The sequence below is a fragment of the Croceicoccus sp. genome (genome assembly GCF_983967925.1).
Map to the genome: position 1 here is coordinate 55,017 of NZ_CFETID010000009.1, position 48,971 is coordinate 103,987.

General features: G+C 67.0%; 44 protein-coding genes and 3 tRNA genes (1 of these 47 only partly in view). 23 read left to right on the forward strand and 24 right to left on the reverse strand.

Annotated features, from left to right (window positions below):
- Together metC and sseA are read right to left on the reverse strand one after the other, a co-directional pair.
- Positions 1-195, reverse strand: partial view of a cystathionine beta-lyase gene (gene metC / locus AC4FIJ_RS07155; protein ID WP_490336023.1) — the 5' end (the start) only. 1,071 nt of this gene lie to the left of the window's left edge; the window shows 195 of its 1,266 coding nt (coding positions 1-195); the start codon lies at positions 193-195; its stop codon lies off the left edge, out of view.
- On the reverse strand, positions 188-1,048 hold the full coding sequence (gene sseA, locus AC4FIJ_RS07160) for a 3-mercaptopyruvate sulfurtransferase (RefSeq protein ID WP_490336024.1): 861 nt from the start codon (positions 1,046-1,048) through the stop codon (positions 188-190). The genes metC and sseA overlap by 8 nt, the downstream gene beginning before the upstream one ends.
- A gap of 93 nt (positions 1,049-1,141) precedes the next feature.
- Between sseA and queF the strand changes: the two genes are divergently transcribed.
- The 3 genes from queF to AC4FIJ_RS07175 all read left to right on the forward strand — a co-directional run bounded on the left by queF (position 1,142) and on the right by AC4FIJ_RS07175 (position 6,308).
- Entirely contained in the window at positions 1,142-1,618 is a 477-nt protein-coding gene (queF, locus tag AC4FIJ_RS07165; RefSeq protein WP_490336025.1) for a preQ(1) synthase, read from the forward strand.
- 182 nt (positions 1,619-1,800) lie between these two features.
- A complete protein-coding gene (locus tag AC4FIJ_RS07170; protein ID WP_490336026.1) occupies positions 1,801-4,182 on the forward strand; it encodes a hypothetical protein in 2,382 nt (793 codons plus the stop codon).
- Between the two features lie 50 nt (positions 4,183-4,232).
- Positions 4,233-6,308, forward strand: coding sequence for a TonB-dependent receptor (locus AC4FIJ_RS07175; RefSeq protein WP_490336027.1), 2,076 nt, complete (start codon positions 4,233-4,235; stop codon positions 6,306-6,308).
- A gap of 6 nt (positions 6,309-6,314) precedes the next feature.
- Here AC4FIJ_RS07175 and AC4FIJ_RS07180 read toward each other — a convergent pair whose 3' ends face one another.
- The 4 genes from AC4FIJ_RS07180 to AC4FIJ_RS07195 form a co-directional block, all read right to left on the reverse strand.
- Complete coding sequence (locus AC4FIJ_RS07180; RefSeq protein WP_490336028.1) at positions 6,315-7,142, reverse strand: undecaprenyl-diphosphate phosphatase; 828 nt, start codon at positions 7,140-7,142, stop codon at positions 6,315-6,317.
- Between the two features lie 119 nt (positions 7,143-7,261).
- Positions 7,262-7,337 (reverse strand) — tRNA-Thr (locus AC4FIJ_RS07185).
- 40 nt (positions 7,338-7,377) lie between these two features.
- Positions 7,378-8,256: a hypothetical protein gene (locus tag AC4FIJ_RS07190; protein WP_490336029.1), complete on the reverse strand. Its 879-nt coding sequence runs from the start codon at positions 8,254-8,256 to the stop codon at positions 7,378-7,380.
- Positions 8,256-9,578: a replication-associated recombination protein A gene (locus AC4FIJ_RS07195; RefSeq protein ID WP_490336030.1), complete on the reverse strand. Its 1,323-nt coding sequence runs from the start codon at positions 9,576-9,578 to the stop codon at positions 8,256-8,258. The genes AC4FIJ_RS07190 and AC4FIJ_RS07195 overlap by 1 nt, the downstream gene beginning before the upstream one ends.
- A 98-nt stretch (positions 9,579-9,676) precedes the next feature.
- Between AC4FIJ_RS07195 and AC4FIJ_RS07200 the strand changes: the two genes are divergently transcribed.
- Positions 9,677-10,318, forward strand: coding sequence for a PadR family transcriptional regulator (locus tag AC4FIJ_RS07200; RefSeq protein ID WP_490336031.1), 642 nt, complete (start codon positions 9,677-9,679; stop codon positions 10,316-10,318).
- Between the two features lie 95 nt (positions 10,319-10,413).
- Positions 10,414-10,848 carry a hypothetical protein gene (locus AC4FIJ_RS07205; protein ID WP_490336032.1) on the forward strand — a complete coding sequence of 145 codons (435 nt, stop codon included), beginning with the start codon at positions 10,414-10,416 and terminating at the stop codon, positions 10,846-10,848.
- Between the two features lie 7 nt (positions 10,849-10,855).
- Here AC4FIJ_RS07205 and AC4FIJ_RS07210 read toward each other — a convergent pair whose 3' ends face one another.
- Positions 10,856-12,052: a glycosyltransferase family 4 protein gene (locus AC4FIJ_RS07210; RefSeq protein ID WP_490336072.1), complete on the reverse strand. Its 1,197-nt coding sequence runs from the start codon at positions 12,050-12,052 to the stop codon at positions 10,856-10,858.
- Positions 12,053-12,409: 357 nt separating this feature from the next.
- Between AC4FIJ_RS07210 and AC4FIJ_RS07215 the strand changes: the two genes are divergently transcribed.
- The 8 genes from AC4FIJ_RS07215 to gspN are packed head-to-tail and all read left to right on the forward strand — an operon-like array spanning position 12,410 to position 21,069.
- Positions 12,410-13,192, forward strand: a complete 783-nt coding sequence (locus tag AC4FIJ_RS07215) for a type II secretion system protein N (protein WP_490336033.1) — start codon at positions 12,410-12,412, stop codon at positions 13,190-13,192.
- Positions 13,192-15,387: a type II secretion system secretin GspD gene (gene gspD / locus AC4FIJ_RS07220; protein ID WP_490336034.1), complete on the forward strand. Its 2,196-nt coding sequence runs from the start codon at positions 13,192-13,194 to the stop codon at positions 15,385-15,387. The genes AC4FIJ_RS07215 and gspD overlap by 1 nt, the downstream gene beginning before the upstream one ends.
- A gap of 9 nt (positions 15,388-15,396) precedes the next feature.
- Positions 15,397-16,977, forward strand: coding sequence for a GspE/PulE family protein (locus AC4FIJ_RS07225; protein WP_490336035.1), 1,581 nt, complete (start codon positions 15,397-15,399; stop codon positions 16,975-16,977).
- Complete coding sequence (gspF, locus tag AC4FIJ_RS07230; RefSeq protein WP_490336036.1) at positions 16,977-18,203, forward strand: type II secretion system inner membrane protein GspF; 1,227 nt, start codon at positions 16,977-16,979, stop codon at positions 18,201-18,203. Before AC4FIJ_RS07225 ends, gspF begins: the two co-directional genes overlap by 1 nt.
- A gap of 4 nt (positions 18,204-18,207) precedes the next feature.
- Entirely contained in the window at positions 18,208-18,678 is a 471-nt protein-coding gene (gspG, locus tag AC4FIJ_RS07235; RefSeq protein WP_490336037.1) for a type II secretion system major pseudopilin GspG, read from the forward strand.
- 8 nt (positions 18,679-18,686) lie between these two features.
- Positions 18,687-19,844, forward strand: a complete 1,158-nt coding sequence (gspL, locus tag AC4FIJ_RS07240) for a type II secretion system protein GspL (RefSeq protein ID WP_490336038.1) — start codon at positions 18,687-18,689, stop codon at positions 19,842-19,844.
- Entirely contained in the window at positions 19,841-20,326 is a 486-nt protein-coding gene (locus AC4FIJ_RS07245) for a type II secretion system protein M (RefSeq protein WP_490336039.1), read from the forward strand. The genes gspL and AC4FIJ_RS07245 overlap by 4 nt, the downstream gene beginning before the upstream one ends.
- Positions 20,323-21,069 (forward strand): type II secretion system protein N, encoded by a 747-nt coding sequence (gspN, locus tag AC4FIJ_RS07250; protein WP_490336040.1) that lies wholly within the window; start codon positions 20,323-20,325, stop codon positions 21,067-21,069. The genes AC4FIJ_RS07245 and gspN overlap by 4 nt, the downstream gene beginning before the upstream one ends.
- A 27-nt stretch (positions 21,070-21,096) precedes the next feature.
- Here the strand turns inward: gspN and AC4FIJ_RS07255 are convergent, their stop codons facing one another.
- On the reverse strand, positions 21,097-21,549 hold the full coding sequence (locus AC4FIJ_RS07255; RefSeq protein WP_490336041.1) for a Dps family protein: 453 nt from the start codon (positions 21,547-21,549) through the stop codon (positions 21,097-21,099).
- Between the two features lie 201 nt (positions 21,550-21,750).
- On the opposite strand from AC4FIJ_RS07255, the gene AC4FIJ_RS07260 reads away from it, so the two are divergent.
- Together AC4FIJ_RS07260 and AC4FIJ_RS07265 are read left to right on the forward strand one after the other, a co-directional pair.
- Positions 21,751-22,746: an adenosine kinase gene (locus AC4FIJ_RS07260; RefSeq protein ID WP_490336042.1), complete on the forward strand. Its 996-nt coding sequence runs from the start codon at positions 21,751-21,753 to the stop codon at positions 22,744-22,746.
- 2 nt (positions 22,747-22,748) lie between these two features.
- Positions 22,749-23,327, forward strand: coding sequence for an LOG family protein (locus AC4FIJ_RS07265; RefSeq protein ID WP_490336043.1), 579 nt, complete (start codon positions 22,749-22,751; stop codon positions 23,325-23,327).
- Positions 23,328-23,333: 6 nt separating this feature from the next.
- Here the strand turns inward: AC4FIJ_RS07265 and AC4FIJ_RS07270 are convergent, their stop codons facing one another.
- The 7 genes from AC4FIJ_RS07270 to AC4FIJ_RS07300 form a co-directional block, all read right to left on the reverse strand.
- Positions 23,334-23,750 (reverse strand): hypothetical protein, encoded by a 417-nt coding sequence (locus tag AC4FIJ_RS07270; protein WP_490336044.1) that lies wholly within the window; start codon positions 23,748-23,750, stop codon positions 23,334-23,336.
- Between the two features lie 17 nt (positions 23,751-23,767).
- Entirely contained in the window at positions 23,768-24,211 is a 444-nt protein-coding gene (locus AC4FIJ_RS07275; RefSeq protein WP_490336045.1) for a hypothetical protein, read from the reverse strand.
- Between the two features lie 124 nt (positions 24,212-24,335).
- Positions 24,336-25,013 (reverse strand): phosphoribosylformylglycinamidine synthase subunit PurQ, encoded by a 678-nt coding sequence (purQ, locus tag AC4FIJ_RS07280; RefSeq protein ID WP_490336046.1) that lies wholly within the window; start codon positions 25,011-25,013, stop codon positions 24,336-24,338.
- A 32-nt stretch (positions 25,014-25,045) separates the two neighbouring features.
- Positions 25,046-25,279, reverse strand: coding sequence for a phosphoribosylformylglycinamidine synthase subunit PurS (purS, locus tag AC4FIJ_RS07285; protein ID WP_185885348.1), 234 nt, complete (start codon positions 25,277-25,279; stop codon positions 25,046-25,048).
- Between the two features lie 108 nt (positions 25,280-25,387).
- On the reverse strand, positions 25,388-28,327 hold the full coding sequence (locus AC4FIJ_RS07290; protein ID WP_490336047.1) for a M16 family metallopeptidase: 2,940 nt from the start codon (positions 28,325-28,327) through the stop codon (positions 25,388-25,390).
- A 91-nt stretch (positions 28,328-28,418) separates the two neighbouring features.
- Positions 28,419-29,201, reverse strand: coding sequence for a phosphoribosylaminoimidazolesuccinocarboxamide synthase (purC, locus tag AC4FIJ_RS07295; RefSeq protein WP_490336048.1), 783 nt, complete (start codon positions 29,199-29,201; stop codon positions 28,419-28,421).
- Between the two features lie 184 nt (positions 29,202-29,385).
- Positions 29,386-31,884: a TonB-dependent receptor domain-containing protein gene (locus AC4FIJ_RS07300; RefSeq protein WP_490336049.1), complete on the reverse strand. Its 2,499-nt coding sequence runs from the start codon at positions 31,882-31,884 to the stop codon at positions 29,386-29,388.
- Positions 31,885-32,161: 277 nt separating this feature from the next.
- Here AC4FIJ_RS07300 and infA point away from each other — a divergent pair, with 277 nt between their 5' ends.
- From infA to folE, 7 genes are all read left to right on the forward strand, one after another.
- Positions 32,162-32,407, forward strand: coding sequence for a translation initiation factor IF-1 (gene infA / locus AC4FIJ_RS07305; RefSeq protein WP_066771685.1), 246 nt, complete (start codon positions 32,162-32,164; stop codon positions 32,405-32,407).
- Between the two features lie 14 nt (positions 32,408-32,421).
- Positions 32,422-33,009, forward strand: coding sequence for a Maf family protein (locus tag AC4FIJ_RS07310; protein WP_490336050.1), 588 nt, complete (start codon positions 32,422-32,424; stop codon positions 33,007-33,009).
- Positions 33,002-33,988: a ribonuclease E/G gene (locus AC4FIJ_RS07315; protein WP_490336051.1), complete on the forward strand. Its 987-nt coding sequence runs from the start codon at positions 33,002-33,004 to the stop codon at positions 33,986-33,988. The genes AC4FIJ_RS07310 and AC4FIJ_RS07315 overlap by 8 nt, the downstream gene beginning before the upstream one ends.
- A complete protein-coding gene (gene yacG / locus AC4FIJ_RS07320; protein WP_490336052.1) occupies positions 33,985-34,185 on the forward strand; it encodes a DNA gyrase inhibitor YacG in 201 nt (66 codons plus the stop codon). Before AC4FIJ_RS07315 ends, yacG begins: the two co-directional genes overlap by 4 nt.
- 129 nt (positions 34,186-34,314) lie before the next feature.
- Positions 34,315-34,389, forward strand: a tRNA-Phe gene (locus AC4FIJ_RS07325).
- A gap of 84 nt (positions 34,390-34,473) precedes the next feature.
- Positions 34,474-36,429 carry an excinuclease ABC subunit UvrC gene (gene uvrC, locus AC4FIJ_RS07330; RefSeq protein WP_490336053.1) on the forward strand — a complete coding sequence of 652 codons (1,956 nt, stop codon included), beginning with the start codon at positions 34,474-34,476 and terminating at the stop codon, positions 36,427-36,429.
- A gap of 72 nt (positions 36,430-36,501) precedes the next feature.
- On the forward strand, positions 36,502-37,110 hold the full coding sequence (gene folE, locus AC4FIJ_RS07335; RefSeq protein ID WP_490336054.1) for a GTP cyclohydrolase I FolE: 609 nt from the start codon (positions 36,502-36,504) through the stop codon (positions 37,108-37,110).
- Here the strand turns inward: folE and AC4FIJ_RS07340 are convergent.
- Positions 37,104-37,709 carry a TetR/AcrR family transcriptional regulator gene (locus AC4FIJ_RS07340; protein WP_490336055.1) on the reverse strand — a complete coding sequence of 202 codons (606 nt, stop codon included), beginning with the start codon at positions 37,707-37,709 and terminating at the stop codon, positions 37,104-37,106. The two genes, folE and AC4FIJ_RS07340, sit on opposite strands and share 7 nt — an antisense overlap.
- Positions 37,710-37,876: 167 nt before the next feature.
- Here AC4FIJ_RS07340 and AC4FIJ_RS07345 point away from each other — a divergent pair, with 167 nt between their 5' ends.
- Positions 37,877-40,534: a DUF2339 domain-containing protein gene (locus tag AC4FIJ_RS07345; protein ID WP_490336056.1), complete on the forward strand. Its 2,658-nt coding sequence runs from the start codon at positions 37,877-37,879 to the stop codon at positions 40,532-40,534.
- On the opposite strand, the gene AC4FIJ_RS07350 is transcribed toward AC4FIJ_RS07345, so the two are convergent.
- The 8 genes from AC4FIJ_RS07350 to AC4FIJ_RS07385 form a co-directional block, all read right to left on the reverse strand.
- Positions 40,473-41,525 carry a DUF475 domain-containing protein gene (locus tag AC4FIJ_RS07350; protein WP_490336057.1) on the reverse strand — a complete coding sequence of 351 codons (1,053 nt, stop codon included), beginning with the start codon at positions 41,523-41,525 and terminating at the stop codon, positions 40,473-40,475. The two genes, AC4FIJ_RS07345 and AC4FIJ_RS07350, sit on opposite strands and share 62 nt — an antisense overlap.
- A gap of 133 nt (positions 41,526-41,658) precedes the next feature.
- Complete coding sequence (locus AC4FIJ_RS07355; RefSeq protein WP_490336058.1) at positions 41,659-43,098, reverse strand: efflux transporter outer membrane subunit; 1,440 nt, start codon at positions 43,096-43,098, stop codon at positions 41,659-41,661.
- A 6-nt stretch (positions 43,099-43,104) separates the two neighbouring features.
- Positions 43,105-44,208: an ABC transporter permease gene (locus tag AC4FIJ_RS07360; RefSeq protein WP_490336059.1), complete on the reverse strand. Its 1,104-nt coding sequence runs from the start codon at positions 44,206-44,208 to the stop codon at positions 43,105-43,107.
- Positions 44,208-45,335 carry an ABC transporter permease gene (locus AC4FIJ_RS07365; RefSeq protein ID WP_490336060.1) on the reverse strand — a complete coding sequence of 376 codons (1,128 nt, stop codon included), beginning with the start codon at positions 45,333-45,335 and terminating at the stop codon, positions 44,208-44,210. The genes AC4FIJ_RS07360 and AC4FIJ_RS07365 overlap by 1 nt, the downstream gene beginning before the upstream one ends.
- Positions 45,332-47,089, reverse strand: coding sequence for an ATP-binding cassette domain-containing protein (locus AC4FIJ_RS07370; RefSeq protein ID WP_490336061.1), 1,758 nt, complete (start codon positions 47,087-47,089; stop codon positions 45,332-45,334). Before AC4FIJ_RS07370 ends, AC4FIJ_RS07365 begins: the two co-directional genes overlap by 4 nt.
- Before the next feature lie 2 nt (positions 47,090-47,091).
- Positions 47,092-48,093 carry an HlyD family secretion protein gene (locus AC4FIJ_RS07375; protein ID WP_490336062.1) on the reverse strand — a complete coding sequence of 334 codons (1,002 nt, stop codon included), beginning with the start codon at positions 48,091-48,093 and terminating at the stop codon, positions 47,092-47,094.
- Between the two features lies 1 nt (position 48,094).
- Positions 48,095-48,718, reverse strand: coding sequence for a CerR family C-terminal domain-containing protein (locus AC4FIJ_RS07380; protein ID WP_490336063.1), 624 nt, complete (start codon positions 48,716-48,718; stop codon positions 48,095-48,097).
- A gap of 169 nt (positions 48,719-48,887) precedes the next feature.
- Positions 48,888-48,964, reverse strand: a tRNA-Pro gene (locus AC4FIJ_RS07385).
- Positions 48,965-48,971 lie beyond the last annotated feature (7 nt).

Genomic DNA, 48,971 nt, shown 5'->3' on the forward strand with positions numbered 1-48,971 from the left:
ACGGCCATCCTCGTTCGAACCGGCTGCCGCTTCCTTAAGTGCGGCGCAACTTTCGTAAAGATGTGTGCTGGCCCGCCAGATCGGCGGATTGACGACTCCGCCGGGCAGGTCGGGCACTTTGGTCCATTGCCTGCGCCGTCCAGCCTCGACAAGGCGGGTGCCGATGCGATGCTTCGCTGCGTCCCGATCAGCCAAGCCGAGGCGCTCCGGCCGGGCCCTGTTCCTTGGGTGTATCGGGATCGCTGCCCCATTCGGACCAGCTGCCGTCGTAGAGCGCCACGTCCCGCTTGCCGAGCCGCGCCAGCGCGAGGCTGAGGACGGCGGCGGTGACGCCCGATCCGCAGCTGGTGATGACCGGGCGTTCCAGATCGACACCGGCGGCCACGAATTCCGCCTCGATTTCCGATGGGGCCTTCATCGTGCCGCCCGCCCCGTACAGCATGCCGATGGGCAGGTTGCGCGCGCCGGGGATGTGGCCCGACGCCATGCCGGGACGCGGCTCCGGCTCGTCGGCGGTAAAACGTCCCGCCCCGCGCGCATCGACGACTTGCGCGCTGCCTTTCAGCGAATCGAGCACCGCCTGCTTGTCGCGGAGCAGCGATGGATCGGGGTTCGCGGTGAAATCGCCCGGTGCGGCGGGGTCATCCTCGCGCGTTTCGGGCCGCCCCTCGGCCTTCCATTTCGCCAGCCCGCCGTCGAGGACGGAGACATTCTTCGCGCCGAACAATGTGAACAGGAACCAGGCCCGCGCCGCGCTTTTCAGCGGGCTGTCGTCGTAGAGCACGACATGGCTGGCGTCCGACACGCCCAGTTCGCGCACCCTGTCCTGAAATTGCTGCGCGGTCGGAACCGTGTTGTCGAACTCGGCCGCCGGATCGCTGAGCGCCGCAAGGTCGAGGAAACGCGCCCCCGCGATGTGCCCCGCCGCGAATTCGGCCTTCGCGTCGCGGCCGGTGGGAGCGAGGTGATAGCTGGCGTCCAGCACCACCAGATCGGGCGATCCTAGCTTGGCTGCAAGCCAGTCGGTCGAAACGAGCAAATGTGTCATGCCGCATTGCTAGCCGATGGCAGGCCGTCCCGCCAAGAGCGCTCTCGTGAGTGCGAACTTGAGTGAGGGGCGGCAAAGTGCCAAAGCGCCGCCATGGCCGACGACAACGCACAATCGACCCCGACCGCGCCGAAGTATCTGGGGCAGAACAGCGCGCTTCCCGCTTCGCCCGAGGAGGCGGTGCTCGACTATGTCCCGAACCCGCGGGCCGGGTCGCTCTACATGGTCCGTTTCGCCGCGCCGGAGTTTACCTCGCTGTGCCCGGTGACCGGACAGCCCGATTTCGCGCATCTGGTGATCGATTATGCGCCGGGCGAGATGATCGTCGAATCGAAATCGCTCAAGCTGTTTCTCGGCTCGTTCCGCAACCATTGCGGCTTTCACGAGGATGTGACCGTCGGCATCGGCCAGCGCCTTTTCGAGGAAATGGCACCGCGCTGGCTACGCATCGGCGGATACTGGTATCCGCGCGGCGGCATCCCGATCGACGTGTTCTGGCAAAGCGGCACCGTGCCCGAGGGACTATGGGTGCCCGAACAGGGCGTGTCGTCCTATCGCGGGCGGGGCTGAAGACCGGGGCTCTTCGCGGCTGTGGATCGAAGCAGCCAGACGCACGCCAGCTATTTGACTTTAACCATATTTTGACCTGCTATCGCCCAACAGGCGGTATGATGGGGGCGCGCCTGCCGGTCCGGTGACGGATCGTGGTCGACGGTTACGACCGCCAGCCCCCACGGGACGCAGGGGTTGCGATGAAAACTGACCGGAACGACCGTGCCCGCCTTGCCGCGGGTGCCGCAGTAATGCTGGCGGCGATGAACGCCGCGCCCGCGCTGGCCCGCGATTGCCTGCTCGACACGAATAATGACGGGGTCGCGACCGCCTCCACCGACACGGACGGCGGGGCGGAATCGGCGAACCAGCCCGACCGGCTGGCCTGCGGACCCTATACGAATGCCGCAGCCAGCGGGGCGGTCTCGGTCGGCGTGTCGTCCAGCGCGTCGGGCGCCTATTCGATGGCGGCGGGTTATCTTGCCGCCGCCTATCAGCGCGACGCGATCGCGCTGGGCAACCAGGCCGAGGGTAGCAGCCAGCAGGCAGTCGCCATCGGAGCCTATGCGACGGTCCAGACCGGCGCGATCAGTTCCACCGGCTATGCGGGCGTGGCGGTGGGTTACAGCGCCTATGCCGAAAATGGCGGCGTGGCGATGGGCAAGGATTCGGACGCACGCGGCGGCGTCGCATTGGGGCGCGTGTCCTTCGCGTCGGACGAAACCGGCGCGGCGCTGGGCGTTTCCAGCGTGGCCGGATCCGGATCGGTCGCGGCCGGCCATGGCGCATCGGCCGCGAACCGGGGCGTGGCGGTTGGGCAGGCGGCGACGGCAGGCGGGGTCGGATCGACGGCGCTGGGCAGCTATGGCGCCTATGGCTCGACGCAGAAAACATCGGCGAGCGCCACCAATGCAACGGCCCTCGGCGCAGGATCGGTCGCCAAGGCGGAAAATGCGGTTGCGCTGGGCGCGAATTCGCTGGCCGATGTCGCGGGCACGGTCTCGGTCGGTAGCGAGACGATCAAGCGCCGGATGGTGAACCTTGCCGACGGAACCGGTGCCAGCGATGCCGCGACGGTCGGGCAGATGAACACCGCCATCGCCAGCGCGGTCGCCGGAATCGAACCCGCCCCCGCGCCTGCCGAGATGCCGCATCTCGCGGTGAACAGCAGCTTGGCGGATGCCGGTGCGGCGGGCAGCGAATCGGTTGCGCTTGGCGGAAACGCGCAGGCGCAGGCAGCCGGATCGGTCGCGCTTGGCAGCGGGTCTTCGGCGGACCGCACCAACAGCGTATCGGTGGGCCATGCGGGGCTGCAGCGCCAGATCGTGAACGTCGCCGCCGGATCGCAGGAAAGCGACGCGGTGAACCTCGGCCAGATGAACAGCGCCATCGCCACCGCCATTGCGGGCATCGAACCGGTCGGGGACGGTGGCAGCGCCAATCCCTATCTGGCGGTGAACAGCAGCGGGACCATTGCGGCGGCAGGCGGAGAAGACGCGATCGCACTGGGCGTGCAATCGTCGGCGTCCGCCGCGCAGGGCATCGCCATCGGCAAGGACAGCAGCGCCAGCGGCGGGGCGGGCGCGATGGCGCTCGGTCTCGCTTCCTCGGCAGTGGGTGTCGGCGCGGCGTCGGTGGGCAGCGGCTCGTCGGCCAGTGGCGATTCGGCGCTGGCGCTCGGGTCCGGCAGCGCAGCCAGTGCGAATTACGCCTCTGCCATCGGGCGCGACGCACGTGCGCAAGGCGACGGTTCGACCGCCACCGGCTATCGCGCCGGCGCGACGGGCGGCTATTCCAGCGCGACCGGCTTCAACGCGCAGGCAAGCGGCAGCCAGTCGGGCGCGGTCGGCGCATTGTCGGTCGCTTCCGGAACGGGCGCGATGGCCGTGGGCGTGCGTTCGGCCAGCACCAGCAGCTATGCCAGTTCGGTCGGCTATCGCGCGACGGCATCGGGCGGGCGGACGACGGCGATCGGCGTGCTTGCCGCCGCCAGCGCGACCGCAGCCACCGCAATCGGGGGCGAGGCGGTGGCGGGCCACACCTATGCTACGGCCATCGGTTACGGCGCGAAGACCACGGCCAGCAACCAGCTCGCGCTGGGGGGCGCGAATTCGTCGGTGCGCATCGGCGATATCGGTGCCTCAACTGCGGCGCAAGACGGCCAGCTCTATGCGGTGACCGTGGACGCGAACGGCACGCTGGGACGCGGCAGCGCGCTGGCGAGCGCGCAGCAACTCGCTTCGCTGGGCATGTCGCTGCAGGCCGTGGCGGCCGTCTCGCATGAGCAATTCGCGCAGCTGGAGGGACAGGTCGACCAGCTGTTCGACATCGCCGCGCAGGGCCGCAGGGAGATGCGGCGCGGCATTGCCGCCACCGCCGCCATGGCCGATCCGCATTTCCCCAGCGGGCCGGGCCGCACCAGCTATGCCAGCAATGTCGCCATGTTCCGCGGCGAGGTCGGCGTGTCGGCAGGGCTGATGCACCGGATCGATGGCGACACGCCGTTCGCGCTGACCGCAGGGGCCAGCTATGGCGGGGGGAGCAATACGGCGGTGCGCGCAGGCATCGCCGGCGAGTTCTAGCGCACGCCAAGGGTTTCGTTTCGCGGCGAAACCGCTACCACGCAGCGCCTATGGCATTTACCGGCAATAATTCGATTTCGCGCCGCCTGCTTTCGTCGGCGGCGCTGTGCGCGATATGCGCGCTGCACGGCGCGGCATCGGCGCAGGACCGCAGCGCGGCAGACGAGAGCGATCAGGACGGCCCGCGCCGGTCGCCATCCACCATTGTCGTGACGGGCGAGGGGCTGGAACAACCCGCCGGTACCCCCGCCTATGCCACGCGTGAGATCGAGCGCGAGCAGATCCTCGCCGCGCCGTCGGGCCGGATCGAGGATGTGCTGCTGGGCGTTGCGGGTTTCCAGCAGTTCCGCCGGTCGGACAGCCGGTCCTCGAACCCCAGTGCGCAGGGGGCGACTTTGCGCTCGCTGGGCGGCAATGCGACCAGCCGCGCGCTGGTGCTGCTGGACGGGGTGCCGATGGCCGATCCGTTCTTCGGCTATATCCCCTTCAACGCGATCGCGCCCGAACGGCTGGCAGGCATCACGGTCACGCGCGGCGGCGGTTCCGGCCCGTTCGGCGCGGGCGCGCTGACCGGCACGATCGAACTGGAAAGCGCCGATGCCACGACGCTGGGGCCGGTTTCGGGGCGCGCGCTGGTCGATGACCGGGGCGAGACCGAACTGGCCGCGACGATCGCGCCGCAGCTAGGATCGGGCTTTGCCGTGGTGTCGGGTCAGTGGGACCGGGGCAAGGGGTTCTGGACCACGCCGAAGGACCAGCGGGCCGATGCCAGCGCAAGAGCGGCCTATGACAACTGGTCTGTCGGCCTGCGCGGCGTCGCGCCGGTCGATGCGCAGACCGAGGTTCAGGCGCGCATGCTGGTGTTTCGCGACGATCGCACCCTGCGGTTCGACGGTGCCGACAGCGCGAGCGAGGGGCAGGACGCATCGCTGCGTCTGGTCAGGCGCGGCGAATGGTCGGTCGATGCGCTGGCCTATGTGCAGGCGCGCAACTTCAGCAATGTGGTGATCAGCTCTTCCCGGTTCACGCCGGTGCTGGACCAGTACAACACCCCCTCGACCGGGCTTGGCGGCAAGCTGGAACTGCGCCCGCCCGAGATGGCCGGGCATCAGCTGCGGATCGGCGCGGATTACCGGCGCGCGTCGGGCACGATGATGGAAAACGCGATCAGCGCCTTTTCCGGAGCGATCACCGCGCGGCGCAGGGCAGGCGGCACCAACAGCGACCTTGGCTTCTTTGTCGAGGACGACTGGACGCTGGACCGGCTGGTGCTGACGGGCGGATTGCGCGCGGACCGGACATCGATCGCGGACGGTTTCTATCGCTCCGCCGAACCGTCGGGACAGCTGACCATCGATGAAAGCTATGCCGACCGTAGCGACTGGACCGTCACCTGGCGCGGCGGCGCGCTGCTGCGCGTCAGCGATGCGCTTGCCCTGCGCGGCGCGGCCTATAGCGGCATTCGCCTGCCCACGCTGAACGAGCTTTATCGCCCCTTCGTCGTCTTCCCGGTGGTGACCGAGGCGAATGCCGCGCTGGAGAACGAGGAGATTCGCGGTTTCGAGGCCGGACTGGACCTGACCCCGACCGAGGGCGTTCGCCTGTCCGTCACCGCCTTCGACAACCGGATCGAGGGGGCCATCGCCAATGTCACCATTGCCGAGAACCTGCGCCAGCGCCGCAACCTGCCTGCCATCGACGCGCAGGGGGTGGAGGCCGACGGTTCCATAGAGCTGGGGCAGTTCGGATTGGCGGCATCGGTGGCCTATACCGATGCAACGGTCGATGGCGGAAACACCGCGCCCGGTCTGGACGGTTTCCGCCCGGCGCAGACGCCGCGGCTGACCGGCAGCGCGACACTGTCATGGCAGGGCGGACCCGGCACCTATCTGGCCGCGACGCTTCGCCATGTCGGCAAGCAATATGAGGACGACAGCGAAACCGACGTCCTGCCCGCCGCCACGACGCTGGACGCTGTTGCGAGGGCCCGACTGGCGGGTCGCTTGTCGCTGGTGCTGCGCGGCGAGAACCTGCTGGACGAGACGATCGTCACCCGTAATTCGGGTGGGTCCATCGACCTTGGCGTGCCGCGAACCGTCTGGGTCGGCCTCAGCTGGGGGCTGTAGCAGACGTCAGAGCGGGTCGATGACCCCGGTGAACAGCAACGCCAGCAAGGTTCCGCCCAGCAGCACGCGATAGACCACGAACACCATATAGCTGCGCGTGCTGACCAGTTTCAGGAAACCCATGATCACCGCATAGCCCGACACGAACGCCACCAGCGTCGCGACGGCGGTCGGAACGGCCATATTGCTCGTGAAGTCGCCCCAGTAGTTGTAGAGCTGATAAAAGCCCGAGGCGAGCACGGCCGGAATCGCCAGCAGGAACGAATAGCGCGCAGCCGCCTCGCGCGTGTAGCCCATCGCAAGGCCCGCCGTGATCGTGCCGCCCGACCGCGATACGCCGGGGATCAGCGCCATCGCCTGCGCGAAACCGAACAGCAGGCCATGCTTCCACGTCAGCTGCTCCAGCGGGCGGGTCCGCTTGCCCAGCCGGTCGGCCAGCCCCAGCAGCAGGCCGAAGCCGATCAGCATGCTGGCGGTGATGTACATGTTGCGCAGATAGGTCTCGATCGCATCCTTGAACAGCACGCCGAGAATCGCGATCGGCAGCGTGCCGATGATGATCAGCCAGCCCATGCGTACATCGGCCGGATTGCGGTTCTCGGCCGCAGGCAAAAGCTGCCGGATCCACGCATCGGCGATGCGCCAGATATCCTTGCGGAAATAGAGCAGCACCGCCGCCTCGGTCCCGATCTGGATGACGGCGGTAAACGCCGCGCCCGGATCGCCAGAGGTCAGAAACGGGCCCGCCAGCCGCAGATGCGCGCTGGACGATATGGGCAGGAACTCCGTCAGGCCCTGCAGAAGGCCGACGAAAATGGCTTCGATGATGGTCATGCGGAAATGGTCGTCCCGGTGCGATTTCGCAGTTGCACACATCGCTGCGGGCACGGCGCCGCAAGGTCAAGGGCGCGAAGGCTTTTGCCCCCGAATCGTCACGCGCGGATTGCGGGAGATGGTGCCGGCTACAGGATTCGAACCCGTGGCCCCCTGATTACAAATCAGGTGCTCTACCAACTGAGCTAAGCCGGCCCTTCATGGCGAAGTGAGATTCGCCGGAGCGCTCTTTGCGTCAAGGCGCGCCGAAGGTCCAGCCCTCGGTTTGCGCGACCTCGTCCAGGCCCGGCGGGTTCCACAGGCTCTCATCCCCGGCGGCAAGGCGTAGCCATGCGGCAGACAGCAGCGCGTCGGCGCTGTGGTCGTCGATGGGGCCGCTGGCATCCGGGGCAGGGCTGCCCAGCGCCTGAAGGGCGACCGCCAGCTCTTCATGGCTGCGGATCTTGGACGTGCCCGCGCGGCGTCCGGCGGCAATCGCGGGGATGGCGGTATAGATCTCGACAATGACGCTGCCCGACGCTGGTACCGGGTCGACCGGCCAGACCGGGATCCGCCCGCCAAGCCTGTGCAGCACGCGCATGCCGGTCAGGCTGGACTTGCCCACCTGCGCCGCGCCGACGAGGTTGAAGTTGGAATAGGGCGTGCAGCCAAGCACGGCCTGCCGCTCCTCGGTCACGCGGAAACGCCCGCGACGGTGGGCAGCATCGGGCGCATGGAAGTGTGCGCCCTCGCGGCCATTATGGCGGCGGTAAAAGGCGCTGAGTTCGGGGTGATCGACAAAGCTGCTGGCGGAAAGATGGGGATCGCCCGCGCAGATCCGGTCGATCATCGCCCACAGCGAACGCGCATCGGGCGGGCTGTCGGGCCAGCCGGGGAAGAACGCCCCGCAATCGGCAAAGGGCAGCGATATGCCGAGGTCGAGGCCGACCAGCGTATCGTCGGGCAAGTCGTCCTGCAGGATGGCCAGCACCTCCTCGCGCGAGAAGCCGCGGCCCGGATCGACCAGCACCGGCGCGCCGCCATCGGCATGGGCCAGCGCCAAGGCGATACCGCCGGGCCGCTGCGTGACAGCGCCCGACCAGTCGATGGCGAGGAAATGGCGAAAGCGCGGCACTATCCCTGTCGTTCGGCGCGCTTCTTCGCCCACCACTCCATACGCTCGATCACCTGCCGTTCGAACCCGCGCGGCACGGGCCGGTAATAGTCCTGCGGCTCCATCCCCTCGGGCCAATAGTTCGCGCCCGAAAAGCCGCCCTCGGCATCGTGATCATAGGCATAGTCCTTGCCGTAACCGACATCCTTCATCAGCTTGGTCGGGGCGTTCAAGATGTTCGCGGGCGGCATCAGGCTCCCCGTCTCGCGCGCGTTCCTGAACGCCGCCTTCTGCGCCTTGTAGGCCGCGTTCGACTTGGGCGCGGTCGCGCAATAGAGGCAGGCCTGCACGATGGCGAGTTCGCCTTCCGGGCTGCCCAGAAAATCATAGGCATCCTTGGCGGCAAGACACTGGACCAGCGCCTGCGGATCGGCGAGCCCAATATCCTCGCTGGCGAAACGCACCAGCCGACGCAGCAAATACAAAGGCTCTTCGCCCGCCGTCAGCATGCGCGCGAGATAATAGAGCGAGGCCTGCGGGTCCGATCCGCGCAGGGATTTGTGCAGCGCGCTGATCAGATTGTAATGCCCGTCGCGGTCCTTGTCATAGACCGCGACGCGTCTTTGCAGGAACTGGCCCAAGGCGGCGGGATCGAGCGGCTTGTCGATATTCGCCGCATAAAGCGTCTCGGCCTGGTTCAGCAGGAAGCGCCCGTCGCCGTCGGCGCTGGCCACCAGTGCCGCGCGCGCATCCGCGTCGAGTGGCAGCGGGCGGTCCATCAGCGCCTCGGCCCGGTCGAGCAGTTTCGTCAGCGCCTCGGCATCCAGCCGGTGGAGGATCAGCACCTGCGCACGGCTGAGCAGCGCGGCGTTGAGCGCGAAGCTGGGATTCTCGGTCGTCGCACCCACCAAAGTGACCGTGCCCCGCTCGACAAAGGGCAGGAAGCCGTCCTGCTGCGCGCGATTGAAGCGGTGGATCTCGTCCACGAACAGTAGCGTCTTGCGGCCTGCCTTCTGCATCGCCTCGGCCTCGGCAAAGGCCTTTTTCAAATCGGCCACGCCCGAAAATACCGCGCTGACCGCGGCAAAACGCATCCCCACGCTATCGGCCAGCAGGCGCGCGATGCTGGTCTTGCCGGTGCCGGGCGGGCCCCACAGGATCATGCTGGTCAGCCGGCCCGCCGCCACCATGCGGCCGATCGCACCCTCGGCGCCGGTCAGATGCTCCTGCCCGATGACCTCGCTCAGATCGGCAGGCCGCAGGCGGTCGGCCAGCGGTGCATCGTCGGCCGCGGCATCGGGGGAGGGCTGCACCGCATCGTCGTCGGCAAAAAGATCTTCCATCCCGGCGAACATAAGGGTGCGTCGCCGATATTTCATCCGCTGCTTGCGGAACTGACATTAAGATATATCTTAGCCATATCATAAGTAAGGCGCATGTCATGAGATCGAATCGAAAATATGCAGGCCGCGGCGGCGATGGTCCGTTCGGCCTCGGCCCATGGGGCAAGGGTTTCGGAGAGGACTTCGGCGATCCGGTTCCACGCGGGCGGGGCAGCCGGATGGGCCGCGGACCGGGCATCGACGCGATGGCGGGCGATGGGCGCGGGCGCGGGCGCGCTCGGCGGATGTTCGGGCAGGGGCAATTGCGGCTGGTCCTGCTGGCCCTGATCGGCACGCAGGAACGTCACGGATACGAGCTGATCAAGGCGATCGAGGAACTGACCGGCGGCCGCTATGCGCCCAGCCCCGGCGCGGTCTATCCGACGCTTTCGATGCTCGCGGACGAGGGTCTGATAGCTGAAGCCTCGGGCCACGAAACGGGCGCGAAGAAACCTTTCACCCTGACGCAGGCGGGCAGGGACGAGCTGGCGAAAGAAGCCGACAAGGTGGAGAGCATCATGGAACGGCTGGCCGCCATGGACAGGGGCCAGCCGCGCGAAAGCCCGCCGATCCGCCGCGCCGTCGCCAATCTTTTGACGGCAACGCGCAACCGGGCTGAAGCGAACGGCTTTACCGACGACAAGGCGTTGGAAATCGCCGCCATCCTCGACGAGGCGGCAAGCCGGATCGAGAGGCTCTAGCCGCCTGACCGTGGCATCCCGAACCCCCACGCCCTTGGCAATCCGTTCATCTGCGGTATAGCTTGCGGCACGGGGCGTCTGGGAGGAAGTTCGTTATGGCCAGCAGGGCAATCAGGGTTCCGGTGAGCTTTTGGGTGATCGCGGGGCTGAGCCTGCTGTGGAATGCCTATGGCGCCTTCGACTACACCATGACCCAGCTGGATGCCGAGGCGGTGATGGGTCAGTTCAGCGCCGAGGAGCGCGCCTATCTAAGCAGCTTTCCGGCCTGGCATACCGCGTTCTGGGCGCTGGGCGTCTGGGGCTCGACACTTGGCTCGGTGCTGTTGCTGGCGCGTTCGCGCTGGGCGGTGGCGTCGTTCCTCGTTTCGCTGCTGGGGCTGACGGTGACGACGATCTTCACCGCCACACGGCCCATGCCCGCCAGCCTTGGCGGGCCGGGTTATTGGGGCGTGATGGTCGTGGTCTGGATCGTTCTGCTGGCGCTGCTGTGGTATGCGCGCCGTGCACTGGCGCGCGGCTATATCGCCTGACGGGCCTTCAGCGCTTTTCGGCCAGCAGCCTGCGATAGGTGTTCAGCACCGCCGAATTGATCCGGTCCCAGCCGAAATCGCTCGCGCGTTCCTCACCCGCCTGCCCGTGCAGTCTGGCAAGCGCCGGGTCGTTGCAATAGGTTTCCAGCGCGTCGGCAAACCCGTCGATATCGCCCGGTTCCACCAACTGTCCCGACACCCCGCCGCGCACCAGGCTCTCGCTGCCGGTCGCGATGGCGGCCACAACCGGCAATGCGCAGGCCATCGCCTCCAGCGTGACATTGCCGAATGTCTCGGTCACCGAAGGGTTGAACAGCATATCCATCGAGGCGACCGCGCGGCCCAGATCGGCCCCCGTCTGGTGTCCCACGAAGACGCCGCCGCGCAGATGTTCGGCGAACCACTCGCGCGCGGGCCCTTCGCCGATTACCAGCACCCGGTGCGCTACGCCCCGCCGGTCAAGCTCGGCGCAGGCGTCCGTGAAGACGTCCAGCCCCTTTTCCATGACCAGCCTGCCGAGAAAGCCGATCACCGGCTCTTCGTCCGCGATCCCCAGCGAGCGGCGCCATGCCATGTCGCGCGCCTGCGGTGAGAAGATCGTCCTGTCGACACCGCGCGTCCACAGCGAGACATCGTCGTTCATCCCCTGCTGCCGCAGCAGTTCGACCATCGATTCCGACGGCGCGACCAGCGCATCGCAGCGGTTGTAGAAACGGCGCAGCCCGAACACGAGCGCGGGTTCGATGAAGCCAAGGTTGTAATAGCGCGGATAGGTCTCGAACCGCGTATGCACCGATGCCAGCACGGGGATGCCGCGCGCGCGCGCCCATCTGACCGCGCCATGCGCCACCACGTCGGGGCTGGCGACATGGACGATATGCGGTGCAAACCGGCCGAGGTCCTTGCGCACCCGCCGCGACAGCGCCAGCGGAAAGCGATATTCGCTGCGTCCCGGTATCGGCAGGGCGGGCACGCCGACCAGTGTGCCGGTCGGTTCGAACGCGGGGTCGGCGACTTCGGGCGCATAGATGCGCACGTCGCAGCCCTGCCGCAGCAGATAGCCGACCAGCCGGTTCAGCGCCTGGTTCGCCCCGTCGCGCACATAGTTGTAATTGCCGCTGAACAGCGCGATGCGCAGGCCACCCGCCTGGACCGCGGCGTCCGGTTCTGCCGCAGCTTCGGGGGCGGTCCGGGGACCGGTCATCGTGGCGTTCGCGCTGGACATGGCAGCGGGCCATAGACCGGCCACACGCATTTGGCGAGGCAGGAACGGTTCCATCGCATTTCAAATCGCCATGGCATTCGAACGATAATCCCGCATTTGACACGAATTTGTCAAAAAACCGAGACATTGGCGTCATCGGTCGTGACGGCGGCTATCTGAGTCCGGCCGGGGGCCAGGGACGATCCGCCCTGAAACAGCCGTATATGCGAGGTGCGCGGCGCTTGTGAAAAAGCCGCGTTGCCAATAGGTCTGGACGCCTTGGATTTGACGGGTGGGATGAACAGCTTGCGATTCGGTCGCCTAGGCCAGAGCGGTCCTCGCCTGCGGGGGTGGACGTTGCATGACGTATTGTGGTGGCTGCTGGCTGCCGGCATCGTCATCGCCGCCGCGCGCCTGTTCTGGATGATCGCGACGCCGGTGTCGCCGCTGGGCGAATGGCGGCCCGCCAGCGTCCGCACCATGTCGGCCGGCGCCCGCAGCGCTTTGATGACCGGTTTCGATCCTTTCAACCGCAACGCGCCGGTCGCCATGGCCGAGGCGGGGCCGGTCGAGACGATCACCGACCTGCCGCTGACGGTCTATGGCATCCGCTATAATGCGGCGACGGGGGCGGGCATGGCGATCATCGCCGACAACGACGGCGAGCAGCAGATCTACCGCATCGGCGAGGAAGTGTCCCCCGGCGTCACGCTCAGCGCGCTTGAGTTCGACCATGTCGTGCTCAGCCGGGGCGGATCGCGCGAATTGCTCTATCTCGACCAGTCGCAGCCCGCGCCGTCGATCCAGCCCGCCGTCCGGCCCGAACAGGCGGCCCCGCCGACACCTTCGGGCACCAACCGGATCACGGCGACCGAATTGCGCACCGGCGTATCCTTCAGCCCCTCGCAACAGGGCGGCAGTTTCGCGGGCCTCAATGTCGCAGCGGCAGGCGACGGCAGCGTGTTTCGCGCCGCAGGCCTGCGCGACGGCGATGTCGTGGTCGCGATGGGCGGCCAGCGCATCATCTCGCCCTCGCAGGCGGCACAGCTTTCCGGTGCGTTCACGCCCGGCTCACAGGTTTCCCTCACCGTCCGCCGCGACGGCCGCGAGGTTCCGGTCAATATAACGGTGGCACCCTAATGCGTGTTTTCAATCAGGCGCTTGCCGCCGCTCTGACATCCACCATCGCGATCTGCGCCAGCGTGACGCCCGCGCATGCGCAATATGTGCTGAACATGCGCGATGCCGATGTGCGCACCTTTGTCGCGGATGCGGCGCAGGTGACGGGGCGGACCTTCATCGTCGACGGGCGGGTGAACCAGAAGATCTCGGTGGTGTCCGACCGCCCGCTGACCCGCAGCGAATATTTCGAGGTGTTCCTGTCGACCCTGCGCGCCAACGGGCTGGTCGCGGTGCCGACCGCCGACGGCGCGTTCCGCATCCAGCCCGCCGCCAATGCCGCCTCGCAACCCAGCCGCGTGGGCAGCCAGGGCGCGCCGGGCAACCAGATGGTGACCGACGTGGTGCGCCTCGGCGCTGTGGAGGCCGAGCAGGCGGTCAACACGCTGAAGCCGCTGGTCAGCCCGGAAGGGTCGATCACCGCGAACCGCGCGGGCAATTCGCTGGTGATCGTCGATTACGCCGACAATCTGCGCCGCATCCGCGCGCTGCTTCAGCAGATCGACACCGATAACAGCGCGACCGAGATGATCGCGCTGAACCACGCCGGCGCGCGCGAGATCGCGACCGCCCTGACAGAGCTGATCCCACAAGGGCAGGGCGGTGCCAGTTCGCTCGCCAGCGTGGTCGCGGTCGACAGCTCCAACTCGCTGCTGCTGCGCGGCGATCAGGCGACGCTCAGCCGTCTGGCGGCCATGGCGCGCGAACTGGACAACCGCGCCGCGGCGGGCAGCGAGATCAAGGTGATCTGGCTCGATTATGCCGATGCCAGCGCGATGGTCGCGATGCTGGAAAAGCTGATCGGCGGATCGGGCAGCTATACGCCGCAATCGATGGACACGGTGCAGCGCACCAGCGGCCTCGCCAGCCTCGGCGCCGACGGCGCGCAGGGTGCGCCCATGGGCAGCATCAATAATGCGGCGGCAGGCGACGGCAATCTGGGCGGCGGCGTGATCGAATTGTCGGGCGGCCGCGGCACGGCGGTCATCACCCGCTATCCCGGCGCGAACGCCATCGTCATTTCGGCTCCCGTCAACACCCAGCGTCAGCTGGCCGAGCTGGTGCGTCAGCTGGACGTGCGGCAGGATCAGGTGCTGGTCGAGGCGATCATCGTCGAGATTTCGGACTCGGTCGCGCGCGAACTGGGCCTGCAATTCCTGATCGGGGGCGAGGATGTGCCCTTCGCGATCACCAATTTCACCAATGTCGCGCCCAATATCATCGATCTGGCGGGCGGGCTGCTGGCGGACGAGATCGACGAGACGACCACCGTCATCAATGGCGATGTCGTCACCACCAGCACCAATAGCGCCGTGTCCGACCTTCTGCGGACCAATGCAGTGCAGGCCGCGCTGGGCACGCGCGGCGGGCTGGGCGGCTATGCCACCAAGTTCGGAGGCGACAATTATCTGGGCGTGCTGATCAATGCGGTGCAGGAGGATTCGGATTCCAACATCCTGTCCACCCCGCATATTACCACGAACGACAACGTCCCCGCCTCGATCCTGTTCGGGCAGGAAATTCCCGTTTCCACCGGCGAGGCGCTGGGCGACAATTTCGACAATGCGTTCCGCACGATCCAGCGCCAGAACGTCGGCATCGAACTGGACGTCACCCCGCAGATCAACGCGGGCGACGAGATCAAGCTGAACCTGCGGCAGGAAGTGTCCTCGATCGCGGGGCCGGTGTCGGACGATTTCAACGAGCTGATCATCAACAAGCGCGAGATCGCCACCACCGTCACGGTCGGCAATGGCGAGATCCTGGTGCTGGGCGGCCTGCTCGACGATAATGAGCGGCGCACGATTCAAAAAGTGCCGCTGCTGGGCGATATCCCGATCATCGGCGAGCTTTTCAAGTCGCGCGGCAAGAGCCATGTGAAGACAAACCTGATGGTCTTCATCCGCCCCACGATCCTGCGGACCGCGGCGGATCGTCAGGCCGTCACCGCGCGCCGCTATGGCGCGGTGCGCAGCGCGCAGGTCAATTTCGATCCCGACCGCGAACCGGCGATCGACGAGCTGGTCATCGATTACATGGGCGCGGTGCCGCCGACGATGCCGGTCACGCCCAGCGACACGGTGATCACCCCCGCGCCGATCGCGACCACGCCGGTTCCGGCCTCGACAGTTTCCCCGGCGACCGCGCAGCAGTAGAACAGCGCCATGGCCACCGATCCTCACGCCGATGTTCCGCTGACGGACGATGTGTCGTTCGCCAAGGGAGAATTCGTGCCCGCGGAGTCCGTGGTGTCGGACCGCGTGGCGACCGGCCTGACCTATGCCGAGGCACGCGACAATGGCGTGCTGCTGGTGGAGGACGAGGCGGGCGAGCATCTGGCTATGCGCCAATCCGCCGATCCGCTGGTGCTGCTCGACCTGCGCCGCCGTTTCGGGCGTCCGCTGCGGGTGGAGAAGGTGGAGCCTCAGCGGTTCGAGGCGCTGCTGGCTGAAACCTATGGCGACGCGGGATCGCTGGCGGCGGACCAGATGGGGTTCGAGGCTGCGTCCGACACCGATATGATGGGCTTGCCCAGCGCCGAGGATCTGCTCGACAGCGCAGACGACGCGCCCGCCATTCGCCTTATCAACGGGCTGATCGCGCAGGGCCTGCGCGAGGGCGCGTCGGATATTCATATCGAGCCCTACGAACAGGCGCTGGTCGTCCGTTTCCGCGAGGACGGCGTGCTGATCGAGAAGCTCCGCATGCCGCCGCATGTCGCGCCCGTGCTGGTCAGCCGCATCAAGGTCATGGCCCGGCTCGACATTGCCGAGCGCCGCGTGCCGCAGGACGGGCGCATCGGCCTGTCGCTGGGCGGCAAGCTGGTCGACGTGCGCGTATCGACCCTGCCGAACCGCGCGGGCGAGCGCGTGGTGATGCGCCTGCTCGACAAGGATAATGCGGGGCTGACGCTCACCGACCTCGGCCTCGACGACAAGGCGCGCGAGGTGCTGGAACGCGCGCTGAAGGAACCGAACGGCATCGTGCTGGTCACCGGCCCGACCGGTTCGGGCAAGACCACGACGCTCTATGCCGGTCTGCGCAGCCTGAACGACGGGCAGCGCAACATACTGACTGTGGAAGACCCTGTGGAATACGCTGTGGACGGCGTGGGGCAAACGCAGGTCAATGCCAAGGTCGGGCTGGACTTCGCGGCAGGGCTGCGCGCGATCCTGCGGCAGGATCCCGACGTGGTGATGGTCGGCGAAATCCGCGACAAGGAAACCGCCGACATCGCGGTGCAGGCCTCGCTGACCGGGCATCTCGTGCTGTCCACCGTGCACACCAACGACAGCATTGGCGCGATCACGCGCATGCGCGACATGGGGGTCGAACCATTCCTGCTGGCCAGCACCCTTCGCGGCGTGATCGCGCAGCGTCTGGTCCGCCGCCTGTGCCCGCATTGCAAGCGCGAGGCGGAGATCGACCCGGCGCTGGGCACGATCCTCGGCATCAAGCCGGGCAGGACGGTTTTCGAACCGGTCGGTTGCAAGCAATGCGGCGAAACCGGCTATACCGGCCGCATCGGCGTGTACGAGGCGGTACGCATCGACGACACCATCCGCCGCATGGTCCATGAGAACGCGGACGAGGAGCGCATAGCCGATTACGCCTTCGGCAAGACCGCGGACGGCCAACGCCGCGGCCAGCGCCTTGCGCGCGCGGCAAGGCGCATGGTGCTGGCAGGCGTGACCTCCGCGACCGAGGCCGCGCGCGTCGCCCGGCGCGAGGACGAGCAGCCGTAATGGCGAAATACGCCTATCTCGCGGTCGATCCGCAGGGACGCGAAAGGCGCGGGGCAGTCGATGCCGCCAGCACCAGCGCCGCGCGCGAACAGCTGGCGAAGCGCCGCTGGCACGTGCTGCGCGTGGACGAGAAGCTGGTCGGTACGGCTCCCGCCAAGGCGGGCGGTTTCACCCTGCCGCTGCTGGGCCGCAAGCTGACCACCAAGCAATTGTCGCTGTTCACGCGTCAGCTGTCCTCGCTGATGATGGTCAGCCCGCTTGAGGAAGCGCTGCGCACGATCAGCCGCCAGACCGAAAAGGACAAGGCGCGCGCGATCCTGACCAATGTCCACGCGGGCATCGTCGAAGGCCAGCCGCTGGCCGAGGCGCTGCGGCGCGAGGAGGCGAGCTTTCCGCCGGTCTTCCGCGCGATGATCGCGGCGGGCGAGAATTCTGGCAGCCTGCCCAGCATCGCCGAACGCCTGGCCGACAGCCTTGAATCGCAGGCCGAGATCCGCGGCAAGATCATCGCCGCGCTCGCCTATCCGATCATTCTGTCGCTGGTCGCGGTGGCGGTGGTCACCGGGCTGATGGTGTCCGTCGTGCCGCGCGTTGTCGAACAGTTCGACAATGCCTCGCGCCAGTTGCCGCTGCTGACGCGGATCGTGATCGCCCTGTCGGAATTCCTGTCGGCCTGGTGGTGGGTGCTGCTGCTGGTCATCGCGCTGTGCATTCTGGGATTCCTGCGCGCGATGAAGAGCCCGCCGTTCAAGCTGCGCTTCGATACGCTGCTGCTGAAGACGCCCTTCGTCGGGCGGCTGATCCGCGACATGCATGCCGCCGCGCTCGCCCGCACGCTGTCCACCATGATCGCCGCTCGCCTGCCGCTGGTCGACGGGCTGCGCCTTGCCAGCCGCACGGTGCATAACGCGGTGCAGCGCCGCGCGCTTGAGACCATTACCGAGAAGGTGCGCGCGGGCACCTCGCTGTCGACCGCCATGCGCGAGGCAGGGACCTTTCCGCCGCTGCTCGTCTATCTCGCCGCCAGCGGAGAGGCGGCCGGCCAGCTTGGCCCCATGCTCGAACGCGCGGGTGAGTATCTCGAACGCGAATTCGCCAGCTTCACCGCCGCCGCCATGGCGCTGCTGGAACCTGCCATCATCATCCTGATGGGCGCGGTGGTCGCCACGATCATCCTCGCCATCCTGCTACCCATCCTGCAATTGCAGGAACTGACCGGACTTTGAGATCATGACCCAGACCCCCGAAGACATCCGCGAAAATGGCGCCAAGAGTCGCCGCCCGAACCGGAAGCGCAACGGCTTCTCCCTCGTCGAGCTGATGGTGGTGCTGTTCATCATCGGCCTGCTGGCCAGCGTCGTCATCATCAACGTGCTGCCCAGCCAGGACAAGGCGATGGTGGTCAAGGCCGAGGCCGATATCGCCACGCTGAACCAGGCGCTGGAAATGTACCGGCTCGACACCGCGACCTATCCGGGTGCGTCGGATGGGCTGAATTCGCTGGTGACGCCGCCCGCCGATCTGATGATGCCGCAGAACTACCGCTCGGGAGGGTATATCAAGGAATTGCCGACCGATCCGTGGGGCCGTCCGTACCAGTACCGCGTGCCCGGCGCGAACGGCAAAGCCTTCGACGTCTATTCTCTAGGGGCCGACGGCCAGCCCGGCGGCGAAGGCGAGAATGCGGATATCGTCGGCTGACGATCCCTATGGCGCGTTTCCGATCCAGCCTGCCCGATCCCGACATGGATGAGGGTGTTGGTCCTGACGGGCTGATCGTCCTGCTGGGCGAGAATCCGCGCGATCCGTGGCGCTGGTGGCGCGTGTCCGATACCGGGCTGGAGAGCGAGCATCGCCACATACCCGGCGATGACGCGCCTTGGGGCGATACCGACAACATGCGCGTCGCGGCGCTGGTCCCTGCGCTCGATGCGCCGGTGCGGATCGCGCCGCGCGGCGACATGCCTGCCGCGCAGGCAGTGGCGGCTGCCCGGCTTTCGCCTGCGGGCATGTCTTCCGCCGAACCCGCCCATGTCGCGGCGGCGGCAGAGGGCGATCATGTGCTGACCTGCCGCGTCACGCAGGGGCATATGGATTTGTGGCTGGCCGAACTGGCCGCTGCGGGGCTGAACCCCGACGCGCTGGTGCCGGCCGCGCTGGTGCTGCCTGCGCCTTCGAACGGCGATGTCGCGCAGGGCGAGATCGGCGGACAATTGCTGGCCCGAACGCAGGACGCGGCCTTTGCGGGTGAGGCGGAGATGGTCGACGCGCTGGCCGCCGGTGCGACCCGACTGGACATCGGCGCCGACCTTCTGGCCGACCGGCTGGCGGCCTTGTGGCGCAATCCGCCGCTGGACCTGCGGCAGGGGGCATACGCCCGCCCGCGCGTGTCGTTCTTCCGCCTGCCCGACTGGGCGCAACTGGCGCGCATGGCGGCCGTGCTGGCCCTGCTCGGCTTTCTGATTTTGGTGGTGGAGATCGTGCGGCTCGAACTCGACAGCAACGCGCTTGAGGACAAGGCGCTGGCCGCCGCGCAGCAGCGTTTTCCTGCCGTGACCGACCTTGCCAGCGCAGAGGCGCAGGTAAACGGCGAATTGCTGCGCCGCGGGGCAGGGGGCGCCAGCTTTGACGCGGTGACCCCGGCGGTGTTCGCTGCGATGCAGCCGCTGCCCAATGTGCAATTGCGCACGCTCAGCTGGCAGGGCGACGGCACCTTGGCCATTCGCGCCGCCGCCCCGCGCGTGGAGGATATCAACAGCATGCTGATCGCGCTGCAGGCCGATGGCTGGGAAGTGACCGTGCCGCCCGAAACCGCCGAGGACGCGACCGGCGCGACCGTCGTCGACATCACGGTGCGCGCGCCATGACCGCGATGCTGCAACCCTTGCGCGACTGGTTCGCCGGATTGTCGGGGCGCGAGCGCTGGCTGGTGGGCATCGCAGGCGTGCTCGCGCTGCTGGTGATCGCGATCTACGGCATCGTTTTGCCGCTGGGCGCGGCGCATGACGATGCCCATGCGCGGCACCGCGAGGCGGTGTTCGCCTCCTCGCGCGTGCTGGCAAGGCTGGATGCGCTGAACCGCGCGCCCGACGCCGCACCGACGGGCAGCGGCCCCGTGTCGCAGGCGGTGGCCGCCGCCGCCGATGTCCAGGGGCTGGTGCTGCAGGCCAATACGGCGCGCGGCAATGACGGCGCGCAGATCAGCGTCGCGACCGCCGCGCCGGGGGCCGCGCTGGCGCTGCTCGACGCGCTGTCGGCAGAGGGGATCGTGGCCGAACAGGTGACGATCACGCCCGCCGCCGACGGTTCGGTGGCGCTCAATGCCTCGCTGCGCAGGATCGCGCCATGATCGGACGCTGGATCTTCATTCGCGACAAGCGGCTGACCCGCCTGTCGGTGGTCGTGCTGGGGCTCGGCGTGCTGCTTGCGCTGCTGGTCATGCTGCCGCTGCGGTTGGTGCTGGGCTGGGCCGATCCGCCGGGCCGAACGCTGAAGGCGCAGGCGGTCGAGGGTGTGGCCTGGGACGGTCTGGTGGGCGAGATGCAGTTGGGCCAGTTGCCGCTGGGCCTGATGGAAGTCGATCTGATGCCGCTTCCCCTGCTGATCGGGCGGGCGCAATTCGCGCTGGAAAGGCCCGACTATCCCGGCGCGCGTCCCTTTACCGCGCGGATTCGCGGCAACGGCGGCGGATTTGCGATTACGGGCGCGAGCGGGGAGCTGGCACTGGGCGGGACGATGGCGCCGCTGCCGGTCCGTACGCTTACCATGAATGATTTTTCCGCTCAGATGGCGGGCGGAAGCTGCGTGTCCGCATCGGGGACGTTGGGGCTGGTGGTGCCCGCGATGGGCGCGATGATGGATGCCGAAACGGTGCTCTCGGGCGAAGCGCGCTGCGAGGACGGTTCGCTGATCGTGCCGATGACCGGGCCTTCGGGATCGGAGCGGGTCGATTTCCGGGTCGCTCCCGACGGGCAATGGACGGCGACCATGTCGCTGGTCGGCCTGCCGCCGGACATGGCCGCACCGCTGCTGGATATGGGTTTCCAGCAACGGCGCAACGGCGTGGGGCTGACCGCCAGCGGAACGCTGTGACGGTCGCCCTCGTTCGGGGAATTCAGATCAGCCGAGAGTGGAGGCGAGGAACCAGGTGCGCTCCTCGGCCTGGTCGGTCCAGTCGTCGATCAGGCCGTCGGTGGCATTGTCGCCCGCCTCTTCGGCCAGTTCCTTCAATTCCTTCAGCGTCTTGACCATCTGCGCATTATCGTCGCGCAGCTGGCTGACCATGTCCATGGCCTCCAGATCGGCGGAGTGCTGATCCTCGACCTTGGTCTTCTCCATGATCGACGCGATCGAGGTGAGGGTGGTGCCCTCGATCTTGCGCACGCGCTCGGCGATGATGTCGACATTGCCGAAGATCTCGGCAGCCTGTTCGTCGAACAGCAGGTGAAGTTCGCGGAACTGCGGGCCCTTCACGTGCCAGTGAAAATTCTTGGTCTTCATGTAGAGCGCGAGATGGTCTGCCAGCAGCCCGTTCAAACCGTCGATCAGCGCCTTCTTTGCATTGTCACCCATGGATGTGTCCTCCTGGTCCGTAATTAACATAGGATATGGGGCTCAAACGCCCGTGTACAAATCGGGTTTCCTGCTTTCTGCCGGATTTTGTGATCGCTTTTTCCGATCACTGCCAATCGCGCCGTCGCAAGGCGATTGACCCGCCGCGCCGCTTACCGCTAACGGCGCAGGCACACCCATGATTATGCGAGACAATCTTTCATGACCGGCGCCCACGATAATGGCGAACCGGCCCAGATCGTCGCGCTGGGCGATGCGATCGTCGACGTGCTGGCGCGCCGGGACGAGGATTTCCTGGTCGAATGCGGCGTGCTGAAAGGCACGATGCGCCTGCTCGCGGACGAAGAGGCGCAAGGGCTGGCCGCGGCCATGGACGCCAGCGGCGCGGTCGAGGAAGTGCCCGGCGGATCGGCGGCGAACAGCCTTGCGGGCGCGGCGGCGCTGGGCATACGCTGCCGCTTCATCGGGCAGACCGGCGACGACCGGTTGGGCCGTCTGTTCAAGCGGCACATGGCCGATCTCGACATCGCGTTCGACACGCCGCCGATCGGCGACGCGCCGACGGGCCGCTGCTTCATCCTCGTCACTCCGGATGGTGAGCGCACGATGCAGACCTCGCCCGCGGCCAGCCACCGGCTGACGCCCGATGCGCTGGACGAAGATGCGATCCGAGGCTGCGACACGCTCTTCCTAGAAGGCTATCTGTGGGGGCCCGAAACGCCCCGCCGCGCCATGCTGCGCGCGATCGAGATCGCCCGCGCCGAGGGGCGCCGCATCGCCTTCACCCTGTCCGACAGCATCGCCCTGCCGGGCCGGCGCGACACGATCCTGAAACTGGTCCAGGACGGCGGCGTCGACGTGCTGTTCGCCAATGAGTACGAGGCAAGGCTGATGTCGGGCGTCGACGATTTCGATGCCTCGATGCGCTTCCTGTCCGATCTGGTAAAGCTGCCCGTGATCACGCGCGGCGCGGCGGGCGCGACGGCGATGTGGCGGGGTGAGAAAATCGAGCGCCCTGCCGCAAGGCCCGAAGCCATCGTCGACACCACCGGCGCGGGCGACCAGTTCGCGGCCGGTTTCCTCGCCGCGCTGATCGCCGGGCGCGACATATCCGACAGCCTCGACGTCGGCGCCCGCAATGCCGCCGCGGTACTGGGCCACGTCGGCGCCCGCCCGCTCAAGCGAATGGAGATCTGAACATGGGCGCACTTTCTTCCCTTGCCGTCTATTGCGGGTCGGGCATGGGCCAGAACCCCGACTATGCCGCCGCCACGCGCGATCTGGGCCGCACGCTGGCCGAGCGGGGCATCGACCTCGTCTATGGCGGCGGACGGCTGGGGCTGATGGGCATCATCGCCGATACCGTGCTGGAATCGGGCGGCAAGGCCTATGGCGTGATCCCCGACGCGCTGCACAGTTTCGAGGTGGCGCACACTGGGCTGACAGAACTGCACCAGGTCGCCGACATGCACCAGCGCAAGGCCAAGATGACGCAGCTGGCCGATGCCTTCCTGTGCCTGCCGGGCGGGATCGGCACGCTGGACGAACTGATGGAGGCGTGGACGTGGAACGCGCTCGGCTATCACGCCAAGCCGTTCTGCCTGCTCGACACCAATGGCTATTGGCAGGACTTCATCCGGTTTTGCGACCGCATACAGGCCGAAGGGTTCATGAGCAGGGAACGCCGCGCCCAATTGCTGGTCGCCAGCGACATCGACAGCGCGCTCGACATGCTGGACAAGGCCGTGGCGGGGGCCAGCGTCGGCCCCGTCTGGTAAGAACCCTCACGCCGCCGGTGGTTCGGAGGTTTCCTCCAGCCGCCGCACGATCCAGCGCACCGCCGCATCCTCGACATTGACCGAGATCCACGTGCCGTCGGGCGCGATGCTTTCCTCGTCGCAGGATGTGCCGCTTTCGCTGGCGGTGCAGAACAGGCCGGGTTCGGGCATGGTCCATGTGCCGGTTTCGACGATCCGGCCATCGCGCAAGTTGCGATAGGTGCCATCGGGCCGCACCTCCTGCACCATCACCGCGCCGCCATCGCCAGAGCTGATCTCGAACCGTCCGGTGGCGGGGCCTCCGTCGGCGGCGGGATACGCTGGCGGTTCAGCAGGCGCCTGCGCCGCGTCCTCGCGCGGCTCCTGATTGCAGCCGGCGGCGGCAAAGGTCAGGAACAGCGCGAGGGCGGCGGCCAGTCGCATCGGGCTGGCGTTCGCGATCAGCCGGCAGCCTCGGTCGGCAGCACTTCCGATCCCATCACGCGTTCGACCGTCCAGATTTGCGCGGGATCGGCGGTGCTTGTCGCGGTCCAGGTGCCATCGGTCATCGCGTTCATATAGCAGGTGGCGTCCGCCTCGCCCTGCATGGTGACGCAGAAATTGCCCTCGGCGTCGGTCGTCCAGGTGCCGGGGACGGGATCGCCCTCGGACACCACGTCGACCAGCGTGCCGTCTTCCTTGACGTTGCGCATGATCCTCGTCTCGCCATCGGCGGAGGTCAGTTCGAACACGCCGTAAAAAGGCAGGCCGTCGGGCGCCATCATCGCGGTTTCGGCGGGCGAGAGGCTTTCTTCCTCTGCTGCGGGCGCGACGGGTTCTTCGGCCGGTTCGCATCCGGCAAGTGCGAAAGCGGCGATGGCGGCAAGGCCGGCGATCCTGTGCATGGCGTTCTCCCTATTTGCTGATGCTTGCCGCCAATATGGCGCAGATCGCACGGATCGCCAAGCCGGGGGCAGGCCAATGTGAAAGCACGCCCGCCGCATCAGGGAAGAAACTGTCGGGGGCCGTTCAGGCGACCGCCAGCGCCTCGAACACCGACTGGAACAGGGCGCGGCCGTCGGCGCTGCCCTGCTCGGGCTCGATCGCGCGTTCGGGGTGGGGCATCATGCCCAGCACATTGCCCTTTTCATTCAGCACGCCCGCGATCTGGCAGGACGATCCGTTGACCGCCTCGCCATAGCGGAACGCGATGCGTCCTTCGCCTTCAAGGCGGGCCAGCACGTCCTCGTCCGCGAAATAATTGCCGTCGTGATGGGCGACCGGAATGTGGATCGTCTGCCCCTTGTCATAGCCCTGCGTGAACAGGCTGGAGGCGTTTTCGACCACCAGCGGCACGGTGCGGCAGACGAAGCGGATGCCCGCATTGCGCATCAGCGCGCCGGGCAGCAGCCGCGCCTCGGTCAGCACCTGGAACCCGTTGCACACGCCCAGCACGGGAACGCCGCGCTCCGCCGCCGCGATGACCGAGCGCATGATCGGGCTGTTCGCCGCCATCGCGCCCGAACGCAGGTAATCGCCATAGGAAAACCCGCCCGGCACCGCGACGAAGTCGATGTTGTCCGGCAATTCGGCATCGCCGTGCCAGATGCGCAGCGGTGCCTTGCCCGAAACCTGCTCGATCGCGACGGCCATGTCGCGGTCGCAGTTCGAACCGGGGAAGGTGATGACGCCAGCGGTAAAAGCCATCGGTCAGGGTTCCTTGGTCAGCCCGATTTACTTCAGGAAAGCTTCTCGACGCGGTAATTCTCGATCACCGTGTTCGCCAGCAGCTTGCGGCACATCTCGTCCAGCGCCTCGTCGCTGGTGTCGTCGGCGACTTCCAGCGCGATTTCGCGTCCGACGCGCACATCGGCGACGCCGTCGAAACCCAGACCTTCCAGCGCGTGATGGATCGCGCGGCCCTGCGGATCGAGCACGCCGGGTTTCAGCGAAACATGGACCTGCACCTTCATGAACGGTGACCTTCTTGCAAAATTACGGGGTTCAGCCTGTCGCAGCCCCTATGACGAGATGCGCGCGGGCGCAAGCATGCTGCGGGCTCAAGTGTCTATGGAATCGGCCTATGGAGCGGGAGACGGCGCGTCTTCGGGCACGACGAGGAACTCCACCGCCTGTCCGGGGGCGAGCCACTCGCGCGCTTCCTCCTGCAATTGGGCGGCGGTCACGGCGGCGGCGCGGTCCCTGGCATTGGCGATTCGCTCCAGCCGGTCTCCCTCGCTCTGCGCGCGGTCGGCGATGGCAAGCCAGCCCGCATTGGATTTCAGCAGGTTCTCATAGGCAGAGATCAGCGGCGCGCGGGCACGCTCCACCAGATCGTCGGGGATCGGTTCGCTGCGCAGCGATTCGACCGTGGCGGCCAGCGCGGCGCGCGCGGCGGGAAGCTGCGCCAGTTCGACCTGCGCGCGGATCGAGAACGTGCCCCAGCCCGGCCAGATCTTGCTCATCGAATTGCTAACCTGCGGCGAATAGGCCTGCCCCAGACGTTCGCGCAATTCGTCGGTGACGGCGATGCGGGCCACGCGCTCCAGCAGTTCCATGCGGATTTCCTGCACGGCGTCGCTGTCGTCGGTGGTGGGCCAGATCATCTCGATCAGCGCCTGCGTCGGCTCGCCCTCATGCCGCAGCACCACGGGGCCACGCCGGTCGGTAAAACCGCGTTCCAGCGCCTGAGGATTGGGGGTAAACTCCGTCTCGCGCATGGGCAGCGCGCCCAGCGTGCGCCCGACCAGTTCCACGGCGCGGTCCTCGTCCACGTCGCCGACGATGGCAATCTCGATCGGCCCGCTTTCAAGGCTGGGGTCGATGACGGGCTGCAGCCTTTCGAAATCCAGCGCGCGATAATCGCCGATCTCCTGCTGGGTAAAGCGAGGGTCGCCGTCGCTGATCACCCCGCCGCGCCCGCTGGCCAGCGCCGAGCCGGGCGTCGCGCGCAGCCGCGCGAAATAATCGGGCAGCGCGTTGCGGAAGCGCGTCATCGGCTCCGTCCGCCAGCCGGGATCGGTGATCAGCGCGGCCATCAGCTGCAATTGCAGTTCCAGATCCTCGGCCCGCGTGCTGCCCGTCGAGAGGAACGCATCGCTGCCCGCGCCGAAGTCGAAACCGACGCGGCGACCGGCAAGGATCGATTCCAGCGTATCGGCGTCATGTTCCCCAAGGCCGCTGGCGGGAATGCGCGAGGCCAGTTCGACCGCATTGGGCGCCTCGCGAGTCTCCAGCAGCTTGCCGCCCGGGATCGTCATGCGCACGAGAACCTGGTTGCGCGCCAAATCGGTCTGCTTGACGTTCAGCCGGACATTGTTGGCAAAACGCACCGTGCGCACATCGAACAAAGGTTCGCGCGTGTCGGACACGACTCTGCCCGGCGTGCCGAAATCGGTGTAGGCAAAAGGCACGCGCTCGACCGCGACTTCCTCGGCCAGCGGGGCCTGCATCGCGTCGGTCCATGCCTCGCGCAGACCTTGCTCTGCGCCCTCGGGCGCGGTGCGGCCGCGAAAGCGGATATGCGCCGTGTCGTCCAGCGGGACGGCCTCTTCGCGCATCGCGGCCAGCACGGCATCGGGCGTGATCTCGTCCCGCATCGCGAAATAGCGTTCCGCAGCCTCGGGACCGGTGGTGGGCACGCGCCCTTCGCCCACCCAGCGCAGGATGCGGTCGACCATGAAATCATTGGTGCGCGTCGGCTCGCTGACCGCGGCGGCTTCATAGCGTTCGTCGAGTTCGGCCAGCTGCTCTGCGATCTCGGCCTCGGAAAAGCCGCGTTCGATGGCGCTGCGATATTCGGCGGCCGCGGCCTTCAGCCCGTCGTTCCAGCGGCCATCCACACTGTCGACGATCAGCCGCGTGATCCGCGCGTCGCGAAACACATTGCCGGTGCCGAAACCCGCCGATTTGAACGGCGCATTCGCTTGCCGCGCCAGCCGGGTCAGCCGCCGGTTGATCGCGTCATAGCCGATCTGGCGCAGGATCGTCGCGCGGCGTTCCTCCGCCGTATCGGGCGCGTTCTCGGCAGGGGCGAGTGCGAAGGCGGTGAAGCGTTCGGACAGCGCAGGATGCAGATGGATGGATTCGCTCGCCGGACGGGCAAAATCGACCGCGCCGTAATCGCGCGGTTCGGGCGGCGGGGCGGCGGGCTGCCAATTGCCGAAATACTCGGCAATCGCGGCCTCAACCGCATCGGGGTCGAGGTCGCCCACCACGATGACCGCGGCATTGCCGGGACGGTAATGCGACGCCCAGAAGTCGCGCAGTTCCGCGGCGTCGGCAGCGGTCAGCGTCTCCACCGTGCCGCCCGCCCAGCGATCGACATAGCGCGCATCGGGCGTTTCGAAGCGGTACCGGTCGAGCGCGTCCTCCAACTGGTAATTGGCCCGGTCGCGCCGTTCGGCCAGCAGCACGCCGCGCTCGCGCTCGACGGCTTGCGGGTCGAAGTTCAGCTCGCTCGCCACCTCGCGCATCAGCATCAGCGATGTGTCGAGCAGCTCCGGGTCGGTGCGCGGAAGGCGCAGCTGGTAGATCGTGTGCTCGAACCCGGTCGATGCATTGGTGTCCGCGCCGAACGCCAGACCGGCACGTTCCAGCAGCGGGATCATTTCCCCTTCGGCGACGCGGGTCGATCCGTTGAACGCCATGTGTTCGACGTAATGGGCAAAACCGCGCTCGTCGTCGGCCTCGTCCAGCGATCCCGCATCGAAGGCGAGACGGATTTCCGCGGTGCCCTGCGGCGTGCCGTTGGGCCGGACCGCCCAGAACAGCCCGTTGGGAAGCCGGCCCCAGCGGATCGCGGTATCAGGCTCAAGATCGGTCTGGGCCAGCGCGGTTTCGGGCTTGGGATATCCGCTGCGGTTGACGCTGTCCGGCGCGGGGGCCGGAGGGGCGGCGGGCTGCCCGGCGGGAGGGGCAACAGGCGCGAGCGGCACGGCACACCCGCCCAGCAGGCCCAGCGCCAGCACGCCCGAAAGCGCACGCGCCCGCCAAACCGGCATGCGAATGCGATCAGCCAATCCGGCCTGCCCGGCGACCCACCATCCTGCCGCCGGTTCCGGCGATCTTTTTCTGCAATCCTCGTCCCATCAAATTGTTACGCTGCGGCCCTTATTTCTTTCCCCGCAGCTTGCGATGATGGTTGATATCGAACACCTCACTCGGCCCGTCGTCCTGCAGTACGCCCAGCCTGCGGGCGACTTCCTGATAGGCGTCTTCCTCGCCGCCGAGGTCGCGGCGAAAGCGGTCCTTGTCCAGCTTCTCGCCCGTGGTCATGTCCCACAGTCGGCAGCCGTCGGGGCTGATCTCGTCCGCCAGGATCACGCGGCTGTAATCGCCGTCCCACAGACGTCCGAACTCCAGCTTGAAATCGACCAGCCGGATGCCGACCGCGGCGAACATGCCGCACATGAAGTCGTTGATGCGGATCGCCATGGAAGAGATGTCCTGCATCTCCTCGTTCGAGGCCCAGCCGAAGCAGGCGATATGCTCTTCCGCGATCAGCGGATCGCCCAGCGCATCGTCCTTGAAGTAATATTCCAGCAGCGTGTGCGGCAGCGGCTCGCCCTCTTCAAGGCCCAGCCGCTTCGAGATCGAGCCCGCCGCGACATTGCGCACCACCACCTCGATCGGGATGATGTCGACCTGGCGGACCAGCTGCTCGCGCATGTTCAGGCGGCGGATGAAATGGGTCGGGATGCCGATATGCGACAGGCGGGTGAACACGAACTCGCTGATGCGGTTGTTGATCACGCCCTTGCCGTTGATCGTGCCCTTTTTCTGGGCGTTGAACGCGGTCGCGTCATCCTTGAAATACTGGATCAGCGTGCCCGGTTCGGGGCCTTCGTAAAGGATCTTGGCCTTGCCTTCGTAGATCTGGCGGCGACGCGACATCGTGACTTCGCTTTCAAGCTGCGCCCGTGATCCGCCGGGTGGAAGGCGGGGGCGGAAAACACCAAGCCCCGGTCTGACCGGTCCCGTCTTGGCGGGGCGCGGACACGGCCGGGGCGTTACGGTCCGGCCTATAATGGAAGCACGGCGCAAAAGCAAAGCGCGCGTGAAACCGTGCGCCGCCGCGCTAGAACCGCTTGCGGAACTCCACCTCGAAGAAGCGGCCTGCGGGGTCGATGAAGTCGGGCAGGTAGTTGACCGGCACATCGCCATTCGCATCGGTCACGCGCTGCTGTGCGTCGAAGATATTGTCGATCGACAGCGACAGGCGGCTGCCCTTGAAGAACGGCACAGCCTCGACCAGCCTCTGCTGCTGTTCCAGATCGGCGAACAGCCGCAGGTCGACGGTCGCGATCGGCGCGAAATCCAGCGAGGTGCCGCCGTCCGATCCGCCGTCGATGCTCGCCCCGCCGAGATAATTGCCCGAGAGGCGCGCACCGAAACCGCCATAGAACACGCGTCCCGACAGCTCCACCTCGTGCCGCGCGACGGGGGTGGCGGTCAGCGATTCGCCTTCCAGCAGGTCGAGCACCGGCGTGCCATCGGCGATCTGCACCGATTGTTCGAAACGCACCGTGTGATAGGCGGCAAGGCCCCAGTGACCGCCGCCGCGTCCGCCGCCAAAACCGGGAGGACCGCCGCCGCCGCGTTCTTCGCCGCGCTGGCCGTCATCATTGCCCGCGATCCGGTCCGAAATGTCGAAACCATAACGCAGCCGCCTGCCGTCCTGATGCGCATAGGTCACGGGCCGCTGGTCGATGCTGACCAGATTGCCCTCGGCATCCCGCACCACGCGTCCGGGGAAGGCCGCCTCGATGGTCGGGGTCAGCGCGGGAAAACCGCTCGACACATCGGTCGAGCTTTCGTCGTAATATTCGACGATCACGTTCGACCGGCGAAAGAAGGGCAGGTCGTAATTGAGCCCGATCTTCCAGTCGCGCTGCTTCTCGGCGACAAGGTCGGGATTGCCGCCGGTGATGATGTCCACCACGGCGGTCTGGCCGGTCGCGATGTCGAAGATGGTGGCTCCGCTGGTCACCAGCTGCGGCGCGCCCAGCTGGCTCAGGCTTGGCGCGCGTTCGGTGTAGATGTGGCTCAGCTGCAGGTTGAGGTTCTCGAACGGCGACCAGTTCAGCCCCGCGCTCCAGTTGTACAGCGTGCCGAAGTCCGACAGATCGTTGACTCCGCCCGACAGGTCCAGCGTGATATCGCCGATCGCCGCCAGCACGTCGTCCCTGCGGCTGGTTAGCGGAATGCCCAAGGTGAAACCGCCATTGGCATCGCCGCGAGTCAGATCGGTCGCAAAACCCGGATTATCCGTGCTGCGGCTGTCGATATTCGACCAGTCGAACCCCGCCTGCACCGTCACCGCCAATTGTCCGGCAGGCAGCCACAGGGGACGGCCCGTCAGCGTCGCAAGCGATGTAGCATCCTCGGTGTTCGAGTAGCTGGCGTTCGACCGCTGGTCAGGGACGAAGGCCAGCAGATCGTCCACCGGCGCGTCGATGCCGATCTGTCCGGCCAACACCGCCGATTGCAGCGCCGAAACATCGGTCGCCGCCGTGCTGCGCGACACCGTATCGTCATGCGTCCAGCGGCCCGTGACGGTCAGGTCCCAGTCGGCGATCCGCTTGTTGAACGTCGTGCCCACCTCGAACCCGGCCGAGCGGCTGTCACGCAACCGCGCGCCGCGGCCCAGGGCCTCGGAAACCAGCACCCGCTGTGCCGCTGCGCCGCTGGCATCGCTCAACAATGCCGTATCCGGTCCGCGCAAGGACAGCGAATCGCTGCGCGTGACGGTGCCGTTGACCGTCAGCGAACCGTCGCCGCCATCCTCGCCAAGCCCGCGCGTCCATGCGCCATTGAGCGAGAGATCGCGGGTGTCGGCGACCAGCGACTGGAGGTCGGCCGGGTTGACGTCGCCGAACACCGGGTCGAAGCCATAGGACGAAACGCCGCGCTCGCCTTCGGTCAGCATCGAGCTGTTCTCGCCCTCGAACGCCAGATTGAAGCGGTTGGGCCCGCTGATCGACAGCAGCGACGCCTCGATCTCGCTGGTGTGATAGCCGCCGTCCCCCGGCACGCCATATTCCAGCTCGATCCCCTTGGACGCATAGCGTTCCTTCAGGATAAAGTTGATCACGCGCTGGTCGGGGCGAAAGCCGAAGCGGATGGCGGCCTCCTCGGGCAGGATCTCGACGTTGGCCAAGGCTTCGGGCGGATAGTTGCGGAGTTCGCGAAAGCCGGACACGCGCTGCCCGTTGACGAGGATCGCGGGCCGCCCGCCCGAACCGCGGCCGCGCCCCGACCCGGTCTGCGGCGCCAGCTCCTCCAGCAGTTCGACCAGCGAGCTTGCTCCGATGCTCAGGATCTCGTCCTCGTCCAGCACGGCGACGGGGGTCTGGGGTATGTCGACCCGGCGGCGATCGACCTGCGGGGCGGTGACAATGATGTCGTCCGACGCGTCGTCATCGACCTCGATATCCTCTGCAGGCTGGCTTTCCGATGTCCCAACGCTGTCCGTGTTCAGTTCGGCTGCGGAGGCGGGACCGGCCAGCATCGCGGCAAGGGCGAGCATGCTGGCACGGGGCACGCTAGCGCCGGGGATGGGATAGCTGATTTTCATATGATGGGATTGCACGGCATCGCGGGTGCGGGCCAAGTCGCCCGATGTATCATTATGTCGCAATGCGGTGCGCGCGCTTTCGATCCGCGTCGCGAAAGGGAAAAAGCGTCTTTTGTCATTTCATTGCCGCAAATGGCGTTGGGCGAACCGCCTCACGCAACCCGCGGCGACGTTGAAATATAACTGCGGGCTTTCCATATCCGCTCGGCACGGCTATGGGGCCGCAGGTTTTTTTTCTGACAATTCGATTGAAAGGATGGGCGCCTGGCGCCCGGGCATGGCGAAAGAAGAACTTCTCGAAATGCGTGGCACGGTTGTGGAGCTTCTCCCCAATGCGATGTTCCGCGTGCGCCTGGAAAACGATCACGAGATCCTGGGCCACACCGCCGGCAAGATGCGCAAGAACCGGATTCGCGTGCTGGTGGGCGATGAAGTCCTGGTCGAGCTGACGCCCTATGACCTGACCAAGGGCCGGATCACCTATCGCTTCATGCCCGGTCGCGGCGGCCCCGGGCCCAGCTGATCGCTGGCGCCGGCATGACGGCCCAGAATCCCGAACCAAAGCTGATCCTCGCGTCTGCCAGCCCGCGCAGGCGCGAACTATTGGCGCGTCTGGACATCGAACCCGCGCGCATCGCGCCCGCCGACATCGACGAGACGCCGCGCAAGGGCGAACTGCCGCGTCCCTATGTGCAGCGCATGGCGCGCGAAAAGGCGCTTGCTGTTGCCGCGGATGACGGCTTCGTGCTGGCGGGCGATACGGTGGTCGCCGCCGGTCGGCGCATCCTGCCCAAGGCAGAGGACGAAGCGACCGCGCGCGAGTGCCTGACGCTGCTGTCGGGCAGGCGGCACCGCGTCTTCTCCGCCATCACGCTCGCGGCCCCCGACGGTTCAGTGCGTGAGCGGATGAGCGAGACGATCGTGCGCTTCAAGGTTCTGTCGGCACAGGAAATCGACGCCTATATCGCGGGCGGCGAATGGCACGGCAAGGCGGGCGGCTATGCCATCCAGGGCCATGCCGAGGCACTGATCGCGTGGATCCAGGGCAGCCATTCGGGCGTCGTGGGTCTGCCCCTGTTCGAAACGCGCGCGCTGTTGAAGGCGGCGGGGTTTCCCATTGGCTGAAACGCCCGGCACGTGGCTGATCGAACGCGGCATCGGCGAAACCCGCGCCGCGCTGGTCGAGGACGATGCCATTATCGCTGCGAAACTCGCCTGGCCGGGCGAACTCGCCGCAGGCGCAGTGGTCGAGGGCGTGCTGACTTCGCGCGCATCGGGTTCGGCGCGCGGCACAGTGCGACTGGACGGCGGCGAGGAAGTGCTGGTCGACCGCCTGCCGAAAAGCGCCAGCGAAGGCGCGCCGATCCGCATCCTCATCCACCGCGCACGCATCGATGAAGGCACCCGCTCCAAACGCGCGCAGGGCCGCCCGACCGACGAACGCCTGCGCCCCGCACCCACGCTAGAAGAGCGGCTGAAGGGCGAGGGGCATGAAGTCCGCATCGTTCCCCGCTTTCCCGTGACCGGCTGGTCCGAACTGATCGCCGAAGCCTTCGAGCGGCAGGTCACCTTCGATGGCGGCGCACTGCACCTCTCCCCCACACCCGCGATGACGCTGATCGACATCGACGGCACGCTACCACCGCGCGCGCTGGCGCTGGCGGCGGTGCCCGCGATAGCCGCCAGCCTTCGCCGCTTCGAAATCGGCGGATCGATCGGCATCGATTTTCCGACGCTGCAGGACAAGGCCGATCGCCGCGCGGTGGACTCGGCGCTGGAACAGGCGCTGGACGGTTTTCCCCATGAACGCACCGCGATGAACGGCTTTGGCTTCTTGCAGATCGTCGCGCGGGTGCAGGGTCCTTCGATCCTGCACCGCGTGACCCTCCACCGGCTTGCCGCCGCTGCGCGCCTGCTGCTGCGGCAGGCAGAACATATCGCGGATCCGGGCGCGATCCTGCTGACCGTGCATCCCGCGCTGCAGGCCCATTTGAAGCCCGATTGGATCGCCGAACTCGCCCGCCGCACAGGGCGCGAAATCCGCATTCAGACCGATCCCGCCCTTGCGCCACAGGCCGGCATGTCGCAGGCGGTGCCGCTATGAAGACGACTCCGAAACGCGCCGTGAAAAGCTGTCCGATCTGCGGAAAGCCGCGCTCTGCCGACCATGCGCCGTTCTGTTCGACCCGCTGCAAGGACCGCGATCTGGTCCAGTGGCTGCAGGACGGCTACGCCATTCCGGGCGAGCCTGCCGAGATTCCGACCGACCGGCAGGACGGCCGCGCGGACGAGGATTTCTGACCGGACGGCACGCGCGTGAAAAAACCCGCATTTTGAGGTTTGACAGCAAGCGCGGCTTTGGCCATAGGCGGCGCTCCCGACGCCAAGCGCGATTCAATCCGCCGGTTTCGGGTCCGCCATTTCGGCGATGCCTGGGTAGCTCAGTGGTAGAGCAGACGACTGAAAATCGTCGTGTCGGTGGTTCGACTCCGCCCCCGGGCACCACTTCCTCAAATCGGCGAATAATCGGGGCGTGGTGCGCATCCCCGCGCTTTCCAACCGCGCGTCCAATCCCTATCTGACCCTGCGATGAGCCGTACGCCTGCCGGAACCCCGCCCCATCCCAAGGGCGCCGATCGCTTTAACGAGGACAAGGCGGCCTATACGGTGCGCGGCAGCCAGCCCGACCTGCAGGCGGGGCTGGCCGCGATCCGCGAGGTTCAGCGAACCCTGCCCCCGCGTCCCGGCGTCTATCGCATGGTCGATGCGCGGGGCGATGTGCTCTATGTCGGCAAGGCGCGTGCGCTGAAGAACCGCGTCGCCAATTATCTGCAGGTCGACCGCCTGCCGATGCGGCTGAAACGCATGGTCGCGCAGACGCGCGAAATGACCATCGTGACGACGAACAGCGAGGCCGAGGCGCTGCTGCTGGAAGCGCAGCTGATCAAGCGGTTTCGCCCGCCGTACAATGTGCTGCTGCGCGACGACAAGAGCTTCCCCTTCATCCTGCTGCGCGCCGACAACGACTTTCCGCGCATCATGAAGCATCGCGGCGCGCGGCGGGCCAAGGGCAATTACTATGGCCCCTTTGCCAGCGCCGGATCGGTCAACACCACGATCAACGCGCTGCAGAAACTGTTTTTGCTGCGAAGCTGCACCGACAGCTTCTTCAGCCGCCGCGACCGGCCCTGCCTGCTCTACCAGATCAAGCGCTGCAGCGCGCCCTGCGTGGGCCGCATCGACAAGGACGGCTATGGCGAGCTGGTACGGCAGGCCAAGGACTTCCTCGCCGGCAAGTCCAGCGCGGTGCAGCAGGAAATCGAAAGCCAGATGGCCGAGGCGGCCGAGAAGCTGGATTTCGAAACCGCCGCCATGCTGCGCGATCGCCTCCGCGCCGCGACCTTCATCCAGGGGTCGCAGGCGATCAATGCACAGGGCGTGGGCGATGCCGACGTGTTCGCCATGGCGGAAAAGGGCGGCCAGATCGGCGTGCAGGCCTTCTTCATTCGCGGTGGGCAGAACTGGGGCCACCGCGCGTTCTTTCCCCGCCATACCGAGGGGCTGGAACAGGAAGAGGTGTTCAGCGCCTTCCTCGCCCAGTTCTACGAGGAAGTGCCGCCCGCGCGCACCATATTGCTCGACCGCGAACTGCCCGATTGCGAATTGCTGGAAGAGGCCTTCACCGCCATCGCCGAGCGCAAGGTCGAGATCAGCGTCCCCCAGCGCGGCGACCGCCGCCGCCTGATCGAACAGGCCAGCCGCAACGCCGCCGAAGCGCTCGACCGCCGCCTCGCCGAAAGCGGCACACAGGCAAAGATCTGGCGCGAAATGGCCGAGTTCCTGGAATTGGCAGACATTCCTCAGCGGGTGGAAGTGTACGACAACTCGCACATCCAGGGCGCCAATGCGGTCGGCGCGATGATCGTCGCGGGGCCCGAGGGGTTGCTGAAGAACCAGTACCGCAAGTTCAACATCAAGCAGGCCCAGACCAACGACGATTTCGCAATGATGCGCGAGGTGCTGAACCGCCGCTTCGCCCGCGCCTTGAAGGACGATCCCGACCGCGAGACATCGGGGAAGGGCGATGCGGCCTGGCCCGATCTCGTGCTGCTCGATGGCGGCAAGGGGCAGATGTCGTCGGTGATGGACACGCTGGAGGAGCTGGGGATCGAGGACGTGCCTGTCGTCGGCGTCGCCAAGGGCCCGCATCACGGGCGCGAAGGCCGCGAGGTGTTCCATTTCCCCGACGGGCGCGAAAAGACGCTGCCGACCAATTCGCCCGTGCTGTTCCACCTGCAGCGCCTGCGCGACGAGGTGCACCGCTTCGCCATCGGCGCGCACCGGGCGAAGCGCAGCCGTTCGATCCAGGCCAGCCCGCTGGACGAGATCCCCGGCATCGGTCCCGCGCGCAAGCGGGCCCTGCTGCTGCATTTCGGCACGGCGGGCAAGGTGCGCGCCGCTGCCCTAAAGGACTTGTTGCGCGTGCCCGGCGTTTCGGAAAATGTCGCGCGGCAGATCTATGATTTCTATCACCCCGGCGGTTGATGGGGGCAAGGGGGTGACGGATGGGTCGTCACATGCCTATCTGTCGGCCGAGCTATCAGGAAAGAGAACCGCATGAGCAGCCTTGTCGGCCCCGACGAAGACAATCCCCTCGGCAAGCCGCCGGTCCCCGAAGAGGTTCAGGAGGCGATCCGCACGCTGCTCCGCTGGACCGGCGACGATCCCAGCCGCGAAGGCCTGCTCGACACGCCCAAGCGCGTGGCGCGCGCGTGGAAGGAATATTGCCAGGGCTACGGCGAGGATCCGGCGATCCATCTGTCGCGAGTTTTCGAGGAAGTGGGCGGCTATGACGAGGTCGTGCTGCTGAAGGACATCCCGTTCCAGTCGCATTGCGAGCATCACATGGCGCCGATCATCGGCAAGGCGGCGATCGCCTATCTGCCGCGCGACCATGTCGTGGGCATTTCCAAGCTGGCGCGCGTGCTGCACGGTTTCGCGCGGCGGCTGCAGATCCAGGAACGGCTGACGGCGGAAGTCGCCGAATGCATCTGGAACCATCTGAAGCCGCATGGCGTCGCCGTGGTGATAGAAGCGAGCCACGCCTGCATGACCGCGCGCGGCGTCCGCACCCCCGGCGTCGGCATGGTGACCAGCCGCATGATGGGCACGTTCCGCGACGACGAGCGCAGCCGCAAGGAAGTGCTCTCGCTGATGGGTTACTGACTGGTGCGATAGCCGTGCGCGGAGAGGATTTCGCGCACCCTTGCCAGCGCGCATCCCAGCGGATCGTCCACGCCCATCAGCGCAAAGCTGCCGGTGACGGCAAGGCTGCAATGCCCATGCACCACCGCGATCAGCGATCTGGTTAGCAGCGCGATGTCGGTGGTGCTGCCATCGGGCAGGGCGGCGCGGATTTCGCGCTCGACGATGCCGGTCAGCGCGGCGCGGCGTTCTTCGTCCTGTGGCGGCAGGGCGAAATCCGCGGGCAAGTGATGCTCATAGATCGCGGACCAGAGATGCGGGTTTTCCTGCGCGAAGTCGAAATAGGCCGCGACAAGGCTGCCGATCCGGTCCGCGCCGCCCGTGTCCAGCCGCGTCCGCAATTGCTGCGCCCAGATCTCGAAACTGCGCGAATTGATCGCCACGATCAGATGGTCGAGCGATCCGAACACATTATAGATCGTGCCGACCGAATAGCCCGCCTGCTTGGCCACTTCACGCCCGGAGAAACGGGCAAGGCCGGTCTGCGCCAGCAAGACATGGCCCAGCGAGACCAGAAGCTCCTGCAATTCCTCGCGCGTGTGATCCGATCGCCGTCCCATGAACCCCTGCTAAAGCCTTAAATGAACACTGTCCAATTTATTTATTGAACGCTGTTCATTTGGCTGCTATTGCGCATGGCGACGATGTAGCGTCATGCTCGCTCTGGGCAATTGCGGCGGGGCGTCGGTCAGCCGGTCGGGCGGACCGGTGCAGGGGGATCACGATCATGGAATTCATGCTTCTCGTCGCCGGTGCCGTTGCACTGGTCCTGCTGTGGAAGCGGGTCGACCGGCTGGAGGAAGAGCTGCGGGACCTGAGGAGCGCAGGCGTCTCGCCCCGCGCGCCCGTGACCGAACCGGAACCGCAGCCGGCCCCTGCGCCGCGACCGGCGGCAAGTCTCGTCCCCAGATTCGCCCGCAGCACCCAGCCGCCGCGCGAAACCGTGCCGGAACCCGCGCCCTCATCGATTGCCGAAACTGCACCTCCAATCGCTCCGGCCCGCAGCCGCTTCGCCTTCGATTTCGAGGAACTGTTTGGCCGCCAGCTGCCCATCTGGGCGGGCGGCATCACCCTGGCGGTCGCGGGGTTTTTCCTCGTGCGTTATGCCATCGACGTCGGCCTGCTCAGCCCGGCGGTGCGCGTCGCCATGGGACTGGTGTTCGGGCTGGGCCTGATCGCGGGCGCAGAGGCCGCGCATCGCTTCAAGGACCGCGTCGCTGACCCCCGCGTGCCGCAGGCTCTGTCGGGTGCGGGGCTGGCGGTGCTTTACGCCACCGTATTTCTCGCGGGCACGTTCTACGGGTTGATCGGCACAGGCACGGCCTTCGTCGGCCTCGCGCTGGTGACCGCGGCGGCCATCGGCCTGTCGTTCCGCTTCGGCCTGCCCAGCGCGGTGCTGGGCCTTGTCGGCGGTTTCGCTGCGCCTGCTCTGGTCGGGGCGGAGGAATCGAACCTGCCGCTGCTGGCGTTCTATCTCGCGCTGGTCGCGAGCGGACTGGGCCATGCCGGGCGCAAGCAGGGTGCCTTTTCCGAAGGTGGGGGCTGGGCGCATGGCGGCTGGCTGGGGCTGGCGGGTATCGTCGGCGGGCTGGGCTGGGGCCTCGTCATGCTGATCGCGCAGCCCAGCGCGCCGGGCGACGTGGTGGCGACCGGGTTCTTCCTTGTCGTGCTGGGCGCCTTGCTGCCCGCGCTGGTGCTGCCCGATCTGCGCGAAAGCCGCTGGCTGCGGCTGGCGGCAGGCGGCTTCGCCTCGCTGCAGATGGCGGCCCTGCTGGAAAGCAGCGGCTATGAGCCGCTGTCTTGGGGCCTCTACCTGCTGCTGGGCGCGGCCTTCGCGGGGCTGGGCTGGCGAACGTCGGCGCTGCGCGATGCCTCGGCCGTCGCGGGCGGCGTGGGCGCGTGGATGCTGGGTTTCTGGTACGATCCCGATCCGTCGCTGTTCGCCGCGGTGGCCGCGGGGCTGGCGCTGGTGTTCGCGGTTGTGCCGCTGGTGCAGGTGTGGCTGGGCCGGGCGCGGGGCGCCGATGTCGCCGCGCTGGCGGTGATACCGCTGGCGATCATGCTGGCCGCGCTGTGGCATTTCGACAGTCTGGAAGGATCGCAGGCATGGCTGCTGGGTCTGGCCGGCATCGTGCTGGCCGTCCTTCCCGCGATGGGCGCATGGAAAACGGGGCCGCATGCCCGCTGGCGCAGCGCCGTGCTCGAGGCGTCGGCGGTCTGGACCGCCTATGCCGCGATCACCCGCTTCCTGCCGTGGGAGCCGCTTGCGTGGATCGCGGCGCTTGCTGCGGTGGCGCTTGCGTTCGGGCTGCCCGACCGGCGCTGGGCCGGGCGTGCGGCTCTTGCGGTGGCCTTGGTCTGGGCGCTCTGGCCGCTGGGCTGGTGGCTGGGGGCGGCGCTGGAAACTATGTCGGGATCGCCGCTGCTGGTGGGCGAATTGCCCTCTGCGCAGGATGCCGCGCTTCAGCTGGTGCCGGGCGCGCTCGCCGCGCTGGTGCTGGCGTTCCGCGAAGACGGCAGGCGGGCGCTGGCGGCGCGCGTGCTGGCCGCCCTGCCAGTCATCGCCGCGGCGCATGTGCTGTTCAAGCAGGTCTTCGCAATCCGTGACCTGACCGAGTTCGCCGCACTGGGCCTTGCCGAACGCTGCGCATGGGAAGCGCTGCTCCTGCTGGCCGCATTCGCCGCACTACGTTTGCCTGCGCGCTGGTCGCCGCGTCTAGGGGGATCGGCGGTGGGCTCGGCGGTGGCGGCAGCATTGGCCGGGGCCGCGCTGGCGCATTTCGCCTTCTACACCGGCCTAGTCCACAATCCGCTGTGGAGCGAACAGGCGGTTGGCCCGACGCCGGTCGCCAACCTGCTGATCATGGCCTATGCCATCGCGGCGGCGGCGGTCCTGCTGCTGCGGCAGGCCTTGCCTCTGCCCCCGGCGATGCAGCGCCCCTTCCGCGTGGCGAGCGACGCCGTGCTTATGCTGATCATCAGCCTGTTCGCCCTGTCCGAGCTGCGTCAGGCCTTCGCGGGCACGATCCTGCTGGACCCGCCCGTCGGTCAGACGGAGGATCTGCTGCGATCCCTGCTGGGCATCGTGCTGGCGGGCGGCTTCCTGCTGTGGGGCGCGCAAAGCGGCACGCGCAGCTGGCGGATCGGTTCGTTGGTGCTGATGCTGGTCGCGGTCTGCAAGGTGTTCATATACGACACGGCGGGTCTGGAGGGGCTGGCCCGGATCGCCAGCTTCCTTGCCCTCGGCTTCAGCCTCATCGCGATCGGCTGGTTCTATTCGCGGCTGCTGCGGGTGCCTGCCGATGTGGGACGGGGCGAGGGCGCTATGCCTGTATCCCCGCCTGATCCCGCCGCAGTTCCGCCCGGTTCCAGCGCAGCGAGCTGAAGAACGCAAGGCCGATCAGCACCGCACCGATCAGCCCGGTAACGACCTCGGGGATGTGATATTCGACGTTCAGGAACATGATCGCCGCCAGCACGAGGATCGCATAGAACGCGCCGTGCTCCAGAAAGCGATATTCGCTCATCGTGCCCTGATGGACGAGGTAGATCGTCATCGAGCGCACGAACATTGCCCCGATGCCAAGGCCGATGGCGATCACGAACAGATTGGTCGACAGCGCGAACGCCCCGATCACCCCGTCAAACGAGAAACTGGCGTCTAGCACTTCAAGGTAGAGGAACGAGGCAAGGCCGGATTTCGCGGCGACACCGGTCGTCTCTTCCGGCGCGCCCAGCACGTCGCCGATCATCTCCACCGCGATGAAGGTCAGCAATCCGAACAGGCCCGCGGTCAGGAAAGTCAGCCGCTCCTCACCCTCCAGCAGGGTCGAGGTGCCCCAGATCGCCAGGATCATCACCCCGATCTCGAACGCCTGCAGCCGCCCGAACTTCGCCAGCGGCCCCTCGATCACGCGGATCCAGTGGATTTCCTTGTCGGCGTCGAAGAAATATTTGAGGCCGACCATGCCCAGGAACGCGCCGCCAAAGCCCATCAGCCCGGTATGTGCATCGTTCATGATCCGCGCATAGGTATCCGGCTCGTTGATCGCCAGCATCAGCGCGCCCCACGGCCCCAGCGATGCCGCGATGGCCACGATCACGATGGGGAACACGATGCGCATGCCGAACACGGCGATGGCGATGCCCCATGTCAGGAACCGGCGCTGCCAGATCGGGTCCATGTCCTTCAGCACGGTGGCATTGACCGCCGCATTGTCGAACGACAGCGAAACCTCCAGCACCGCCAGCACCGAGCAGATCCACAGCGTGCCCAGCATGCCCTCGACCGTGCCGGAATATTCCCAGCCCACGAAAGCGCCCAGCGCGAGCGCGACGATTGTGAAGATGATCGATCCGGTGAAATGTCTGAGCAAGGAAGGCTCCGGCGTGTGGGGGGATTCGGCAGTCGTCCGGATCATGCATTCCGGATGTCACAAGGCCGCCTAGATACAGACGGCCCGCATCATATCAAGCGCGGTGAGGGCGGGCAGGTTCCCGGCGGGTGCGTCAGCCGTTGTCGGCAGGGGTTTGCGCCTGCCACGCCCCGCCCAGCGCCTTGTACACCGCGACTGCCGCATTGGCCGCCTCGGTCCGCGCAGAAGCCAGCGCCTGCTCGCGCGCCAGCAGTTCCAGCCGCGCCCGGTCGAGTGTCAGGCGGTCGTCCTCGCCGCGCTCGAACCGCTGGCGCGCCAGTTCGAAGGCCCGCGCCTGCGCTGCGGCCGCCTTGCCCGCGGCATCCTCGCGGCGTTTGGCCTCCAGATAGCGGTTGATCGCGCCCTCGCTGTCGGCCAGCGCCTCGGCCACGGCCTGCTGATAGGCGGCGGCGGCGGCGTCCGCCCCGGCATCGGCGGCGCGGATGCGGGCGCGGATCTGGCCGCCCGAAAAGATCGGCCAGCTGAAACTCGGCCCGATGGAAAAGCGGGTGGATGCCGGATCGAACAGATCGCCCGCGTCCTGCGCCTGCGTACCCAGCCCGCCCATCAGCGAAAAGCGCGGGAACAAATCGGCGGTCGCGACGCCGATCTGCGCGGTGGCGGCGGCCAGTTCGCGTTCGGCCCTGCGCACGTCCGGGCGGCGGCGCAGCAGGTCGGACCGCAGGCCGACGAGGATCTCTTCGGGCGCGTCCGGAATGGGGGCGGCATCGCGCAATTCCGGAAACACCTGTTCGGGCGGAACGCCCATCAGCGCGGCAAGGCGATAGGCCGCGCCCGCCTCGGACGCGCGGGCCTGCGCGGCGGCATCGGCGGCATTGGCGGCTTCTGCACTCGCGGCTTCGGCCTCGATCCGGTTCGCCTCGCCCGCGGTGTAGAGCTGGTTCGTCAGCGCGGCGAGATCGGCGGACGCTTCCTCGCGCCCAGCCGCCAGCGCGCTATATTGCTGCGCCGCGCGCAAATCCATGTAGCCGCGCGCGATCTCGGCCGTCAGCTGGACGAGCGCATCCTGATATCCGGCCTCTGCCGCCTGCGCCTGTGCATCGGCGGCCTGCGCCTCGCGCGTGCGGCGGCCCCACAGGTCGATTTCCCAGCTGGCGTCGAAGCCCAGATCGAAAAGGCTGTATTCGGGATCGAAGCCGGGAAAATTGCCCACCGGCAGGAAACCGTTCTCGCTGATCCGGTTCTCGGTCGCCGCGCCGCTGGCGGACAGCTGCGGCAGGCGGCCGCCCAGCACCGCGTCGCGATTGGCGCGCGCCTCGGCCAGCCGCGCGCGTGCCTCGGCCAGCGTGGGCGCCTCGGCCATGGCGCGGGTGATCAGCGCGCTGAGCTGCGGATCGTCGAAACGATCCCACCAGGCGGGCTGGATCGCGGCGCTGTTCGCCGGTTCGATCCACGCGTCCGACACCTCGGCGACAGGCGGTTCATAGTCGGGGCCGACGGTGCAACCGGCCAGACCGGCGCCGACAAGCAAAAGCGGGACAAGGGGCAGAAGCGGGATAAGGGGGCGGAACATTCGCATTCACTCCATGCGCGCGCGGAACAGCCAGCCGGACACCGCAATGGTCACGAAGCCGATCACGACCAGCGGCCACAGCAGCGGCAGCATGTCGGCGGCAGGCATGGCCTTGAGGAACTGGCCTATCGATATCTCCATGAAATAGCGCGCGGGGTTGATGTAGGTGATCGCCCGCAGCCAGTCGGGCATGTTCTCAAGCGGGCTGGCAAAGCCCGACAGCAGGATGACCGGAATGGTCGCGACGAACGACCCAAGGAACGCCTGCTGCTGCGTGGTCGACAGCGCCGACACGAACATGCCCAGCCCGACCAGCGAGACGAGATAGATCGTCAGCCCGACATAGAACCACGGGATCGATCCGGTGAACGGCACGCCGAATACCAGCGGCGCGACGACCAGATAGACCGATCCGTTGAACAGGCCGACGAAGAAGGGCGGCACCATCTTGCCGATCAGGATCTGCGGCACGGTCAGCGGGCTGACCATCAGCTGGTCGAACGTGCCCATCTCGCGCTCTCTTGCCACGGTCTGCGCGGTGACCGACAGGCACGAGACCGAGACGATCACCACCAGCAGGCTGGGCATGTTGAACCAGATATATTCGAGGTTGGGATTGAACCAGTTGATCGCGATCGCGTTCTGCGGCGGCGGGGTCGATGCGGGGCGCAGTTCCAGCCCCGTGTCGGCCGCGATCCGCGTCAGATAGCCGCCGACGATCTGCGCCGCGTTCGACCGCCTGCCGTCGAGCACCACGCCCACGGTCGCGGTTTCGTCGCGCGCGATCCGGCTGTCGAAATCCTGTTCGATCACCAGCGCCGCCAGCACTTCCTGCCGGTCGATGGCGCGGCGCAGCTCTTCCGCCGAGCCGAGGCGCCTGACCTCGTCGAAGGTTTCCGCGCCCGCGATGCGCTGGATCAGTTCGGTGCTGGCGGTTCCGCTCGACCGGTCGAGCACGCCGATCGCGACATTTTCCACCTGCAAGGTAACCGCAAAGCTGAAGATCAGCAGCTGGATCAGCGGCGGCAGCACCAGCGTGATGCGCGCCTTGGGATCGCGCAGCAGCTCCCAGAATTCCTTGACGATCATCGCCTTCAGCGCGCCGCTCATCAGTCCAGGCTCCGCTTGGTCACGCGAATGCAAAGCGCGAAGAAGCCCGCTCCGAACAGCAGCATGATCCCTATATTGGGCAGCAGCATCGCCCAGATGTCGCCCGCCAGGAACACCGTCTGCAGCGAGGGCACGAAATAGCGCGCGGGCACGATATAGGTGATCGCCTGGATGATCGTCGGCATGGACGAAATCTCGAACATGAAGCCCGACAGCAGAAAGGTGGGCAGGAATCCCGACAGCAGCGCGACCTGGCTGGCGACGAACTGGTTCTTGGTCGCCGCCGATATGAACAGGCCTTGCCCAAGCGCGGGCATCAGATAGGCGGTCGAGATCGCCATCAGCGCGAAGATCGATCCGCGCAGCGGCACGCCGAACATTGTCACGGCCAGCAATGTGCACAGCGCGGTGGATGCCAGCGCGAGCACGAAATAGGGCACGATCTTGCTGATCAGGAATTCGGCCATGTGCATCGGCGTCGCCATCATCGCCTCCATCGTGCCGCGTTCCCATTCGCGCGCGATGACAAGGCTGGTCAGCAGCGTGCCGATCATCGTCATGACGATGGCGATCGCGCCCGGCACCAGGAAATTGCGGCTGGTGAGCGAGGGATTGTACCAATAGCGCAGAGACAGATCGATCGGTGGCGCGGGATCGGCCCCGCGCGCGGCGGCCTCGTTCGCCATCCATGTGTTCAGCAGCCCTTCGGAATAGGACCGCGTAAAATTGGCGGTATTGGGCATCGACCCGTCGGCGATGATCTGCACCGGCGGCGGATTGCCGCGCGCATAGCCGCTGCCGAAATCCTGCGGGATGACGACGATGCCGCGGATCTCGCCGCGCACCATCATGTCCTTCAGCGGCTGGACGCTGCGCGCGGTGACGGCTTCGAAATTGGGATTGTTCTGATAGGCGCCCGCCAGCGACAGCGCCGGCGCGCTCGAATCCTCAAGCGCGATGCCGATGCGCGTGTTGGTGGAATCGAGATTGAGCGCATAGCCGAACAGGAACAGCAGCAGCAGCGGCAGGATGAAGGCGATCAGGAAGGTCGACGGATCGCGCCGGATCTGCGCCACTTCCTTGGCGACCATGGCCGACAGACGCCTATTGTCGATCAGCGCGCTCATGCCGCTTCACTTTCGGCGCGCCCGTCTTCCTGCGGCCGCTGCGCATCGCTCGCCTCGATCATGGCGATGAAGGTGTCTTCCATCGTCGGATCGTCGAGATCGGCCATGTCGGCGGCCTGGCTTTTCAGCTCGTCGGGCGTGCCGCTGGCGATCTGTTCGGACCGGTAGATCAGCGTGATCGCGTCGCAATATTCGGCCTCTTCCATGAAATGGGTGGTGACCAGCACGGCCACGCCCTTTTCGACAAGGCCGTTGATATGCATCCAGAATTCGCGCCGCGTGACGGGATCGACCCCGCTCGTCGGCTCGTCCAGGAACAGCACCGGCGGTTCGTGCAATACGGCGGCGGCCAGCGCCAGCCGCTGCTTGAAGCCCAGCGGCAGCGTGCCCGCGGTCGCCTTCAGCCGGTCGCCCAGTTCGAAGATCTCGGTCACCCGCTCGACCGCATGGCGCGCATCGCGCCCCTCCAGCCCATAGGCGCCCGCGAAAAAGTTCAGGTTCTGCGCCACCGACAATTCGCCATAGAGCGAGAATTTCTGCGCCATATACCCCAGCGCCGCGCGCGCCCTGCCGCCGGACGAGCGCAGATCATGCCCCGCCACCGCGCCCGATCCCTCGGTCGGGGTCAAGAGGCCGCACAGCATCTTGAACGTGGTCGACTTGCCCGCCCCGTTCGGCCCCAGCAGCCCGAAGATCGAGCCATAGGGCACCGAAAAGCTGACATCATGCGCGGCGGTGAAGTCGCCGAAGCGGCGGGTCAGCCCCTTCGCCTCGATCGCGGGACCATCGCCCGCCTCGATATTCCGATAGGCCTCCGCCAGCGCGCTGGTGCCCTTGGGCCCGCCGCCCAGCCGCTCGATAAAGCCGTCCTCGAAACGGGGCTGCGCGGGGGCGATTTCGAACCCGCTCTCGCCCTTCAGCTCGTCCGGCGTCTTCAGCAGCAGGCGGACCGAGCGGCCCTGTATCGTCCCGTCGATCAGCCCTTCTCGGTCGAGCATCTGCGTCAGCACCTTGCGCCGCCGCTTTTCGAACCCGGTCAGCCGCACGACACGGTCCTCGACCGAGCGGGTGAGTTCGGCCGGATCGCCGCTGAACAGCAATTCGCCTTCGCTCAGCAGATAGACGCTATCGCATTTCTCCGCCTCGTCGAGATAGGCGGTTGACCACAGCACGCCCAAGCCGTCGGTGATCAATTCCTGCACCATCGCCCATAATTCGCGGCGCGAGATCGGGTCGACGCCCACGCCCGGCTCGTCCAGCAGCAGCAGGCGCGGCGTTTTGACCAGCGCGCAGGCAAGGCCCAGCTTCTGCTTCATGCCCCCGGACAGCGCGCCCGCGAGCCGGTCGCGAAACCGGGCAAGGTCGGTAAACTCCAGCAACCGGCTGAACGTCGCCTCTCGCTCGTCGGCGGGCAGGGCGCGCATGTCGGCATAGAGGTCGAGGTTCTGCTGGACGGTCAGATCCTCGTACAGGCCGAAACGCTGCGGCATGTAACCGACATGCTCCATATCCTTGCCCGGCGCGCCGCCCAGCACCGACACGGAACCCTTGTCAGGTGCCATCAGCCCGGCGAGGATGCGGATCAGCGTCGTCTTGCCCGCGCCGTCCGGACCGACCAGTCCCGTAACGCGGCCCGTCGGTATCTCCAGCGACACGCCGTCCAGCGCAGGCTTTTCCGCGCCCTTGAAGTTCTTCACCAGATCCCGGACGCAGGCGACCGCGCCGGAACCGGGGGAGGGCGTATCGCCCGGCACGATCAGTCCTCCGCTGCCGGACGGGCCGCGGGGATGGTCACGGTGACGGGCTGTCCCTGCCGCAGCGCCTCGTCCGGATTGTCGACCACGATGCGCAGCCGGTAGACGAGGTCGGTGCGCAGATCCTCGGTCTCCACCGACTTTGGCGTGAACTCGGCGCGCGGCGAGATATAGCCGATGGTGCCCTGATAGGTCTTCGGATTGCCGTCGGCGGTGACCTCGACCTTCATGCCCGGATTGATCCGCGCCATATCGGTCTGCGCGACATAGGCGCGCACCCGCAGCGGCCGGTCGATGGCGATGGTGAAGGCGGTGACTCCGGGCGAGACAAGGCTGCCCGGCTCGACCGAGCGGGTGACCACCGTGCCCGCAAGCGGCGCTTCCAGCCGCGTGTAGTCGAGGTCGGTGTCGATCGCGGCACGCGCGGCGCGGGCGGCCTCAAGCTGTGCGCGGGCGGCGGCGATATCCTCGGCGCGCGCGCCTTCCTGCGCCAGCGATGCGCCCTGGCTGGCTTCGGCATAGCGCGCCTCGGCGGTGCGTAGCGCGGTGACGGTCTGCTCCCAGACAGCGCGGCTGATCGCGCCCGATTCGACCAGTGGCTGGCGGCGTTCGTAATCGGCGCGCGCATCGCTGAGCGCCGCACGGGCCGCCGCCTGCTGCGCATTGGCCTGCCGGATTTCCTGCGGCCTGCTGCCCGCCTGCAATTTCGCCAGCTGCGCGCGCGCCTGCGCCAGCTGCGCATCGGCCTGCGCCAGCCGGTCCTGCGCCTGGCTGGGGTCCAGCACGGCCAGCAATTCGCCCTGCTTCACCCGCTCGCCCTCTTCCACCGGCACCTCGCTGACGCGGCCCGAGGCCTGGAACGCCATCTCGACCTCGCGGATGTCGACATTGCCATAGAGGGTGAGGGGGCCGTCATCGCCCTTCAGCAGGCCAAAACCCGATGTGGCGATGGCGGCAATGACCAGCGCCGCAAGGGCGATGCCGGCAATGATACGGCGGTTCATGTCAGGCTTGCTCCGGCTGGGAGGAAAGGACGCAGCGCGTATTGGCGACAAAGCGTGCGATCAAGGTTTCGGCGGTCGCGGGATCGAGCTGGGGAACCTGCATCAGGCGGCTCACCGTCGCGCGCGCGGTGCGCAAGGTCAGCGCCTGTCCCCACAGCCCGATGGCGCAGGCCCGTGCCTCGTCCTCCCCGAAATCGGGCCGCGCCTGGCGGATCAGCCCGACCGCCAGATCGAGCAGGCCGCGCATCCCGCCGATCCACAGCCGCTCGAACGCCTCGGTCGGCGAATGCTGCTCGCGCACGATGAAATAGGACCAGTTCTCGGACTGCGGATCGAACATGAGCTGCGCAAAGGTCCGAAGCAGGCGGCACAGGGCATCGACGGCGTCTTCGCCGCTGGCGGGCGGCTGCGATTCGATCATGGCGACCGCGGTTTCGAAACGCTCGGTCAGGCAGGTCGCGATATGGTCGGCGCAGGCAAGGTAGAGCCCTTCCTTGCCGCCGAAATGATAGGTGATCGAGGACATCGCCGTATCCGCCTCCTTCGCGATGGCGCGCGTGGCGGCACCTGCGAAGCCCTCGCGACCGAAATGGGCGATGGCGGTGTCGAGAAGTACGTCCTTCATGGCGGCGACTCGTTAATTCGTTCGACCGAACAAGTAAAGATGCCTGAAGGTGCAGGCCGCTTCAGCCGCCAGGACGGTCGCGCTTACTGACAAAAATGTCGATAATTTGGGGGTTGGTGTGTCCGGCGATTGTCTGGCCTGAAAAGGGCGCAATCGCTGCGGAAGAATTTGGTCGGGACGAGAGGATTCGAACCTCCGACCCCCACACCCCCAGTGTGATGCGCTACCAGGCTGCGCTACGTCCCGACCGGAG

Excerpts from the sequence above, each read along its gene's own strand:
- sseA (WP_490336024.1), bottom strand. The coding sequence starts at position 1,048 with ATGACACATTTGCTCGTTTCGACCGACTGGCTTGCAGCCAAGCTAGGA.
- queF (WP_490336025.1), top strand. The coding sequence starts at position 1,142 with ATGGCCGACGACAACGCACAATCGACCCCGACCGCGCCGAAGTATCTG.
- AC4FIJ_RS07170 (WP_490336026.1), top strand. The coding sequence starts at position 1,801 with ATGAAAACTGACCGGAACGACCGTGCCCGCCTTGCCGCGGGTGCCGCA.
- AC4FIJ_RS07175 (WP_490336027.1), top strand. The coding sequence starts at position 4,233 with ATGGCATTTACCGGCAATAATTCGATTTCGCGCCGCCTGCTTTCGTCG.
- AC4FIJ_RS07180 (WP_490336028.1), bottom strand. The coding sequence starts at position 7,142 with ATGACCATCATCGAAGCCATTTTCGTCGGCCTTCTGCAGGGCCTGACG.
- AC4FIJ_RS07195 (WP_490336030.1), bottom strand. The coding sequence starts at position 9,578 with ATGGAAGATCTTTTTGCCGACGACGATGCGGTGCAGCCCTCCCCCGAT.
- AC4FIJ_RS07200 (WP_490336031.1), top strand. The coding sequence starts at position 9,677 with ATGAGATCGAATCGAAAATATGCAGGCCGCGGCGGCGATGGTCCGTTC.
- AC4FIJ_RS07205 (WP_490336032.1), top strand. The coding sequence starts at position 10,414 with ATGGCCAGCAGGGCAATCAGGGTTCCGGTGAGCTTTTGGGTGATCGCG.
- AC4FIJ_RS07210 (WP_490336072.1), bottom strand. The coding sequence starts at position 12,052 with ATGACCGGTCCCCGGACCGCCCCCGAAGCTGCGGCAGAACCGGACGCC.
- gspD (WP_490336034.1), top strand. The coding sequence starts at position 13,192 with ATGCGTGTTTTCAATCAGGCGCTTGCCGCCGCTCTGACATCCACCATC.
- AC4FIJ_RS07225 (WP_490336035.1), top strand. The coding sequence starts at position 15,397 with ATGGCCACCGATCCTCACGCCGATGTTCCGCTGACGGACGATGTGTCG.
- gspF (WP_490336036.1), top strand. The coding sequence starts at position 16,977 with ATGGCGAAATACGCCTATCTCGCGGTCGATCCGCAGGGACGCGAAAGG.
- gspG (WP_490336037.1), top strand. The coding sequence starts at position 18,208 with ATGACCCAGACCCCCGAAGACATCCGCGAAAATGGCGCCAAGAGTCGC.
- gspL (WP_490336038.1), top strand. The coding sequence starts at position 18,687 with ATGGCGCGTTTCCGATCCAGCCTGCCCGATCCCGACATGGATGAGGGT.
- AC4FIJ_RS07245 (WP_490336039.1), top strand. The coding sequence starts at position 19,841 with ATGACCGCGATGCTGCAACCCTTGCGCGACTGGTTCGCCGGATTGTCG.
- gspN (WP_490336040.1), top strand. The coding sequence starts at position 20,323 with ATGATCGGACGCTGGATCTTCATTCGCGACAAGCGGCTGACCCGCCTG.
- AC4FIJ_RS07255 (WP_490336041.1), bottom strand. The coding sequence starts at position 21,549 with ATGGGTGACAATGCAAAGAAGGCGCTGATCGACGGTTTGAACGGGCTG.
- AC4FIJ_RS07260 (WP_490336042.1), top strand. The coding sequence starts at position 21,751 with ATGACCGGCGCCCACGATAATGGCGAACCGGCCCAGATCGTCGCGCTG.
- AC4FIJ_RS07265 (WP_490336043.1), top strand. The coding sequence starts at position 22,749 with ATGGGCGCACTTTCTTCCCTTGCCGTCTATTGCGGGTCGGGCATGGGC.
- AC4FIJ_RS07270 (WP_490336044.1), bottom strand. The coding sequence starts at position 23,750 with ATGCGACTGGCCGCCGCCCTCGCGCTGTTCCTGACCTTTGCCGCCGCC.
- AC4FIJ_RS07275 (WP_490336045.1), bottom strand. The coding sequence starts at position 24,211 with ATGCACAGGATCGCCGGCCTTGCCGCCATCGCCGCTTTCGCACTTGCC.
- purQ (WP_490336046.1), bottom strand. The coding sequence starts at position 25,013 with ATGGCTTTTACCGCTGGCGTCATCACCTTCCCCGGTTCGAACTGCGAC.
- purS (WP_185885348.1), bottom strand. The coding sequence starts at position 25,279 with ATGAAGGTGCAGGTCCATGTTTCGCTGAAACCCGGCGTGCTCGATCCG.
- purC (WP_490336048.1), bottom strand. The coding sequence starts at position 29,201 with ATGTCGCGTCGCCGCCAGATCTACGAAGGCAAGGCCAAGATCCTTTAC.
- AC4FIJ_RS07300 (WP_490336049.1), bottom strand. The coding sequence starts at position 31,884 with ATGAAAATCAGCTATCCCATCCCCGGCGCTAGCGTGCCCCGTGCCAGC.
- infA (WP_066771685.1), top strand. The coding sequence starts at position 32,162 with ATGGCGAAAGAAGAACTTCTCGAAATGCGTGGCACGGTTGTGGAGCTT.
- AC4FIJ_RS07310 (WP_490336050.1), top strand. The coding sequence starts at position 32,422 with ATGACGGCCCAGAATCCCGAACCAAAGCTGATCCTCGCGTCTGCCAGC.
- yacG (WP_490336052.1), top strand. The coding sequence starts at position 33,985 with ATGAAGACGACTCCGAAACGCGCCGTGAAAAGCTGTCCGATCTGCGGA.
- uvrC (WP_490336053.1), top strand. The coding sequence starts at position 34,474 with ATGAGCCGTACGCCTGCCGGAACCCCGCCCCATCCCAAGGGCGCCGAT.
- folE (WP_490336054.1), top strand. The coding sequence starts at position 36,502 with ATGAGCAGCCTTGTCGGCCCCGACGAAGACAATCCCCTCGGCAAGCCG.
- AC4FIJ_RS07340 (WP_490336055.1), bottom strand. The coding sequence starts at position 37,709 with ATGGGACGGCGATCGGATCACACGCGCGAGGAATTGCAGGAGCTTCTG.
- AC4FIJ_RS07345 (WP_490336056.1), top strand. The coding sequence starts at position 37,877 with ATGGAATTCATGCTTCTCGTCGCCGGTGCCGTTGCACTGGTCCTGCTG.
- AC4FIJ_RS07355 (WP_490336058.1), bottom strand. The coding sequence starts at position 43,098 with ATGTTCCGCCCCCTTATCCCGCTTCTGCCCCTTGTCCCGCTTTTGCTT.
- AC4FIJ_RS07360 (WP_490336059.1), bottom strand. The coding sequence starts at position 44,208 with ATGAGCGGCGCGCTGAAGGCGATGATCGTCAAGGAATTCTGGGAGCTG.
- AC4FIJ_RS07365 (WP_490336060.1), bottom strand. The coding sequence starts at position 45,335 with ATGAGCGCGCTGATCGACAATAGGCGTCTGTCGGCCATGGTCGCCAAG.
- AC4FIJ_RS07375 (WP_490336062.1), bottom strand. The coding sequence starts at position 48,093 with ATGAACCGCCGTATCATTGCCGGCATCGCCCTTGCGGCGCTGGTCATT.
- AC4FIJ_RS07380 (WP_490336063.1), bottom strand. The coding sequence starts at position 48,718 with ATGAAGGACGTACTTCTCGACACCGCCATCGCCCATTTCGGTCGCGAG.